Below are 56,927 nucleotides of genomic sequence, written 5' to 3'. Positions count from 1 at the left end.
CAGGAATCGGCTCCATTCCCCAAATTTGCTTCTCCAATTTCTGCATCTCTAAAATCTCTTCCACTGCTATTACTTTCCTAATGTCAATTTCATTTGTCATCGGTGCACCTTCTATTTTTTAGATTGGAATGCTATTTCAATAGCGCTCACAAGAATTTCGATTCCCGTCAGTAACGACGCTTCGTTAAATGTCATTTGCGGATGGTGAAGACCTGGCGATAAACCACACCCGAGACCAAGCATCGTACTTTTTATTTTCGGACGATGTACTGCATAGAAATGGAAATCCTCTCCACCCGGCGTGACGATTGTTCGCACGGTTTTCTCTTTTCCTACCGTTCTCGCAATCGCCTCCGCCATAATTTGTTCCGCTTCTGGATTCACTTCTGCAGCAACCATTTCAGACATGACATGGTGAGCAATTTCTACATCATATTGTTCAGCGACCGCCTGTATCACACGTTGAACATGTTGATACAACTCATCCATAACGTTATTTTGTTGCGAACGAAGATCTAAACTAAATTTCGCAGTCCCCGGAATAATATTCGCCGAATCTCCACCAGCTTGGAACATGGTCATCTTCGCAGTATGGGATACCATCGGATTACAGTGAATGGACTGCAATGCTTGCACTAATGAAGCACCTACTTCAATCGCGTTTTTCCCTTGATGCGGTCGTGCACCATGAGCTTCAGTTCCTGTAATTGTACCCGAAATCATTTTTGCAGCACCATGCTGAAGAGAAGCGGCAGAACAGCCATCATCGAGTTCATCCGCAGCTCGTAAATGCACACCAAATAGATAGTCGATATCATCCATTATGCCTTGGTCAAGGACAGCAAGAGCACCTTTCCCTTTTTCTTCAGCTGGCTGAAAAATGACTTTCAATGTACCTATAGTAGGAATTCCGCGTTCTTTCGCCAACAACAGCGCACCAATCGCCATTGTCATATGGCCGTCATGACCGCATGAATGATTTGCTTGATAGACACCGTCCACTTCCTGCCAAAGCGCATCAATATCAGCCCGTAAGCCGACGACTGGAGAACCTTGCCCAATGGTTACGGAGAAGCCAGTGATCCCTTTAAACAACGAGACTTCAAACCCTTGACTTTCAAGGAAATCTTGCAAGTAGCGCGTCGTCTCAATTTCTTTCCAACTGACTTCTGGGTGACTATGCAAATGCGCAAAAACTTCTTCGATCTTCGGTTTCAGCAACTGCAATTGTTCATTCATTAAACTCCCTCCTTATAAAACTTGTTGAACTTTTTAATCTTTCGAACGATTCACATCAATTCTAACATAAAAAAAGACTTCCCTATCACTTTAAAAGTGAAGAGAAGTCTTTACATTAAAACGTCCAAAGAATCATCATGCCGAATAGCAATGTCATGTAATTCACTGAATATAAGAACATAAGGTTGGCCCATTTGTAATCGTCTTTTGCGTAGAAACCATAGATGCTTGCTGCTATATAGCCAACGTTCATCAATGTTGCGATGACGATAAATGCTGTACCAAACATAGGTAGCAAAAATGGCAGTGGCAGTAAACAAAGTACATAGATCAACATTTGGCGCTTGGTGAATTCAAAGCCGCGCACGACTGGTAACATCGCTACATTTGCCGCTTTGTAATCCTCATATTTCTTCATCGCGATCGCAAATGTATGTGGCATTTGCCAAATGAACAAAATTGCGAATAAAACGATAGGTACTATATGATTCGCTGACATAATTGCCGCCCAACCGATAAGTGGTGTTACGGCACCTGACAAACTTCCGATTACCGTATTTAATGTGTATTTACGTTTAGACCACATCGTATAGGGTATCACATACGTAAACCATCCGATAAATGCGTAGATTGCCGCTTCAAAAGTGGTAAGCAACAGTAATACCATACCAATCGCAGATAATACCAACCCAATCTTCAAAACGGTCCGTAAGGAAAAGTTCCCCGTCACCGTCGGACGTTGTTTGGTCCTTTCCATAAAGGTGTCAATATCCGAGTCATACCAGTTATTCATGACGAGCGCACCCGCCATTAAACACGTACTGCCGATCATAGTCAGCCAGAATACGCTCCAATTCCCGGCAAGTGTCATACCTGAAAAGTGCAATGCTAGCCAAAATCCAGCGAATACCGGCAAGACGTTTGCTATAAGTACAGGTCCTTTAATCAATGATTTAATATCTGAGAAGAAGGTAGACGCCGAGCGACTATGCGTAGTAGTCGATACAACATGAGCTTCTTTCGTCATAAGTTCCGTTCCCCTTTTACATTACATTTATATACTAATTACATTCGTACTACTAACTATATCATCTTCTCAAAAGTAAAATCAAAAAAACTTGGTATTTCCTTAAAAACTGTTACAATTCTTTGTCTTTCTAGCAAGCAGAAGAAAAATTTCGGGACTTTTCTACAATCTATTTTGAACTGTAAATTTACTATACGGTCATACAACAATTTCCTCTATTAATCGACTCAAGGAAAACCTATACCCACTATAGGATAGAGTCATTATCAAACCACTTAAGAATAACTAGATTCCCTTTACTTTTTTATACTATTTTACGAAAAAATTCTGTAAGTATAGCCTCCACTCTAGCTAATTACCTGAATAATTAAATTGATATTAATTTTACTATACTGTAAACTAACTAAATAATATCATGAAAAAACAATGATAATTTTTCCTTAATCTCTTCAACTCCCATCTTCTTTTACCTGTGGATGCATATAAGAGATTCGAGCAAAAAATATCATTTCGTGATAAAAAAATAATAAGTAGAAAGGGTTTGATTTTTTGAGAAAGATTACGTTGTTTTTATCAGTTTTCACATTACTACTTTTAACTGCTTGTGGTAATAGTACGAGTAAAGATTCAATCGACGAAATTAAATTGGCAGATGCAGGATGGGACAGTATTCGCGTTCATAATAGTATCGCGCAAATCATCTTAGAAGAGGGGTATGGCTACAAAACAGATGTAGTGAACGGTACATCTACTGCAACTTTCCAGGCATTGCAGCAAGGTGATATTAACGTTTATACAGAAGTTTGGTCGGACAACTTGGGGGAAGCGTATACAAATGCAATCGACAGCGGAGACATTGAAACTGTTTCGACGAATTTTAACGACAACTCGCAAGGCCTCTATGTTCCGACATACGTTATAAAAGGTGATCCAGAGCGTGGTATCGAAGCGGTAGCTCCAGATTTAAAAACAGTAAGAGACTTGGAGAAGTATCCTGAACTGTTTCAAGATCCCGAAAACAAGAAAATGGGTCGAATCATCGGTGCACCATCAAGCTGGATAGTCAGTAAGCACTTGGGTGAAAAAATGACCGCTTATGGTTTGGATGAAAAGTTTACGTATCTAGCTCCAGGTTCAGACTCAGCTATCGTAGCTGACTTAGCTAGCGCATATAAAAAAGGTGAGCCATGGGTCGGGTATTACTGGTCACCTACTTGGGTAACAGCAACATACGACTTAACACTTTTGGAGGACGATCCATTCGACCAAGTAGCGTGGGATAAAGACAAGTCAGGTGAATTCCCTCCAAACGATGTATTCGTCAGTGTTCATAAAGACTTGAAAACACAAGCTCCCGAAGTAGTGGAGTTCTTCAGTCATTATGAAACAAGTAGTGCATTAACAGAAGAAGCATTGAAATATATGGGTGAAAATGATGCGAATCCTCATGATACCGCAAAATGGTTTATGAAAGAACATGAAGATATTTGGGCTCAATGGGTGCCTGAAGATGTTGCTAAGAAAGTAAAAGCAGCGCTATAAACACTATAGAATGTGGGGTGGACGCTTTCCGCTCCATCCCTTTCTTTTTTCCACAAACTTAACTTACATTAGAGAAAGAGAGGGACAAGCTAGTATGACCTAGCTTACCGCCTATGAATGAATTTCCCGACGTACGAATACCTATAGGAGATTATGTTGAAAAGTTTATCGATTTTCTCGCAATGAATTTTGGTTGGCTGTTTGACTTTATCTTCGTGATTGCCTCTACGACTATACGTACAATCGAAACAACTCTTTTAGCCACACCTTGGTGGGTCATTATGATCATCGTTTTCTTATTAGGATGGTATTTTAATAATATATTTGGAGGATTACTGTTTGCAGCCTTCATATTTTTAATAGGATCTTTTGATCTTTGGGCAGATACGATGACAACAGTTGCGATTATTGTCATTTCCGTTGTACTTTCCCTCGCAATCGGGATACCGGTTGGCATATTAATGGCTTTTAGCCGAGCATTCTCTGTCATTATGCGACCTATTTTGGATGCGATGCAGACGATGCCTACATTCGTCTACTTAATACCTGTAATATTCTTCTTTCCTTTAGGAAACGTACCCGCAATTATTGCGACAATCATTTACGCATTACCACCTGTTATTCGGTTAACTGAACTCGGTATCCGAAATGTCGATGATGAAGTGATTGAATCTGCTGAATCATTCGGATCCTCACGTAACCAAATGCTTGTAAAAGTACAGCTTCCTCAAGCTTTGCCCACGATGATGGCAGGTATTAACCAAACAACAATGATGGCATTATCTATGGCTGTTGTCGGATCAATGGTCGGGGCGCACGGTCTAGGTGAACGTGTATTGTATTCGATTAACCAAATTAATATTTCATTAGGATTTGAAGCTGGAATCAGTATTGTATTTTTAGCAATCATTATTGATCGCATCACTAATGGAGTGGCAGACCGCCTACAAAATACTAGGAGGAGATCAGCATGACCGTTAAAATCAAAGTAGAGAATGTCACCAAGATTTTTGGTCCGCGTCCTAAAAGGGTCATTCCATTAATTGAAAAAGGCACTTCTAAACGCGAAATACTTGACAAGACCGGCCATACAGTAGGTGTTTATAATGCCAATATGGAAATCATGGAAGGCGAAACATTCGTTATCATGGGCTTATCCGGTAGTGGTAAGTCAACGTTGATTCGATGCTTCAACTTACTGAACAAACCAACGTCTGGAGCTATTTATGTAGATGGTGAAAATATCGTCAAATACAATAAAGAACAATTAAAGTTTTTCCGTCAAAAGAAAATTGCGATGGTTTTCCAGCATTTCGGCTTGTTTAGTCACCGTACCGTGATGGAAAATATCGAATATGGTTTGGAAATCCGTGGGCTTTCAAAAACCGAAAGACGAAACATTGCTCAAAAGCATATCGAGACGGTTGGACTTAAAGGGTATGAAAACCAGTATCCTGATGAACTTTCAGGCGGTATGCGGCAACGTGTAGGAATTGCGCGTGCGCTGACTAACGATCCTGACATTCTCTTAATGGATGAGCCATTCAGTGCGCTGGACCCTCTGATTCGCAGAGAAATGCAACTAGAGCTTTTGGATATTCAGACACGTTTACAGAAGACGATCATTTTTATCACACACGATGTCAACGAAGCATTCAGAATTGGAGACCGCGTCGCAGTTATGAAAGATGGGAATGTGGAGCAAGTCGGAACACCAGAAGATTTATTGGAATCACCTGCGAATGATTATATCGTCGAGTTTACTCGTGAAATTGACCGTTCTAAAGTTCTCCAAGCTGAGAATATCATGTCAAAACCGCTAAGTGTTATGAATAGTAAAGACGGCCTACATGTTGCAATTAAAAACATGGAAGAGCACGGGATTTCCAGCGTCTTCGTCACCAATCGTCAACGTCAGCTACTCGGTTTAGTCACGATTGATCAAGCGATTGATGGTGTGAAAAACCGTAAAACAATCGATGAAGTGATGTCAACAGATGTTGTCACGGCCCATCCCGAAGAATATGTACAAGATATCATCCCACGCGTTCTCGATTCAAAATATCCACTTGTCGTAGTGGATGAAACGAATCGCATTAAAGGTATCATCTTACGCGTACACGTCCTTTCAAGTATTATTAGTAATACTTCAGAGGACAGTAACGAAGAGAATGCTGAAGAGCAAAGCATACCTACAGAAACAGTAGTAAGTGAATAAAAACAGGGAAGAAATGGCACTGGCCACCTCTTCCCTGTTTTTTAATTTCTTTATTCATTCTTTCCCGAGACGCCCGCACTTTCAAACGTTGCCATTTCATGTACCATACGGACGGCGGATTGAATAATGCTAAAAGCAACTACCGCGCCTGTTCCTTCACCAAGTCTCATATCTAGTGAAACAATTGGCACTTTCCCTAAATATTCAAAGGCTTTTTGATGTCCTGGTTCCATCGATTGATGGCCAAGTAGCATATAATGTAATGCCCCCGGCGCAATTTTGTCCGCTACACATGCCGCAGCAGTAGAAATAAATCCATCCAACACAACCGGTATATGGTTTGAAGCGGCCGCAAGCATAGCTCCTACCATTGCTGCGACTTCTAAGCCACCCACTTTACGTAAGATGTCATAGCCATCTTGTGGATTCACTTGGTGGAATTCAAGCGCCTTTCGCACGACATCAATTTTATGTAAATGCTGTTCAGATGAAATACCTGTACCGAAGCCAACTACCCCCGCTGGATCTAACGCTGTCACAGCCGCGACAATTGCACTGCTCGTTGTCGTATTACCAATTCCGACTTCCCCTACGACTAAACAGTCAACACCCTCTTCAAATATAGCAAGTGCTTCTTCATAACCTATCGCTAGCGCCTGTTCGACTTCTTCCTGAGTCATCGCTTCTGTTTGTAAGAAGTTTTTAGTTGCTTGGCGAACTTTATGATTTTTCACAGGTGCCGAAAAATCTTCACCCTTCACTCCCACATCAACCAATGAAAACTTCGCTTGTTGCTGTCTGCCGAAGACATTGATAGCTGCGCCACCCTGCGCCATATTATCAACCATTTGACGCGTCACTTGCTGAGGAAATGCTGAAATTCCCTCATCTACAACCCCGTGGTCTGCAGCAAATACGATAATCCCTAGTTGATTCATAACAGGCTGTCGTTGTCCTGTCATTTCAGCGAGTTGTACGACGATTTCTTCTAACTTCCCTAAACTTCCAATAGGTTTCGTTAATGTATCTAAATATTCTTTAGCTTGTATCCCAGCTTCTTCATTCAATGCGGGAATTTTGTAGTTACTCAAAAAAACTCCTTCTTTCCACATATTTTTTCTAGTTCAAGTTCACTTCCCTAGTATATCATGAAGTTAAAACGGGGCGCATTCTACCCCGACAAGTTATAATATGAGATATACGCTAGCTAAGTTGATTTACTATACATAAATTTGGGTATAACATAATCATCAGACAAAAGGAGACGATGCAGATGATTAGCGAAAAATTAGCACAAGCATTGAATACTCAAATGAACAATGAATTTGCGGCAGCTCAGACGTACTTATCTATGGCATCTTATTGTGAATACCGCAACTATAGCGGATTCGCTCACTATTATCTTCAACAAGTAGAAGAAGAGCGTATTCACGCAATGAAAATCTATTCGTATTTAAATGACCGCGGCATCCGTGCTATCATTACAGAAACGCCTGCTCCCGCAACTTCATTCGACAGTTTAGTCCACACATTTGAAGTAGCACTAGAGCAAGAAAAAGAAGTAACCAAATCATTCTACAGCATCATGGACTTGGCTTGGGAAGAAAAAGAACACGCAACAATTTCTTTCTTGAACTGGTTCCTTGATGAACAAGTGGAAGAAGAAGCGACATTTGATAAACATATCGAATACTTGAAGCGAATTCGTGAAGATAAGAACGCATTGTTCATCTACGAGAAAGAACTTGCTACACGTTCATTTGCGGACGAATGAAAATAGGCTAGGCGATAAATCGCCTAGCCTATTTTTTCTTTTTTATACGTTCTAGACAACTTTCACAAATACAGTGTTTATACAGTTCCTCTTCCGGAATTTCTCGAAACACTTCATCTGGAAATACTTTATCCGTACACCAACAGCTTCCTGCTTCTTTTGGAAGGCCATTCCCACATTGATTAGCTCCTCGACAAATCGGACAGACATCTTTCATCATGTTCTCCGTCCTCATAAACGATGCTTGTCTAGTTCTGCGGTATTCTTTTTCTCTAATTCTTCTACTCGTTCTTCAAGTTCCTTATTGCGTTTCATACTTTCCATGGAATATAACCCCGCTAATAACGCGACTACGAATGTTGCGTAATTAAACCACTCCATACACCCCACCCCTTTATTTTTCTTTTTCTTTTTTCAAGAATGTCCTATACACTTTCTTCAATGTTTCAGGTGTTAGATCCATATCCTTTTCATACATATATTTTATCGCATATCCAAGTGCGACCGTCATGGATCCAGCAACACTTGCTGCCACGACCACGCCTGCGCCCGGAATCACTTTAACGATTTGACGGAATGCTGTTTTACCAATATTGCCGACGACCGTCGCGATAATCAACTCTTTGGCATGATCTTTCGTAATAGGTTTTCCGTATAATGTAGAAAGCTTCAGCATTAATCCGACTTGTAACGCTGTTAAAGGAACAAAGTCGGCACCCGGAATAGGAGCCGCACCAATTGCTGCTGCAGATGCCCCTGATGCTAAAATCCATCGTTTGGCGATAGACGACTTATCCGCCATATTCGCTGCAAGTAAGACATCCTTATTTACCTCTTTTAGTTGCTGAAGAATTTCTTTCTGTAGCAACTCCATATGTTCTCCCGTTTTTGAAGAGATTGGAATAACCGGATAGGCAAACCCAGTATGCTCCAAAATATAGTTTACTAACCTCGGAATATCATCTGCCGCATCAATTTTATTAAGCACGATAATAATTTTCTTATTCAGTGCCGCAACTTTGTTCAAGGACTTTAGTTCTGTGTCCGACAATACTGTGCCGGCTGCGTTTAGAAAGAACAAGATTACATCTGCTTCATTGTAGAAATTCAATGTCTCTTGTGAATGTTCCTTATAAATATCATCTAGTCCAGGCGTATCGACAAACAAAATATTTTCTCTGTAATAATATTTCTGAACTTCTTTCGTCTCCCCTGGTTGCGCACCCACTTCCGCCACATTTTTCTGCATCAGTCGATTGAGCGTAGAAGACTTCCCTGCATTGACGTCACCAACCATGGCAATCAAAATTTCTGTGTTCAACTGCTCATTGATATCATCTGATTCTTTGTTAAAAATGTCATCAAATGATTCGTCTGACATAAAGTCTGAAATTTTCATGTAAACACATCCATCCATTTTTTAAATTTTCTGTGTTGTCGGGTGTAAAAAAGCATCAGTCATTTATCTTCTTCTGACTGATGCCGTTTCTACTATAGTGCTCTTCTTTTAATAATAAGGTGAAATCAAAATATACACAAGTACTCCGGTGAAACTTACATATAACCAAATTGGCATCGTCCAGCGGGCTATTTTACGGTGACGCGCATTTTCCATATTCCAAGCGCGTGCAACACTTGTCAATGCAAGTGGTACAATCGCAGCAGCCAATACAATATGAGAAAACAAGATGAAGTAGTAGAAACCAGCCATAAACCCACTGCCGCCAAACGAAGTGGATTCCGCTAAATAATGATACATCACGTAAGACACTAAGAATAACGCAGTCGTACAAAATGCTGCGTAAATAAAACGTTGATGCACTTTTACATTTTTCTTCAAAATGGCGACAAGCGCACTCACTAAGAAGATAAATGTGAAACTATTAAAAATAGCATTCAGTAAAGGCAAAATCGTAATATCGAACGCGGTAAAATCTTCGACACCCGGTAACCCTGACAATACACCGATTGCACCGATTAAAATAATTGAAATAATAATAATCGCTGGACGGTAATTACGTTTCTTAAATGTAGGTGGAATTGCTGTTTGTTTACTAAATTTCATCTATTGACACTCCTAATTCTATATTTATAGCTACCCTACATATTAGCATACCTAACATGCTTTCTACGTTAACTTTGTGTCGAATTTTGAAATTGAGCGGTAGTTTCTTTGTGAAATTCTTCAATGGTTTGAATGAATTTATCGATAGTTGGTGTCAAATAAGAATCTGCACGACGGACGAATACAGTCTTGATGCGACTATACTTCGGTGGCAAATGATAGCAATACACACTTCCTTTTTCGATCAAATGCGCAACTGTGGATTTCGGAACAAATGTCACGCCAAGTCCTGCAGCTACACTGCCGAGTATCGTTTCAAGTGTACCGAATTCCATCATTTTCGTCGGTTTGAATTGCTCATCTTCTAACCATAGTTCGAGTCGCGCCCGATAGCCACAACCCTTTCTAAAACAGAGAATCGGTTCATCTTTAATATCCTCGATGGATTGAAACGGCTTGGCGGATAGTAGTACTAACTCTTCTTCTAACACTTCATGAACCGCTAAATCAGGATGGACGGAACCTTCCGAAATAAATGCACCATCTAATTGGTGATTCAGGACTCTAAATTGTAGGCGTTCTGTAACACCAGTCAACAACGAGAGATCTACTTGCTTATATTTTTTATTGTATCTAGATAGTATGATTGGCAACTTAATGACTGTTTCAACGGATCCGATTTCTAGTTTACCCGATGGTTCTTTATCGTTTTGGACAACTTTTCGCATTTCATTTGTCAATGATAAAATTTTTTCACTGTAGACAAGCAGTCTTTTACCTTCTGGCGTCAGGATCATGCCCCTATTATGGCGATTGAATAATGGCGTCTTTAGCTCGCTTTCCAGCTTTTGAATTCGCGATGTAATATTCGATTGTACGTAGCGAAGTTCTTTCGCTGCTGCAGTGATCGTTCCTTTCTTAGCTACCATTTGAAAGATTTCTAAATCTTTAAATTCCATGGCTATCTCCCCTTTTTACCTGTTATCACTATGATATCAATAATAATGATAGTAGTCATCAATATTATTCGTTTTACATGATGGCCAATCTTTAGTTTACTAGAGTAAGTACTTCTAGGAGGTTTGGTCTAATGAAAAACAAAATTATTTGGGGAGCGTTCCTATGCTTCATCGCAAGTGCGTCATGGGGTGCGATGTTCCCTGTTGCCAATAGCGCGTTTAACGCAATTGATCCTTTTTATTTTACATTGATTCGCTATGTTTCTGTAACGATTGTACTAGTTGTGTTGTTATGGTGGAAAGAAGGTAAACAAGCATTTCGTCTAGAAAAGAGAGGGTTGTCTTTGTGGTTTTTCGGGACGATGGCATTTGTTGTCTATAATCTATTCATCTTCTGGGGGCAAGATTTGATGGGGGAACCCGGAGTGATGGTCGCTTCCATTTCAGAAGCGATGATGCCAATGATTTCAATTGTTATTGTCTGGGTGATGAATAGACATAAACCTCATGGAATTACATTGACGTTTGTATTCACAGCATTTATCGGTGTCATGCTTGTCATTACAAAAGGCGATTTACGTTCGTTTTTGACCGCCACAGACGATATCATTCCATCGCTATTCATCTTTTTAGCGGTAGTAGGCTGGGTGATTTATACGATGGGCGGCAATCATTTCAGTGAGTGGTCCGCACTTCGCTATTCCACGTTAAGTTGTTTACTTGGGACGATTACCGCGTGTGTTGTGGTTTCTATCGTAACATTGACAGGTTATATTTCTGTACCGACAACTGCAGTTTTGCAGACGGTCACTCCGCATATGCTGTTTATGATTATTTTCCCTGGAATTATTGCATTACTCGGGTGGAACGTCGGTGTCCGTATTTTATCTCCACTCAACGGTTTACTATTTATTAATTTCGTACCAGTGACGACGTTAGTTATTTCATTTGTACAAGGGTATCAGTTAACAATATTCGATTATCTTGGAACAGTATTTATCATCGCTTCACTTGTCGGCAATAACTTATTCTTACGCGTACAACAGAAGCGTAAGGACGAAGCGCGACAGTATAAGAAACAATCGATTCAACCAGCATAAGTACAAAAAAACAGTTGTCGCGAATTGCGGCATCTGTTTTTTATACTATTAAAATTTAAACCGATGAACGATTTGGTTGAGTGTAGCTTCTTGATCTGTAAGTCTAACGGCGTCATTGGCTAATTGTCGGATGCCTTCGACCGTTTCAGTGACACATTCTGTAAAGCGTAAAGAACAAGAAATGGAGATACGGAAACGTATTCTCCTACGCTATTCAATTGGGACATCAGGAAAGTGATCGTCTCTGATGCGAAAGTTGTTGCGAAGGACGGGTATTGCAAATAAAAGCAAGGTGTTAGAAGCAACTCTTTGCTTTAAATCCCGGAACAAACATAAATTCTATGTCTTTATTATTTAAGATATCTTCTAGCCCCTGAATACTCTGTGTTGTAAGGTTCTGTTGTCATGGAGATGATCTCAACTGTGCGCTTTGGATTTGGCGCGTGAATCATTTGGCCTTTGCCTATATACATTCCAACATGATGCACATTCCCTTTTCCTTTGTTGTAGGCGAAGAATAGTAAATCGCCTGGTTGTAGGTCTTTTTTCAACACCTTCGTTCCCGTAACCGCCTGAACTGAAGAATCACGAGGTATGTTTATACCGTGTTGACGATACACGGAATACGTGAAACCTGAGCAATCTAGACCGAAGCCTGAAGTACCAGCCCATAGATACGGTAATCCATCGAAGATTTTCGCAGTGTCCAGAAGTTGATTCGCAGTCGGTTTCGCAATACCCTTTTTGGCATCGACACGCTTCACAGCACTTTTCTCAATATATTTCACACCATCTGCTGGTGTTTGCACAGCGAACCGATCTTGCTTTTCTCCAACAATAGGTAGTGTTGTATTGAAGCTAATCCTACGGAACACATTCTTTCCAACGCTATCATTTGTTAAATCTGCTGTTCTCATTGTAACCATCGCCGTATCGCACGTTTTATAATTTGGATAGGTAATCGTTAAATGATTTTTCGGCAACCAACCTGGATAGCCATCTTTATGCTTAGGTGAGCTTTGATCAACGACGGCTACTTGTGCCCACTCGCCTTTCGTCTGCAAGACTTTTACTGTTTGTCCATACAGTGCTTGGGTTTCAAGTTTGCCGACAAGCCATTGTTTTTCTTTTATACTCATCGCTGCTACCCATTTCGTAATATCCGGTGTTTTTGCAGTAGCGAATGCGTCTACAGTACGCTGTGCACCAGGTTGTTTCCATAATGTTGTGACAGGTACGTTAACGACTTGGCGTGCTTCGTTATCGCCGGTATAGCATGCTGGAGTTTCTCTAAAGTTCGGATCTAGAATCCGTGCAAGAAATACAGAGAAATGTCCTCGTGTTAACGAATTATTTGGTTTATACGTATTGTCTAAATAGCCTGTAGTGATAAAGCGAACGGCTAAAGTTTGGATGTCCTTTAACGCCCAATAGGAAGTAGGAACATCACGGAATCGATAAGTCGATGCTCCTGTTAAATCGAATGCGCGAACTAAGACCGCCGCCATCTGTCCACGTTTCAAATGACCGTTCGGTAAAAATTCTTTATCGACATTGCCCATAAAAATTCCTTCGTCCACCATTGTTGCGATCAATGGATACTGTGGGTGTGATGATTGAACGTCCGCTAGTTTAACAGGGGGTCTGTTATCCATTGGTAGTTTCAATGCACGCTGGATCATGGCAGACGCTTCTAGACGGGTAATCGGTTCATTAATACGGAACTTTTCATTTGGCTTTTCTATAATAATTCCCGCGTCAACTAAGTAACGTATTTCAGCGGCTGAATGATGCCGATCACTCACATCTTGGAATACAGCAGCAAACGAGGTCATTGGCCATGCTGACACAACTAATAAAAAGGTTAATAACAAACCGTATAATTTCCTCAAACCTAGTACACTTCCATTCTATTAGATTTATTTTATTAACTATACCTGCAACGATATTTATTGTATAGAACAAAAAAGAATCCTCCTGCAATAGGAGAATTCTACTTTGTTGAATGGCAGCTCACAGTCTACTTTAATTCAAGTGTATTTTACAATAAGATGTTTTTTAATATTGCGACTGCCTGATCAATTTCATCTGTTGAAACCGTCAGCGGTGGCAATAAACGAATGACGTTTGTTCCAGCTGGTACTAGCAACAAGCCTTGCTGTTCCGCTTGCTGAATGAACGGGCCGATTACTTCATTCGAATGAATACCGATCAAGAGACCGTTGCCACGGATTGAATACTTATCAGCTGGTAAAGCCGCTTGTAGTTGCGCTTTGAAGTAAGTTGATTTTTCCTGTACGTCTTGTAAAAACGCAGACTCAAACACATGGTTAATGACCGCTTGTGCCACAGCGATTGCGAGCGGATTCCCACCAAATGTTGTACCATGTGAGCCAGGTCCAAATGTATCGAATAATTCTTTACCAGCAAGCAACGCCCCGATTGGGAAGCCACCGCCAAGACCTTTAGCTAAGGATACGATATCCGGTTTTAATGCTGTCTGCTCATATGCATAGCGAGTACCTGTTCGACCGATACCCGTTTGAACTTCGTCGATAATTAGTAAAATTCCGTGTTGCTGACAAGCATCCATCACTGCTTGTGCGAACGCAGGCTCTATCGAATTAACGCCACCTTCTGCTTGGATGACTTCTAACATAATCGCTGCCACATTTTCATTCGCTGCGTTTTTTAGCGCTTCGATGTCGTTATACGGTAAAGCTTCAAAGCTCTGGAGCATTGGACCGAAACCTTGTTGAATCTTATCCTGTCCTGTTGCAGCCATTGCGCCAAATGTCCGGCCATGGAAAGATTGCTTGAACGTCAAAATATGATGCTTACCTGTATGCTTTCTCGCTAGCTTGATGGCTGCTTCATTCGCTTCCGCTCCGCTATTACAAAATAATGCATAAGACAGATCCGTATCTTTCATTAATGATTCCGCTAACTTTTCTTGCTCGGGACTTTCGAATAAATTCGAAATATGCCATAGTTTTTCACTCTGTTCTTGTAATGCTTTGACGATCGCAGGATGCGCATGGCCTAAACTAACGACTGCGATGCCGCTCGTAAAGTCCAAATAGTCTTTTCCTTTATCGTCTGTCACAATAGTGCCTTGTCCTTTAACTAGATGCACCGCACGTCTTGCATAGTTATTAAACAAAAATGTCACGCGATTGCCCCCTCATTGGTAATGACCGTTCCAGTAAGTTGCTGACCGACAATCTGTACAGAAGGAATTCCCGCTTCTAAACAATCGATAGCTGCTTGCACTTTTGGAATCATTCCACCGTAAATATCTTCTGTCTCAATCCAGTGATGAATATCTGACGTTACAACTTGCGCTTGTGGTTCATCATCTATTTTAATTCCCGGTGTGTCAGTCACGAGAAGCAAACTTTCCGCTTTTACAGCTAACGCAATCTGACTAGCTACTGTATCCGCATTGACGTTCAAAGGCTCACCTGTAGCTGTTGCGCCGATACAAGAGATAATCGGAATCACACCTGCATCTAGCAATGTGTCGAGAATGTCCGTTTGCACTTGCTTGATTTCACCTACATAACCATACGTTTCGAAGTCTAGTACATCGCAAGTGAATAAATTTGCGTCAAAGCCACTTAATCCGATTGCTTTCACACTTTCACGATTGAATCGGTGAACAAGTGCCGGATTGACTTGGCCAATTAAAATCGACTGTACGACACCAATCGCTTCCCCAGACGTTACACGAAAGCCATTCACTACAGAAGACGTAATGCCACGGTCTGCTAATTCCTGATTGATATTCGGTCCGCCGCCATGGACGATTATTAATTGTATGCCTTGTTGCTGTAATTCTTTCACACGATTGAAAAAAGACTCACTTAACTCATCGAGCATACTACCACCGAGTTTGATAACCTGCCGTTTACGTACGGTAGGTTGCATTGATTTGGACGTAGTCATACGTTAGATCGCACCCCCATGCCGTTCCTTGCCCAGTTCCCTGGTTTAGTTCTACTAAAAACTTCACTTCATGTTGCTTTAAATAAATAAGTAATTTTTCTTCTGAAAACGGAATAGGTTCCCCCGCTTCTACTACAAGCGTATCCCCAATATAAATTTTGATTGCTTCTGGATCGATCGTCGCGCCACTATACCCTACTGCCGCAATAATACGCCCCCAGTTTGCGTCACAACCAAATACGGCTGTCTTGACAAGAGGTGAGCCAACAACAGATTTAGCAATTTTACGTGCTTCTTCATCGGAAACTGCACCTGTCACTTTTGTTTCGATTAACTTTGTTGCACCTTCGCCGTCTTTTGCAATCATTTTCGCCAAGTCACGTGCAACCGCATGCAGAGCATTGACGAATGACTGCCAATCGGGATGATCAGGTGTTAGCGTGTTGTTTCCCGCCAGTCCGTTTGCCATTACGAGCACCATATCGTTTGTAGATGTATCACCATCTACTGTAATGGAGTTAAATGTGACGTCTGTAATTCCTTTTAGTGCTTGTTGCAAATGCTCAGATTCGATGTTCGCATCTGTTGTGATAAAACCTAGCATTGTCGCCATATTCGGCTCGATCATACCTGAACCTTTTGCGACACCTGCAATGACCACTTCACGCTCATCAACGATCGTTGCATAAGCTGTATTTTTTGTCACTGTATCTGTCGTTAAAATAGCTTGTGAGAATTGAATGGAACCTTCTAATGTATCCATTGGCTTTAGTTTCTCAATACCTGACAACAATGGCTCCATTTTCATCGGTTCGCCAATCACACCTGTAGAAGCGATTCCTACTAGGTTTTGATCAATCCCTAAATGTTCGGCCGTTTTTTTCTGCATCGTTAACGCATCTACCATTCCTTGCTTGCCTGTACATGCATTGGCATTACCCGAGTTAATAACGATAGCTTGCATTTTCTTCGTTTCATAGACCACTTGTTTCGTGACACTAAGCGGAGCTGCCTGGATCGCATTCGTTGTGAAGACACCCGCAACACTTGCCGGCACTTCGCTGACTAATAAAGCCAGATCGTTTTTCTTATGTTTTAGACCGCAATGGATGCCGACTGCTTTAAACCCTTTTGGTGAGATAATATTTTTACGCGAGATGCGCTTCATGCTTTCGATGGTTTCCATAATAGTGCTCCCCTCAATTCTCGTACATTCTGTTCTCTTAGTAGCTTAGATGAATAACGGAATATTTGCAATACCAGTCGTTTCATCTAGACCGTATTGAATATTCATGTTTTGTATCGCTTGTCCTGCTGCTCCTTTTACGACATTGTCAATAACCGAAACGATCGTTGCTCGATTCGTTCTTGGATCCACTTTGACATGTATATCGCAATAATTGGAGCCGTATACTTGTTTCGTACCCATTCTTTGGATATCGGTTGACACTCTAACGAACGGATGATCTTTATACGTTTCTTTCAGGCAATCGACAAGTTGTTGTTCCGTTACTTGTCCATTCACTTTCGCATAACTCGTTGCCATAATTCCTCTCGTCATAGGCACGAGATGTGTCGTAAACGTAATAGGTTCGGGTTGATCAGCAAACATATTCATCGCCTGCTCAATTTCCGGTATATGTTGATGTTGATGTATTTTATAAATGGAGAAGTTCTCATTCGTTTCACTGAAATGCGTAGCTTGGCTCGGTTTATTCCCAGCCCCCGATATGCCGCTTTTCGCATCAATGACTAGTTGACTACCATCGATTAATTTATTTTTTAGTAATGGGAGCAACGATAGTAAAACCGCTGTTGGATAACATCCGGGATTCGCGATGAATTCCGCTTCTTGGATTTGTTGTTTATTCCACTCCGGTAGTCCGTAGACACTTTTCTCTAGAAATTCCTTAGCTGGTGCGTCTTTCTGATACCATTGCTCATATAAAGAAGGATCTTTTAATCTAAAATCTCCTGCTAGATCAATCAATTTGGGACCCGCACCTACTAGCGGCGGAAGCAACGAAGTTGTTACGCCTGCTGGAGTACTGAAAAACACTGTGTCGAGTTTACTAATGTGATCTTGTGCTATTTCATGCATCGGCTGATCGTGAATATTCACGAGATGCGGATATTTCTCAGAAAATATAGTCCCCACTTCAGAGGAAGTGAATAAATCAATCTGTTCAATTTCCGGGTGGTTATGCAGCAAACGAATCAACTCGAGGCCACCATACCCGGACGCTCCTATGATTCCTACCTTCAACGTCATCACCTCATTATTCATTAGTGATAAGTATACGTATGTATAATTATAAAGTCAACTGTATTTTTATTTATTAACAGTTAATTTAATTAGCGATAACTTACTACATAGAAAAAATACATGTTCATTCGTACAATATGTTACTATTATGGAGAGCATTAAAAGATAAAGTATCTAATGAAAATTCAGGAGGCTATTATGGTAGATTTATTGAAATTATCAGGAAAAAATATCGTCATTATGGGTGTGGCGAATGAACGCAGTATTGGTTGGGGCGTTGCAAAAGCATTATTTTCAGTAGGTGCAAATGTTATTTTCACGTACCGTAAAGATCGTTCGCGCGATAAATTAGAAAAAGCATTGGCTAAGAATGAATTCACTGCGACACAAATCGTACAATGTGATGTCAATAGTGACGAAAGCATCGAACAAGCTTTCAAAGCTATTAGCGAACAAGTCGGTGTGATTCACGGTGTAGTTCACTCTATTGCATTCGCACACCAACAAGATTTGCATAATCCGTTCGTTGAAACAACTCGTGAAGGCTATGCATTCGCTCAAGATTCTAGTTCGTATTCATTGGTCGCTACGGCACGTGAAGCCCGTCATTATATGACTGAGGGCGGTGCGATTATTACTATGAGTTATTTAGGAGCGGAACGTGTTCTTGAAGGTTATAATGTGATGGGTGTGGCAAAAGCAGCTCTTGAAGCGTCTGTACGTTACTTGGCATCTGAACTTGGTCAGCGGAATATTCGTGTCAACGCAATCTCAGCGGGAGCAGTTCGTACACTGTCTGCAAAAGGTGTTCCTTCCTTTAATACCATCCTTAGTCAAATTGAAGAGCGGGCACCACTAAAGCGTAATGTTACACCTGACGAAGTATCTGATATGACTGTGGCGATGCTTAGTAACTTATCAAGCGGTGTGACAGGCGAAGTTATTTATGTCGATGCTGGTTATCATATTATGGGGTAATTCCTCCACTGGACTGTACAGAAGGTCGTACATCACGACTTTTTGTGGCAGTCTTTTTGTTGTGACTTTCCCAGACTTGTAAGTGGTTTCTGAAGTTTAGAATAGGGCAGCTTTCTATTTTCTCCTCAGCACGCGGTAGCCACCCTTAAGTGCTGAAGTGTGTACAGTAACGATTACTCATTGTATATTGGGATTTGTATTACCATTCCTTCTCAAAAGTTACCAATTTCAGACAATTCACTTCTGTATACTTGACAGAACATTATTACATATCGTATAGTGTTACGGCACCATAATTCTAGCAACTTATGTATCCTATAAGTTATCAAAATATATACACTTCTCAGAGTACCCCAGGAGGCTTTTTACATGAATAGATTTACCAAATTCGACACGCTGAAATTAGGGCTGACTATGTTTGCCCTGTTTTTTGGTGCTGGCAATATGATTTTCCCCCCAGTGCTAGGTCAACAGGCTGGAGTCGAGACATGGATCACACTTGCCGGATTTTTAATCACCGGTGTCGGATTACCTTACCTTGGTGTCATTGCAGTTACGATGAGTGGCGTACAATTAAATGATTTGGCTGGCAAAGCCTCTCCTTTATTTGCGATGATTTTCCCATTGATCGTCTACTTAGCAATCGGTCCATTTTTCGGAATTCCACGAACTGCCACAGTAGCGTATGAAATCGCCGTATCCCCCTTTGTTCCGAACGCTCATGAAACACTCGCACTCGCAGTATTTTCAGTCCTCTTTTTTTGTGTGACTGTCTGGTTATCATTGAAACCAAATAAAATTGTTGATCGTTTCGGTAGTATTTTAACACCAGTGTTGCTAATAATTGTGACGTTTTTCATCATCATTGGTATTGTCAATCCCGTAGGTCAAGCAGGGCCTGCATTGGAGCCATTTACAGAAGATACTTTCGTCAAAGGGTTCATTGAGGGCTATGGCACGATGGATGCGATTGCGGCTCTTGTGTTTGCGATTATCGTTATCAATGCTGTAAAGTTGAAAGGTATTACCGACCGTAAAGAGATTACTACCATTACAATGAAAGCAGGCTCGATTGCAGTTATCGGCTTGAGTTTGGTTTATGCGGGTCTTGCATACTTAGGGACAACAAGTCGTATTGTAGCGGCAAATGCAGACAACGGCGGTGATATTTTAGCAAAGCTTGCGTATGCATTGATGGGTAATAGCGGCCTGTATTTACTCGGTTTGGCTGTAACACTCGCTTGTTTGACGACTGCGATTGGATTGACTTCCGCTAGTGCGACATATCTTTCTAAAATTGCACCGATTATTTCTTATAAAAAGTTTGTCTTTATCATTTGTGGCTTTACAACTATTATTTCGAATATCGGCTTAACGAAATTACTAAACGTGATGATTCCTGTGTTAATCGGTGTATATCCGCTCGCCATAGTGTTGATTTCATTTAGGTTATTCGATCGGTTGTTTAGAGGCTATCATGAGGTCTATATATACGGCTTGACCGCTGCAGGTATCGTAGGATTTTTCGATATGTTGAAGGCATTCGACGTGCAGCTAGGTCCGATTACAAAGGTATTGGAGTTTTTACCGCTTTTCGAGCAAGGCGTGGGTTGGATTACACCAGCTGTTGTGTTTGGTTTGATTGGATTTATCGTAGCGTTTGCGCAAGGTAAGCCACGAATACAGTAAGGATTTGCAATAGTATATATGAAAAAGCCTGCAAAAATTTTGCAGGCTTTTTTCATATATACTATCCCGATGAATAATAAGTAATATCTGACGTTATTCCGCTTTCATCAACCCTTTATTACCTTTAGTGATGATAGCTTCATAATCGATGTATTCGTAAATATCATCTTCAATATGGTCGCTAAAGTTTTGCAGCTCCCCAACTGTTAAGTCCTCAATTGCTTTGTTTTCTTTTTCACAATAGATGATGATTTTGCCGACTATTTCATGTGCATCACGGAATGGTGTACCTTTTGCGACAAGATAATCCGCCACTTCTGTTGCGTTTAGGAAACCGCCTTTAATAGCTGCTTTCATTTGATCGGCATTAACCGTAAGTGTATCGATCATTTTAGACATGATTTCTAGGCAGTCGAGGACGGTGTCTAGCGCATCGAAGAATTGTTCTTTGTCTTCTTGCATGTCTTTATTGTACGTAAGTGGTAATCCTTTTAGTGTGGTTAATAATGCAAAGAGCGAACCATAGACGCGTCCCGTTTTTCCTCTGATCAGTTCCGCTGCATCTGGATTTTTCTTTTGCGGCATAATGCTACTGCCTGTGGAATACGCATCAGAGATTGTAATGAAACGGAATTCTTGGCTACTCCATAAAATAAGTTCTTCACTGAGACGGCTCATATGCATCATAATTAATGAGAAATCGGACATCAGTTCCACTAAGTAATCACGATCACTGACACCGTCAAGGAAGTTATCGACCGGCTTATCAAAACCAAGCAATGCCGTTGTGACATGGCGATCGATCGCATGTGTCGTACCAGCCAGCGCGCCACAACCTAATGGATTTTCATTGAGGATTTCCGCTGCATGTTGTACACGCTTTTTATCCCGCTTGAACATTTGGGCGTAGGCTCCTAAATGGTGACCAAATGTAACGACTTGCGCACGTTGCAAATGTGTATAGCCTGGCATAATGACGTTGTTTGCTTTACCTTTCGTTTCGAGTGAATCGATAAGTGTTTGCAAGGCGTCCATTACGACAGACGTCTGATTTCTCGCATACTGCCTCATATCGACCGCCACTTGGTCGTTTCGGCTACGCGCAGTATGTAGCTTCTTCCCAGTTTCCCCTACGCGTTCTGTCAAATTCATTTCAACAAATGAATGGATATCCTCGTAATTGCCTTCAATTTTTAATTCGCCCGATTCGATATCTGCCAAAATGGACTGCAAGCCATTGACGAGTAACTCGCCTTCTTTTGGCGTCAATAAATCGCAGTGCACTTGCATCGTAACATGTGCAATACTGCCTGCGATATCTTCGCGAAATAGACGATAATCCACAGGAAGGGAACTGTTGAACTTCTCCATAATTTCATCTGCTTTACTGCTAAAACGCCCGCCCCAAAGTTTCATTATTCATCAAACCTCTCAAATTGAATTTTTATACATGAATATGCATAACGAATAGCGTCATTCGTAAGTACAATGACTCCGTTCTTATATTTTGACACATATACAATCAATTTACTACTTTGAATTCCGCGATAGTTGCATCATGAACCGTTTCATGGGATAATAGTTGAACTACTAATGAATGAGTGATGACAATGAGAAATTTTGTCCCAACAAAACCATTAAAAAATTTCCAAACCTTGCCTGCAGTAGGCGAGGTTTTTTTGTTGCTTAAAGGAAACACTATTAGGGGAGGGAAGCTTTTATGACAACTAACACTCAAGGACACGCTAAAAATTCTGTCTTGGCGATATGGATTAGTTTACTGAGTAACATCGTATTAACTGTATTAAAACTAGTCGTAGGCTTTCTTTTTAAAAGCCCTGTTTTACTGGCGGACGGTTTCCACAACGCGGGTGATGTCGTTGCTTCTGCCGCTGCATTAACTTCTATGCAAATTTCTAAACGACCCGCTGACGAAGATCACCCATATGGTCATGGAAAAGCGGAAGTCATTGGTTCTAGCATCGTAGCCATTATTTTAGGGTTAGCTTCTATTTATATCGCATTCGAAGCAGTAATGGCTTTATTTGAAGATCCAGCAACTGCCAGTAAAATTGCACTACTTACTGCAATTGTTTCGCTCGTTTGGAAATATATACTGTATGTCTATACGATGCGCGTTGGCAAGGCAGAAAATAGTAAGGGACTGATCGCGACGGCATATGATCATTTAGCTGACGTTTATGCCTCTCTTGCGGCGGTTGTTGGGATCGGGCTTGCCCTCATCGGCGACGTGTTTAACGTTCCTCTACTAGCTTACGGCGATCCGATTGCAGGAATTATTGTCTCTATCCTCGTATTCCGTATCGCAATGGAAATCGGTAAAGAGAGCATCGATATTCTAATGGAGAAAAGTGTTAGCGATGAAAGATTGGCTACATTTGAAAAGACCATCCGCTCGATGCCTGAAGTAAAACGAATCGATCGTTTGCGCGCGCGCGAACACGGTCACTATGTATTAGTTGATATTCGCATCGGCGTTATGGGCAATTTGACGATTCAGGAAGGTCATATGATTTCAAGTAGATTACGCAATTTAATCATGGCACAAAATGAAGATGTGGACGAAGTATTAATTCATTTAAATCCATGGTATCCCGAAAAACAATCCGGTATACTTACTAACGAGGAGTGAATGATATGAACCGATTGACAATTGAAACACTAGAAGTATGTGTAAAGGAAACGGAAGAAACCGTCCGTACTGCAGATAAGCAATTTTCACAGCAACCTATTTCCTATTTACAATCAAATATAGCCGAATTTTTCTATGTAGATTCCCCTGATTTCGACAAAATCAATGTAGACTCATTAGTATTGGAAGTAGATGATATTTTCAAAACATATATGGCGTTGTTCGGTTTACAAGGTAAGAAAAAAGAAGGCGACGCAATCCGCGGATTTATCGAGGAAAAGCTACAGCACAAACTTACCGGATGTAGCATCTCGTTTTCCGATAACGAAGGTTTCTGGGAAGTGAATATGCCGCTGGATCCGATTGAAGGTTTTGAGGAATCCATGCCAATTCAGGATGTTTTACAACTTCTTCATAATATACTTAGCGGTCTTAACGAAATGAGAGCAGGCCAGTAATGACTACAAAATTTATTTATACGTATATCCGGCATCGTGATGAGCAGGAATTATGCCGGATGGAAATGCGTTCTTTTTTCGGGAAAGACGTACAAGACAATGTGATACAAAGTGAAGTGACGGTTAATCCGTCACGAAGTCCCTTCATGCAGGCGCGTTTAGCAGTATGGATTCAAACAGATAGCTTGGATTCGTTGGCGCAACAAGCCGCTGTATTAGAAGTAGAAAAGTCATTCAAGACTGTCTGCTTAAATGATATGGAGCTTGCGAACACTGCGAAAATAGGACATGCAAAACGTCGGGAAATCGAGCGAAAAGTCGGATTACAAATCATAGGTGAACCTGAGTTAGATTATCCGGAATTATTGATTGGAATAATGCAATTGGAAGATCAGTGGTATGTAGGAGAACTAGTTGAAAGTTCATCGGATTGGCATGTACATCAACAAAAGCCGCATATGTATTCCACTGCGCTCGGTACTCGTTTGGCCAGAGCTGCCGTCAATATCGCAGTCCCACACCCCGAAGGTATCCGTGTCATCGATCCTTGTTGTGGGATTGGTACAGTTCTTGTGGAAGCATTGTCGATGGGTATTCCGATTGAAGGCCGAGATATTAACCCTCTTGTCGTCTATGGTTCCAGAAAGAACATCGCTCATTTCGGATTACAAGGTAATGTAGAGATTGGGCCAATTGCGGAAGTGAAAGAACAGTATGATATTGCCATTATTGACATGCCGTATAATCTATTCACGCATATCACAGCGGAAGGTCAACTAGCTATTTTAAAGGAAGCGCGACGCTTTGCGAAGAGTTGTTTAATCCTTACAATCGAGAATATGGATAACATGCTTACTGAAGCTGGTTGGGATATCATCGATCGTTGTCTAGCAAGGAAAGGTACGTTTTCAAGAGAAGTCGTATTGTGTACATAATGAAAGACGAGTAGGAAGCGTAACTTCCACTCGTCTTTTTTTAATGTAGTGAGACTGTATAATCTGCAAGTAATCGAGCACCATAGCCCGTTGCAGATTTTGTGTAATAGCCTTTAGGTTTCTGCTTATCCATGACACCCGCCATATCGACATGCAACCAGTTGTTCTTCGGCGCGAATTTACGCAAGAACAGCCCTGCTGTGATTGAACCAGCTACAGACATCGAACTGATATTATTGCAGTCTGCATATGCGCTATCTAGGGATTCTTCATAGACATCCACTAAAGGTAGTGGCCAAACGAAGTCACCGTTTTGATCACCAATTTTCTTCATTTTGTACGCTAGATCCTCATCACCGAAAACTCCACCGATTTCCGTACCAAGCGCTCCGACGACTGCACCTGTTAATGTTGCAATATCCACCGTATATTTTGCCCCAAGTTCCCCTGCACGAATCAGGCCATCTGCCAAAATCAAACGACCTTCAGCATCGGTATTACCGACTTGTACACTAATCCCATTTTTATATTGAATAACTTCACCTGGCATGACTGCATCTGGTCCTGGCGTGTTTTCAACCATTGGAATCAACGCAACGACATTCACTTTTGCATCCGAATAGGCAAGGAGTGATAGCGCACCGCTTACAGCAGCCGAGCCGCCCATATCCATACGCATATCACTGTCGTCACGTCCGCCTTTTAAGCTAATACCACCTGAGTCGTACGTTACGCCTTTCCCGACAAGCGCGACCAATGGCTTTGATGCATCTGTTTGCAATGTCATTTCAACAAATGAAGGATCATATTTACTACCGCGGCAAACTGTCAACACGCCATTCATCTCACGCTCTTCGATTTCCTTCTTGCTAAGTACGTTGATTTTCACTTTTGTACCTTTGAAATGATCTTTCAGTACTTCTGGATACGTCTCAGGATTCAGAACATCTGACAATTCATTCATCAAGTCACGAGAAAATGCCATTGCATCCGCGCGCACTCTTCCTGCTTTCACTGATGCTTGACACGAACCTTTTACAATCAGTTTCGTTACAGGATTCGCTTTTTTGGATTGGTAGCGATCGAAGTTATACGCTCCTAGATGCCAACCTTCTACGAATGCAGTAACCGCTTCGTCTGTAGCAGACCACTTCTTTGCTAATTGATCTGCTTGAATTGTCGCGGACTGTACTCTCTGCGCCGCTACACTGCGTGATACTTCTCCAGCAATACTGCGGATTTCATCTAGTGATTTCCACTGCTTATCTTTTAAAATAACTACTTGTTTATCCCCTAGTACGAGTGAACAATGTCCGCCTGGTTGGTTCTCGACGAATTGTTTCACTAACTGATTTTTCGTTACTTGACTATCAGTTGCAAGTAGAATTTCTGTGTGGATTTGCATTTTATTAGTAACCCCTCTCACTATGTCAGTTTCCTAAATAGCTTATCATCTTTTACTCAACAGCGCTAAGAGGAGGGTTGCAATGGGTCCAAGAAATATAGAGAGGATGAACCAGTTCAGACCGCTACGGTTTTTTCCTTGTGCCAGTACGGCGTTGATCAAAGCTAGTGTACCCCAACCCACAAAATATCCTTCATTCATCTTGCATCACTCCATTAGTAAGTATGCGATCTATACGTTTAGGGAGTGTGCTATGTTTCGTTTTTTCACACAAAAAAAGGAACACTTTAGATGCCCCTTTGTCATGTTTTTAGCTATTAATTGATGTCGGTGCGTTGTCGTCTGTAGCGTTCTCGTAATTCTGATCGCCGACCTTTGCTCTAATTTCTTCTTCTGTCAGTGGCGGTGGAATTTCATGTTCTGCTAAGGCGCGTGTTACAGGTGGAACTTCAACATTTTCCATAGCGGCATTACGCGCATCCATTTCACGTCCGTATTGCTCGAGTTGTTGTGCTGTCGTTCGTTCGTCTTCTGCTAAATCGGCCATTTCGTCACCTCAATCACTCGTTTCCCCTTATCCTACCCGATATTTGCTATACTAAACGTATTGAGTGAAGCGAAAGGTGGAGGAAGTTGTGACGACTATTTTAGTAGATGCGGATGGCTGTCCAGTAATTAACGAAACTATTGCGGTCGCAAAAGAATATGGTTTACCGTGTGTGTTAATTTGTGATACTGCACATGAAATGTATCGAGAAGGTGCTGAAACAATTACTGTTTCAAAAGGTGCAGATGCAGTCGATTTTGTGCTTGTGAACCAGATTAAAAAAGGCGATATCGTCGTGACACAGGATTACGGACTTGCCGCAATGGCATTAGCCAAACAAGGCTTGCCGCTAGATCAGAACGGCAGATGGTTCACGAACGAAAATATCGACCAATTACTTGCCGCTAGACACAAAGCACAGAAAATCCGGCGTGCTGGAGGTCGATTGCGGGGGCCGAAAAAGCGCACGGCTGAACAGACAGAAGGATTTGTTTTGAGTCTACGCAAATTGTGCAACACGTTCCCAACAAACTAAAAAACGCTAATTCACTAGCTGAATTAGCGTTTTTTAGTTTAACCATATTCATTGCTTCACTTGCACCAAAACTAAATCCGTATCTTCAATCGCATACAGGTTATGTTTCTCAAGCGGTGCCATATGTAGAATATTATCTGGAGTCACTTCGACAGGCTCCCCTTCTACCATGAAACGCACTTTTCCTTTGCGCACGATAATAAACGCCTCGTTCTTTGAATCATGTTCTGCAATTTCCTGACCTGCCTGTAGCTGAATATTCGTCAGCGTCGCATTGTCCACATTCGCCACTTTCGCCATATGCTTTTCCTTCTCCGACAACTGATTCTTCGTATCAATTAATTTCATATCTACTCTCCTTCCAGTAATTCATTCGCCATCAGCTTATCATGAAATCCTAGTTATACGAAACAAAAATCGCTTCAATTAAAAGTTTTCCAATGTAGGTTGTAGGGAATAATAAAGTACTATCCCATCGCGTACTCTTTGTGGAGATGTTTCATCACTTAGACAAGTCTTCATCATCTCTTGCATATAGTTTACAAGAAGCTACTTTTATTAATACTAGTTAACGGAGGTTGCCTATGCCAACAATTCAATCTGTCAGTACGGTCTGTCCACCTGTTGAACTAAAACAGGATGAGGCGATGACCTTTGCCCGTTCCCTTTTTTCCGATTCATTTAAAGATATTGATCGTTTATTGAAAGTGTTCCTAAATGGCGAAATTGATACGCGTCAAGTATGTATGCCACTTGAATGGTATGCGCATCCACATGACTTTGAAACGAAAAACAATCTTTATATCGAACAAGCTGTCACGCTTGGCAAACAAGCAGTGGAGAAATGTTTGACTAACGTATCGACACTCGAGCGTGCTGTAGATCCTGCCGAGATTGATGTGATTGTCTTCGTATCAAGTAGCGGATTAGCAACGCCTAGTATCGATGCACGTCTCATTAATCAATTACCGTTTCGACATGATATCAAACGTATTCCAATTTGGGGACTTGGCTGTGCGGGCGGTGCGTCCGGCATGAGTCGTGCATTTGATTACTGTAAAGCATACCCTAAAGCCAATGTCCTCGTGCTTGCTCTAGAGCTTTGTAGTTTAACGTTCCAGCGCGATGATGTAACGAAAAGTAATCTAGTCGGCGTTTCATTATTTTCAGATGGAGTAGCTTGTGCATTAATTTCTGGTGAACAATCAACGATTAAGAGTACCCGTCCAATGCCTACGATCCGTGCAACATCTTCCCGCTTCATGCCTGATTCTGAAGATGTGATGGGTTGGGATATTAAAAATAATGGTTTGCATGTCGTATTTTCGAAAAGCATTCCACATGTCATCAAAAGCTGGCTTGGGCCATTCGTTCATCAGTTTGTAGAAGAACAACAGTTAACCATGGATCGCGTAGAGCATTTCGTTGCGCATCCTGGAGGCAAGAAAGTACTCGATGCCTATAAAAAAGCATTGCATATGGAAGATGATCAGACTGCTACTTCTAAAAGAGTGTTGCAGCATCACGGCAATATGTCTTCCCCTACCGTACTCTATGTATTAAAAGACTTCATCGAACAGCAACCAAAACTAGGAGAGTTCGGTTTAATGGCAGCACTCGGACCAGGCTTCTGTGGTGAATTACTATTACTGGAGTGGAAGTGATATGAGCAAGCTATTTCTGCTTGTTTTCATTATCGTGGTAATACAACGGTTAGTCGAGCTAGCCGTCGCCAAGCGCAACGAGCAATGGATGCGAAGTCAGGGAGCAATTGAAGTTGGAGCATCTCATTACAAATGGATGGTACTCATGCATACCGCATTTTTCGTTTCATTACTAGTGGAAGTCATCGTATTCAATCGACCACCGTCTCCTGCCTGGGGTCTATTACTAGCAATTTTCCTGTTAATGCAACTATTGCGCGTCTGGTGTCTGTCGTCGCTCGGTAAGTTCTGGAACACAAAGATTCTGATTTTACCTGGCGCTACTGTTCAGAAAAAAGGCCCCTATCGCTGGATCCGCCATCCGAATTATGTAATTGTCACGACTGAACTTCTTGTCTTGCCCTTATTATTCAGCGCTTATTTTACAGCAATCCTCTTTTTAGTATTAAATTTATGGATGCTATCCGTACGAATTCCTGCAGAGGAAAGTGCATTGCGAGAGCTGACCAATTATAATGAAGTGTTTTGATACCAAACAAAAGGACTTTCTCTCGATGAGAAAGTCCTTTTGTTTTTTATTCACAAGCTCGTCCATCTTGATTGCGATCCATATGTTCGGCGTACGCTGGATGTCCTTTTTTAACACCTTCCGGATATTTCTTACGGAGTTCCGTACAATTTTTAAAACTCTCTACTTTACCAGAGACTAGTTGTTTTACGGACTCGTTTGGATATTTATCACTATCAAACCCACGATCTGTCGCGTAGTCTTCAAGTGTCCAGATACCAATACCAGACTTTTTGCCTTCTGCTTCCGCTTTCTTGAACGCATCTACATGTCTAGTGTTTGGCGGATACACGTAAGCTACTCTCGCTAGACCTTCTTTTAACAACTGTTCTTGCACGCTTTTACCGTCTATGTATATATACGCTAATAGTCTGCCGTATTTATCGTACTTATCCCCAATATCGAACTCGATCTCCAGTTGCCCTTTTTGCATGAGTTCTTGATTTCGGACTTTTGCTTTCTGTCCAAAAGGTTGTTTGCCAAGACGCGGATGATTCGTTTCGGGTGTATCAATCAATAAATACCGCACATTAACTTCTTTGCCTTCATACATAATCTTAATCGTATCGCCATCAATCGTCTTAACCAATTCGACAGGAATCAATCCTGGCCGGCTCGGCTGTTTATCTTCATCACCGAATAATTCAGGAAAATAAATAGCTGCAATGGCTATAAAGACGGCGATTAAAAATGAACTAGTCCACTTCTTACGCCTAGTTTGCTTCTTTTCACTCATAGAGCGTAAACCTCATTTCTATAGGCTATAACCAATAAACACCAAGCCTATTCCCAATCCAAAAGTCAGCACAGTATAAAGAATCGCGCGCGTTTTTCGATCTTCAATCCAATACGTCCATATTTCTTTCATCAACGTAGAATAGGTAGTCAAAGCGCCCGCCACACCCGTTGCCCAAAACAATGTCCACTCGTTCGACAACTCCATACCGACAATCCAGCCGATGAAAAAACACCCGACACTATTGGCGAGCAGCGTCCCGTACGGTAACGAACGTTGATTCAGCCGAGTGGAACATTCATAACGCAAAAGTGCCCCTAGAATCCCTCCACAGCCAACTGCTAGGAAGTGTAACATCATCTAGCCACCTTCTTTGCTAATGAAAATCCGAGTACTGCCATCGCCAATCCACCGAATAAACTACTACCGACATAGGCAGCTGCAATCCCCAATAAACCTTCGTCAACCAACACAATCGTTTCCAAACTAACAGCTGAAAACGTCGTAAAGGCTCCAAGAAAGCCGACTGTAATAACAGACACAGCGAGTGATGTAAGACGACCACCGAGTCTCGACCACTCTACTAGAAAACATAGCAACAACGTTCCGACCATATTCACCGTAAACGTAGCCATGGGAAATGTGCCACTGACTAGCAAAAGCTGGCCTACCAGCAATCTTGCCATGGCTCCGATTCCACCTGCAATGCCTATGTACAGTCGTTCTCTCATCTTTTCACATCCCGAAATTCTTCATGCTAGTCAATCACATAACCTAGGGAATGAAGAACATTATTCATAAACGATTGTGTGTAAAAGAACATATCTTCACGATTAGGTTCTTGGAACACATCATGACGCGCTTCTTTCCACAGCTTATATTGCAACTCTGATAAATTTTGCGCAAATGCCCATCGACGTGCGAATTCACGATCTGTTATACGATCGAGTTCTCCTGTATGTAGCAAAAACGGCACATCTTGTATGATTAGATCCGGTTGCATAACTGATTTCATAAGAGTCTGCAATTCACGATACCAGCTACCTGACACCACTGGCACATATAATGGATCTTCCTCAAATTTCTCTAAAAACTCAGGATCACGTGATAATTGATCTACTGTGATTTCGTGGTCCACGGTTGTATTTGGGGACCATTTTGTCAGCATCTTTGCACGCATCGGCGGGTTATGTTCTAAGTGTAGCCAAGGTGATGTACAAATAACACCTGCACATTCAATATGTTCCATTTGTAGTAAACGCATAAGGAACGTTGCACCCATACCATGTCCAAATAAAAACAAAGGTAAATCATATTCCAAGCCCGTACGAATCATTTTCTTAATAAATCTACGATAATCTTTAAATGCTTCTGCGTGAACTTCCACACCTTCTATACCATGTCCCGGTAAATCCCCAGTCACCACATGAAATCCTTCATTTCTTAGTTTTTGAACTAACCATACATAGCGGCGATGATGTTCATATGCACTGTGAACAATTACTACGACTGCTTTTGCCTTTCCTTCTGCTTCCCATTTCCACACGGACATCACTCCTTATCTAACTATCTTATTCTATTAATTACATTATTATGTATCGTAAATTCCAAATGTTTGATACGATAAATTATACATGATTACAGTAGAAAAGAGGAGATTTGATTGATTTATCCATACGAAGGTAAAATGCCAGAGATCGACCCTTCCGTTTATATAGCGGATTACGTCACAATTTCAGGAGATGTGACGATTGGACCCGAGTCATCCATTTGGTTTAATACAGTTATTCGCGGAGATGTTTCTCCAACAATTATTGGAGCAAAAGTAAATATTCAAGATTTCTGTTGCTTGCATCAAAGTCCACGATTCCCACTTATTTTAGAAGACAATGTATCGATCGGACATAAAGTGATGTTACATAGTTGCACAATCAAAAAAGGCGCACTTGTCGGAATGGGCGCCACTGTGTTAGATGGTGCTGAAGTTGGAGAAGGTGCTTTTATCGGTGCGGGCAGTTTAGTGACGCCTGGAAAGAAAATTCCTCCGAACACATTAGCACTTGGCTCTCCAGCACGTGTGGTACGTGAATTGACGGATGAAGATCGTGCCGATATGACACGAATCGTCAATGAATATGCGCGAAAAGGACAATTGTATAAAGCGTTGCAAGACTGATTGTACACAATAAAAAAGCAGCCCGAGAGCTGCTTTTTTTGCATTCAACTTATTTCCATCCTACTTGATTCATTAATTCTACAGCTTTCGGATTATATGTTCCGTAGTCTGCAAAGTCCACTTTTTGTGGAGTGAATGTTCCCCAGCTCGCCATTACTTCTGGTAGCTTTGCTTCAGCATTTACTGGGAACTCATAGTTTTCTTTTGAAATTTGTTCTTGTGCTTCTACAGTTGTTAAGTACTCAATCAACTTCACAGCATTTTCTTTGTTTTTACTATGCTTAACTAAACCTGCGCCACTAATATTAATATGTGTACCCGTTGTTTCTTGGTTCGGGAAGAATACGCCGATTTGGTCAAATACTTTTACATCTTCTGCTTCGTCTGATACTGACATACGACCTACATAATAACTGTTCATAATTGCAACGTCACCCACACCTGCAACGATTGCACGTGCTTGATCACGGTCTCCACCTTCAGGTGCACGTGCTAGGTTGTTCGCAATTCCTTGCGCCCACTCTTTTGCTTTTTCTTCACCGTCAAGTGCGATTAATGATGCCATTAATGATTGGTTATAAAGACTGTCAGATGAACGGACAAGCAACTTGCCCTTCCACTTATCTGTCGCTAAATCTTCGTACGTAGATAACTCTTCAGGCTTTACACGGTCTTTCGAATAAACGATGACGCGCGCACGAGTAGATAAACCAATCCATTGGTCGTCTGTGTCGCGAAGGTCTGCGGGAACACGTTCGTCAATTTCTGCGGATTCAACCGGTTGTAATAGTCCCTCTTCTTTCGCTGTGTTCAAAATCCCACCGTCGACTGTCATAAATAGATCCGCTGGTGTATTTTGTCCTTCACGCTTCAAGCGCTCGATCAATTCAGGTGCTTTTGCTTCGATTACATTTACTTTAATGCCCGTTTTTTCTTCAAAGTCGGCATATAGGATAGCGTCTACGTCATAGTGTCTAGCTGTATAGACATTAACTTCGCCACCTGTTTTTTCTTCTTCTTTTGCGGTCTCTTCTGTTGTTGTCTCTTCTTTTGCAGGTTCTTCTGTTTGTTCCTTTTTGTCAGAACTTGAGCTACATGCTCCTAAAATTGCTGCCATCAGCAATAGAGCAAATGCCCATAATAAAGAATTTTTCTTCAACTTATTTCTCCCCTTGTCTTTTGTTCCCATCCAAACAAATCATTTGATAATGAGAATCGTTTTCATCTACATGAAAATCATAATACATATCTAAGAAAAAAGCTAGCACTTTTTTGTTTTTTTCTGAATAAATTCAAAAAAAATAAGCCCAACATATATTGGACTCATTTAAAACTGTAGACAAAATAAATTAAGCAGTGAAGCGAAGTGGAAAGCGGCGACTTCGGCGAGCATCAGCTTGGCCCCTCCCGAAACGCGTCCGCCTAGAAAACAGAGTAATGGTATCGTCTCCCTAATTTCTCTCTTTCCCTTCTTAAACTGATACTGTTTCTTTTTCTGCTCCAACGTATGTTGCACAATCAATATAAATCGTTCGATCACAAATCGCATCTACATCGGCTTGATCGTGTGAGACAAATAGACACGTAATATTTGCTTTTTGAAGAATGTCACGTACTTCCATTCGAATTAGCGATTTTAAATTCGTGTCTAGGTTACTAAACGGTTCATCCATCAATAAAATGGATGGTGCTGGTGCTAAGGCTCTAGCTAATGCAACTCGTTGTTGCTGTCCCCCACTCAGTTCATGCGGATAGCGTTTGGCGAATTCCTGTAGTTGGACTAGTTCAAGCATTTCCCCTAGACGTTCTTTTCTTTCTGAGCGTTTCAATTTATGTAACCCAAAACAAATATTTTCACACACTGTCAGGTGAGGAAATAGTGCGTAGTTTTGAAACACCATGCCGACGCCACGCTTTTCCGCTTCGATATACGTTCGATCCCCTACAATCAGTCGCCCGTCTAACTCAATACTACCTCCCGTCGGATCTTCTAGTCCCGCGAGTAATCGTAATAACGTACTTTTCCCACTACCACTTGCCCCGACAATACCAACAATTTCCCCCTGTTCAATTGAAAGCGAGAAATGGTCAATGACGGGATTCTGTTTTCTGGAATAGTGAAATGATAAATTTTGAATTTGAACGAACATAATAGTCACTTCTCCTCGAATCGTAATATTAATATCACCGACAGGATACTTAGGCAAATGAGCAGTAACGAAGATGGAGCTGCTTCATAAATCCGCTCATCAATCGCATATTGATACGTTCTTGTAGCGAGCGTATCAAAATTAAATGGACGTAATAATAACGTCAGCGGCAATTCTTTCATAATTTCCAGAAATGCCAAAGCGAATCCGATTAAGATTGACCCACGCAATAAAGGAAACTCTACTTTCCAGAATGTATACGTCAATCCTCTACCAAGTAAGAAAGACGCTTCCCGATAGGACGGTGGAATTTTCGTATAACCAGATTCTACGGCATTGAATCCTTGTGCCATAAAACGAATCACATACCCCGTAATCAACATCGCAATCGACAAACTTAGCACCAGTGTCCCCGATTCTACTCCTAGAAGTTTCGGATATAGAAACGCTAACTTTTCGTCTAACGTAATAAACAATGCCAGCACACCGATTGCTACGACTGCGCCAGGAACTGCATAGCCTGACGTCATCACGCGAGCTAACAAGTTTGAAGACATTGACGGATAGAGATTAATCGTACGGGCAGCCAAAATCGCAAAGAAGCTAATGATTAACGCACCAATGAAAGCTGCGAATAAACTATTCGCCATTAAGCTGAAAAAGTCAGCTCGCCACACTTTTTCGTATGTTTTTAATGTCCAATGAATCAACTGTATAAACGGGATTAAAAACGCAGCGAAGAAAGTAGCCAAGCAAACTAGTGTCGTTGCCCAAGCGGATAATCCACGAAGTTTTTTTCTCGCGAGCGGTCTGCTTTGCGTCACATTCGTATCATATTTTCGACGTTTGCGTAAAAATCGCTCGAGCATGAAGACTCCTAAAATGATGATAAGTAACCAAGCAGCTAAACGCATCGCTGCATCGATATCATACATACCGAACCAGGTTTGGAAGATGGCCGTCGATATCGTACGCACACCAAAAAAGCTCGCAACCCCATAGTCACTTAATACTTCGAAAATGATTAACATCGCACCTGCAATAATTGCAGGTCGTGCAATTGGTAGTACTAATCGGAAAAACAACTGGAATCCATTCAATCCCAATGTTTTCGCACTCTCAATATAGGTAGAACTTTGTTTTTCAAAGTAGTGTAACGTGATCATATACACATATGGATACAAGAATAACGTCAAGACGAAAATCGCTCCACGCATTGACATAATTTCAATCGTTCCTGGTGTAAATTGATAATCGAGGTGATTACGGAAATATGATTGAATGATTCCTGTATAGCTCGTCATCGTGCTGTACGTATAAGCTGCGATATACGGTGGAATTGCTAAAGGTAAAATGAGCAACCACTTAAACTGCTTACGTAATGGAAATTCATATGCCGCCACAATCCACGCTAACGTAAGACCAATCACAGTAGATAAAAACCCTACAGACCCTACCAAAAGTAATGATCCTTTAATATAATCAGCAAGTAAAAACTCTTTAATATGTTGCCAGTTCTCGCTCGTCGGCTGGAAGAAGCTCAGAATGACATATGCGACAGGCATCACGATAATTATTGCGCCAAGCATTGTCACGATAAACCAGCTATTCGTACGACGGCGAAGTTCTCGTAACCAAATAGATTTATTCATTATGTATACAACCAACTTTACTGTGCCCAAAGGCGATTTTTAGTGACACTCGATTACTTAATTAACTAATGATTTTCATTCTCAATTATATAGTAATTTATAAAACTGTCCACCATTTTCACAACAATTCAACAAATTTATTGTTTTTCTGATATTTCTTTTAAGCTTCTTCCAATGAACAAAAGGAGCTATCACAAGAAATCGTAGGTGTCGACTTCCGCGTAGCTCCTTCTATTATACTAATTTCTCGCCTTCTCGTCTAAAGAAGCCGAATATCCCGACAGTCTGAACAATATTCGTAAAGGCTTGTGGATCTGTTTCGTTAATAATACGTTCAAGGTCATATAATTCATAACGTGTTATGACGACATAAAGCATATTTTTATCTTCTTTTGAATACGCGCCTTTTGCTGGTAAAATCGTAATACCACGCACCATTTGACGATGAATCGCTTGTTGCAGTTCGTCTGCTTGCCTCGTTATAATCATCGCTGTAACTTTTTCATGACGCGTATGGATCATATCAATGACTGACGTTGTCACATAAAGAGCAATCATTGTATATAATGCATTTTCTGGCTCGTATAGAAACCCTGCAACTAAGATTAAAATCCCGTTTAAGACTAAAAAGTACATACCGATTGGTTTATCTTGCATACGCGATAAAATCATCGCAACGATATCCATTCCACCAGTAGAAGCACCTAACTTTAGTGAAATACCTACCCCAACCCCTGCCAATACACCGCCAAATACTGCATTCAACATAATATCATCCGACATCGAACGAATTGGCAGTAACTCTAGAAACAATGTAGTAAATGCGACTGAAACGATACTGTAGATGGTGAAACCTTTACCTACTTTAAACCACCCAAGAATAAACACTGGAATATTGAATAGTAACAACAAAATACCAGTACCAATCATAATATCCAATTGATCCGTTAAGATACTCGAAACCAACTGCGCAGCACCTGCAAAGCCACTCGCATAGACATTAGCATTGATTAGAAAGAAATTTAGCGACAAAGCCGTCAGAAACGATCCTAAAATAACGACTGCAATTCGTTTTGCTTCAATAAAAAACATAGTAACCTCCTATGGTAAATAACAATATTATGCACGAACTAGATTATAACGATTCTCTCCTCTAATTGGTACCCATAAACAAAAATAAGTGTATCTTTCTTTATTCTACCCAATCATTTCATCTTCTTGCTGAATAAAATTCAAAGTATTTCATCTATATGTAAGTCGGTTTAACTAAGTCGGTAAGTGGCTATAGTGAGAGTGGGAATCGAGGAGGAAATGCACTATGAACGAAAAGAAAAATCTATGTGATACGAAACGGGACCAAGTCATTGAAGAACTTGTTTCGAATGGGGTATTTAAAATTGATGGCAAGCAATTGTACGAGTTGCCGCTTCAGTTACTGATGCAGGAATATGAAACATTCGGCAATCCAGAAGCACAGATGTAATGAAAATGTTAGACAAATAACAAGAGACGTCATTGATTCATTTGGTGACGTCTTTTGAGCTTTCATACATTAACTAATGTACTACCTAATTACACATAGACGATTTATTCTCGTTAAAAAGGGTAGATTAATACTATAGTTAGAAAAACACGTTACCATCCTTTTAAAACAAAGGAGAGGATATTTTTGTTTGGCTTAAAAGATCTTTTTATGCTGATAATCTCTGCATTTATTATTTTACCTGTTACGAAGTTTAATCGGGAGGCTAGTTACTTCATTATATGTAGTTTATTCGGAGTAAAGAATCCTAGGTTGACCATTGGATCAGGACCAAGACTTTTCAAATGTAAGTTTATAGATATTAGAAAGTATTACCACGTACACAGCTGGTTCACATTTGATTCCATCCGATCAAATAATACATTCGCCTATATATGTATTTATGCAGGTCCGATTCTTATCAATTTCATCCTAGCGTTAACGATCAATGCACTTCTTGCAAATGGTTATTTAGAAGAAGGCGAGAAGTTTTGGAATATATTCATCTTCTATTCTTTATACTTTGTCTTATACGATGCGATTCCAATGAATACAGTAAATGGAAAACCTAATAATGGGATGATTATTTACGAACTTCTCCGTTATGGCAAACGAGTAGACTATAATGCAGAACCTTTGATTGTTGGGACTACAGAAGCTGAAGAAGAACATCATAAAGAAGTAAAGGTATTTGAGGAAACTAAAAAAAAGATTAGGAAGTAGAAAGTTTAAGGAAAGGATGAAGAACTATGATCGTACGTGTCCATGAAGAAGAATTTATCATGATTGAACAACATATTCACGGTCAATTGGCTAAAGAACTAATGAGCCATTGGGATGTTGACATGTTTCCAAAGGATAAGTGGCGGGATTCTATATTAACTGCCATTTCCAATCATGACATCGGCTGGTCCCCTTTTGACCGCCAACCTTTTTGGAACGACACGAAATCAGCACCTTACAGTTTTACGAATTTTCCTTTATTGCCTAAAATAGTTTTGTACCGACAAGGAATCGACAGCGTAGAAAAAATAGATAACTATGCCGCAATGCTTTGCAGTTTACATTATGAGCAATTTATTCAAAATAGCGAGGGGATAGAAGCCAAGCAATTCATTGAACAAGAGCATAAACGGCGTGAACGATTGGCTGCTCAAGTAATTGGTTTCGATCCCGAGTTGTTTGAAAAACACTACGCCTTACTACAGCTTGGCGATAACTTTTCACTGTATTGTTGCGTGAATGATCCAGGTGTAAAAAAAGAAGATGAACATCCATTCTTTCAAAACGGCATTCCTTCTCCAAAAGTCTTCCGAAAATTGCCCACTGAAAGAATAGCTATTCACTTTACAGATAATAAAACGATTACAGTACAAGACTTCCCTTTTACTAAAGCGTTCACAGTGCAAGTGAATCAACGAACTGTATGTAAAAAGACAATAGCTGCGATAGGACTACAATCCGCTTATGACAAGGCTGATGACGAACGCATAACGTTGCATTTCGCAAAAGAATAAGTAGATGCTTATTGAAATTCTATACAAAAAAGCTGTCGCAAGAAGTCATAACTTCTTGGACAGCTCTAGCCACGATTATTGTTTAATGCTTGCTTTACTAGCCAATTCCTTCAACGCTTCTACTTTATCTGTCTGCTCCCACGGCAAGTCAATATCCGTACGGCCAAAATGACCATAAGCAGCTGTTTGTTGGTAGATTGGGCGACGAAGATCAAGCATTTTGATAATGCCTGCAGGACGTAGATCGAATAGTTCGCGTACGAATTCAACCAACTGTGATTCAGATTGACGACCTGTATCAAATGTATTGATAGAAATCGAAACCGGGCTTGCGACACCAATCGCATAAGCCAATTGAACTTCACAATGATCCGCTAATCCCGCCGCTACGATATTTTTCGCAACATAACGTGCCGCGTACGAAGCGGAACGATCCACTTTCGTTGCGTCTTTACCAGAGAATGCACCGCCACCATGACGAGCATATCCGCCATATGTGTCAACGATGATTTTACGTCCAGTCAGACCTGAGTCTCCCTGAGGACCACCTACTACAAAGCTTCCTGTCGGATTAATGAAGTATTTCGTCTGCTCGTCCAATAACTCCTTAGGTACTACCGCATCGATGACTACTTCTTTTATATCCTTCTCGATTTGCTTAAGTGTTGCTTCTGGATGATGTTGAGTTGAAATAACGATTGTATCGATTCGTAAAGGATTGTTATTTTCATCATATTCTACAGTTACTTGCGTTTTACCGTCAGGACGTAAATATGGAATTAAATCTGTTTTACGTGCTTCAGCCAATCGGCGTGCTAATTTATGCGATAAGCTGATTGGTAAAGGCATTAATTCCGGTGTTTCATTACAAGCATAACCAAACATCAATCCTTGGTCACCTGCTCCGATTGCATCTAATTCTTCATCAGACATGGAACCTTCACGAGCTTCTAGTGCTACATTGACACTTGCAGCGATTTCTGGTGATTGTTCATCAATAGAAGTTAAGACAGCAGATGTTACGTAGTCAAAGCCGTATTTCGCACGCGTATAGCCAATTTCTCTCACTGTATCGCGAACAACTTTAGGTATATCTACATATGTTGTTGTTGTAATCTCACCCATTACTAGAACTAGTCCTGTTGTAATGCTTGTTTCACACGCCACACGTGCATTTGGATCTTCCATTAAAATTGCATCTAAAATTGCATCGGATATTTGGTCGCACATCTTGTCAGGATGGCCTTCTGTAACTGACTCTGATGTAAACAGTCGACGGTTTGTCATTTTGTTTCCCCCTATATTAAGCAACATGATACGGTACTCTCATTAGTCCCCGGTAAAGTTCCACGCCTAGACGTCAAGCATATACCATATGGATTCAGGGCTATACAATATAAAAAGCCCTTCACTCATATTCAATCCATGAGTAAAAGGCAAAGTTTCACGCGCAGCACCTTTCACTCTTATCGTCCAAGGAATTTAACCTTGCTTCAGGTTTGGCACCTTCGCGCTAGACTATTGTCTTTTGCAGGTTGCCGGGTTTCACAGGGCCTGTACCCTCCACCAACTCGGGATAAGAGTATCCGTTCATGTCACATCTTATAAAAAAGTTTGGATTTTGTCAATTTATTTCTTCAAAATCACTTGAGTTTTGAATTAGGATAGATTATTATTCTTAATGTGTTATACTATTTACGAATTAAGATGTTCTACTTAAATAAAAAATAAAACGACTACACAAAGGACGGTATGTAAATATGATTTCTGCAAAAATTGATGATAGTTTAAAAAGTCTTCTAAGTGGAAGCAACGTGACAATTCAAGCGTCAGTGGCTCAATTAACTGAAAAAGCTATAAGCAGAGGAGAAGCTCAACTTACAGCAGATGGCGCAATTGCGGCACGTACCGGAAAATATACAGGACGCTCTCCTAAAGACAAATTCATCGTCGAAGATGCAGTGTCTATAGATAAAGTGGATTGGGGAAGCTTAAACCGTCCCATTTCTCCTGAAGCATTCGATTCATTATACACGAAAGTCATCGATCATTTGAAGGAAAAAGATGAATTATTCGTTTTCAAGGGATTTGCAGGTGCAGATAAGGATTCCCAGCTTTCTATTCAAGTGATTAACGAAAAAGCTTGGCAAAACCTGTTTGTTCACCAATTATTCATCCGCCCTACTGAAGAAGAGTTACAAGCTCATGAATCACAATTCACGATTTTGGCTGCTCCTTCATTCAAAGCAGATCCAGCTGTGGATGGCACAAACTCTGAGACATTCATCATTTTGTCTCTTGAAAAGCGCATTGTCTTAATCGGTGGAACAGAATATGCTGGAGAAATGAAGAAATCTATTTTCTCTGTTATGAACTTTTTGCTACCTGAACAAGATATCCTTTCCATGCACTGTTCTGCAAACGTTGGAGAAGAAGGCGATGTAGCACTATTCTTCGGTCTTTCTGGAACTGGTAAAACTACGCTTTCTGCAGATTCTGATCGGAAGTTAATCGGTGACGATGAGCACGGCTGGTCTGACAACGGTGTATTCAATATCGAAGGCGGATGCTACGCAAAATGTATCAACTTAAGTCAAGAAAAAGAGCCTGAAATCTTCGGTGCGATACGTTTTGGTTCCGTTCTAGAAAACGTTGTACTAAACGAAGAAACACGAGTACCTGATTATGATGATAAATCATTGACTGAAAACACACGGGCTGCTTACCCAATCGAAAATATCGATAATATCGTGACACCATCTGTTGCAGGTCACCCGAAGAACATCATTTTCCTAACAGCTGATGCTTCTGGGGTACTACCTCCAATCTCGATTTTGACAAAAGAGCAAGCAATGTACCACTTCCTGAGTGGTTTCACATCTAAACTTGCTGGAACAGAACGTGGTATCACAGCACCTGAACCAACATTCTCTACATGCTTCGGTTCTCCATTCTTGCCACTTCCTGCAGCAACTTATGCAGAAATGCTTGGTAAGAAAATCGATGAACATGGTTCAAAAGTATTCCTAGTCAACACAGGTTGGACTGGCGGTGTGTTCGGTGTAGGTTCACGTATGAATTTAGGTTATACACGTACAATGGTTCGTGCCGCAATCGCAGGTAAATTGGATAACGTTCCTACGAAAAAGAATGAAATTTTCGGATTGGAAATGCCTCTTGAAATCGAAGGCGTACCTAGCAACGTACTACACCCACGCTATGCTTGGGAAGATCCAGCAGAATACGACAAAGAAGCCACTCGTCTAGCAGCTGCTTTCCGTGAAAACTTCAAGAAGTTTAACCATGTATCTGAAGATATCGCAATTAAAGGCGGACCTATCGCTTAATTTTACCTATACAAAAGCCATGCATTATTTGCATGGCTTTTTTCTGTTTATTGCCTCTGTCGTTTCATCCAATCTACCGCATCCTTAACGAGCTTGCGATTCATTTCTGGTGGTATATAGTGCGTGTAGCCTTCTAAATACCACGTTTCATACATTTTATTGGCATCACGTAGCGCATTTTCGAGCAACAACGCTTGTTCAAATGAAACATTCTTATCTAACGTACCATGAATAATCAACGTCGGAATATCAATATCTTCTATCCGGAATAAAGCCGTTCGTTCTCTATAAGCATCGGGTAGATTATTAGGTGTACCACCAATGACTCGCTTCATCATCCGCCGCATATCTTTTCGTTCCTTATACGTAAAAACGACATCTGACACACCAGCCCATGTCACCAGTGATGTAAGATCCTCCCGCAAAATAGCAGTCCATAATGCCATAATACCTCCGCGAGAAAAGGAGAATAAATGAATACGTTCTGAATTGGTTGTGGATTGCTGTTTTAAAACTTCTACACCCGCCACTGCATCATTGCGATCGTCTCCAGCGAATTCATCCTTGCCTTCTCCCCCCCGATTGCCCCGATAATAAGGTGCGAAGACGACTAATCCACGAGAAGCAAATTGAGCGATACGTGCAGGACGCACCATCCCTACATGTTGAATACCACCACGCAAGTATAATAATCCATCATAATGACCAGCTACTTTAGGTGTTGCTAGCATCCCTTTCACACGCAAACCATCTGACCAATACATTATCTCTTCTAGTCGTACGCTCGGATTCGGGGATGGATAGTCCCTTCGTTTAATGATCGTGCCATTAGTCTGTTCGACCATTCGCTTCCACCCACTTCCTGAGTTCACCCATTCCGCGATCTTCCATATGGAAACTTAAATCTGTACACGCATCTAATTCAGCATCAGTCATCCAAACTAAGCCTTCTGTTTCCATTAACGTATAATCTTTTTCAATACTCGTAACCCTTCCTGTAAAAACTGCTTTACAAAATGGCGGCTCAGTAAAGACGACATATTCAGCAAATGATTGCACATTTTCAATCGCCACACCCGTTTCCTCTAATGTTTCACGGATAGCGGCTTCTTCAATCGTTTCACCAAGTTCTGCCTTTCCACCCGGGAACTCAACTCCCCGAATACGATGCTTTGTCAGCAACCATCGACCCTCGTGCTTGATCACGACAAGTACATGGCGCGATTCTATTTGGTGTTGATTCGGTCCAAACGTCAATTCGACATTGGCTCCTTGTAAATCTTCAAATTTCAACAAATGGCTCACGTCCTTTACTCTAGTGTAGCGGAAAAGGACGTAGTGAATCAACGAAAGAAAGGCAGTTTCTCGATAAAACGCTTCGTTTCATCGTCCGTGTATTCATGGATCAACGCGTAGACTTTCATCATTCGAAGATCAATGTCGTGATTGTCTCGGTCGTAATGATAAGGAATATAAGGTAAGTGAGAACGTAGGAAGTTTCGGAATTCTAGACGATCCATCTGGGAAAATAATCTTTCAAAAACGGGATATGCTTCCCTTGGTACTTCTACTTTGTATTCCCATGGTGATGAATAAGGATCGATGAGTACTTGTTTATGGTTGATGGATACATACATCGTATAGGTCTCGCTCATAATCAGCCTACTTTCTTTTTATCGTAGTATGGCTGGAAACGGAAAATTCATTCAATGGAAATTTCAATAACCTATTAACAGTAAACGTTAATAGGCCGAGTGTTGTTATTCCCCTTGTTCCTCGTAAACGACTTTTTCAACTGCTAGTGCTACGTTGATGTGGACGTTAGGATCAAGTGGGTGTGGTACTAGATCGTCACGTTTTGTACTTTCTACGATGGCAAGAGCCGCTGCGATAAGCATTGAATAAGTGATCGATTTTGCATTTGCGTTTAATGCGCCGCGGAAGATGCCCGGGAAGCCGAGGACGTTATTGACTAGGCGTCCGTCTGCTGCGTAGGCTGCGCCTGCTTCTAGCGCTACGTCGGGTGCAATTTCCGCATTTGGATTCGACAACGCCAAAATGATTTGCCCTTTGCGTACCATTTCTGGTTTGATCAAGTTTGCTACACCTGTTGTCGCAATGACTAAATCACAAGTCGCCATAATTTCTTCCATCGATTCTACAACCGTACCACCATAATCAGCTAGCATCTTTGTAGCCTTTGGATTCGGATCGGTTCCTTTCATTTCATCGACACCATAAGCCATAAACATTCTGCTAATCGCAAGACCTGCTGCCCCTAAACCGATTTGACCGACTGAAGAATTAGCTAGATCTACACCGACATGTTTGCATGCTGTTAAAGCGGCTGCTAATGCAACGACCGCTGTTCCATGTTGATCATCATGCATGACAGGGATTGGTAATTCTTTTTTCAAACGTTCTTCAATCTCAAAACAATGTGGTGAACCGATGTCTTCCAATAAAATTGCACCGAAGCCTTGATAGATATGTTTGATGGTTTCAACGACTTCGTCAGGATCACTTGTATTTAGTAAAATAGGAATCCCACTAATACCAACGAATTGATCAAATAGAACAGCTTTCCCTTCCATTACAGGCATACCAGCTATTGGACCGATATCGCCTAGACCTAAAATGGCAGTTCCATCCGTAACAATCGCTACTGTATTGGAAATCCCCGTAAAGTAGTTTGCTTGCTCCGGGTCCTTTTGAATCGTTTTACAAACACTAGCTACACCTGGCGTATAGACTCTACGCAAATCTGCTAATGAACGAATTTCTGTAGTAGCTTTCATGTGAATCTTTCCACCTTCGTGCGCTTGAAGAACATCATCTGTTACTGCATGCACTTTAATCCCGTGTTTTAAGTTTTCAACTGCTTCCACAATTTCAGCTAAGTGTTCCTTATCATTACACTGCAAACCGATTTCTCTAATAGTCGAAACCGTCCCTACCTTGATTGTTTGGATGTCTCCAATATCTCCACCCAATTGTCCAATCGCCATCGTCACTTTCCCCAGATTCCCCGGTCTAGAAGGCGTTTCAATAATTAAATTTCGTAAAAATTGTCCCTGTGCCATATCTGGTCAACCTCCTATATACTATGTATCGTTATGCTATATAAACTCCCTACTGTCTATAGGAAAAAACACACATCTCTCATCATAGGAGATGTGTGTTTACCAATCAAGCCTTGATATCCACGGATGCCCCTTTATAAAGATGCCGGACAGGCTGATTTTCCAAACTATTCAGCATTTCGGTAACCGCAGAAGTTTCCATCGAAAGAGCTTTCGTCATTACACTCATTTGAACGGTCGATTGCAAACTTCTCAATTGACTGGACATGATTGAATTAATATCCATTTCGTTCACTCCTTCCACTACTTCACTTCTTACTATCGGTTATTTTCATGCTGTTTGAAGGTTATTATTCATTTGTTTCGCCCAAAAATGCATTAAGCATCCATTGATGTTTTTCAATGCTTTGGTAAACTGCGTTCAACATATCTTCTGTCATACCATCTGAATCTTTTGCTGCAAGATCCATACCTTTTTTCAAGGACTTCATGATCTTATCAAAATCATCGACTAATGCTTGTACCATATCATTCGCTTTCTCGGTTCCCTTTGCTTCACTCACTACAGATGTTTCCAAATGCTCTGCTAACGTAGCCGTCGGTTCGCCACCTAATGTCAACACACGTTCAGCGATTTCATCCATGTGTAGCGTCGCTTCGTTATATAATTCTTCAAATTTAGCATGCAATGTGAAGAATTGATTGCCCTTTACGTACCAGTGATAATTATGCAACTTCGCGTACATAACTGACCATGTAGATACTTGTTTATTTAACTCCTGGATTAATTCTTTCGACATAAAAAAACACTCCTCTAAATAGTTATAAGCTTCTCTCTTTTAATTTACCACGTAACTCGGTAAACTAAACCTACTCAAATCGGAAGGTGATTATTATGTTAAAGAAAGTCTTATTACTATTCATCCGCTTTTATCAAAAGTTTATATCCCCTATGTTTCCGCCGTCTTGCAGGTTCTATCCGACCTGCTCACATTATGGTGTAGAAGCGATTGAAACACATGGTGCAATAAAAGGTAGTTATCTTGCAGTCATGCGGATTTTAAAATGTCATCCTTTTCATAAAGGTGGATTTGATCCCGTTCCTAAAAAAAAGAAAATTAAATAATAATGTAGGTTGCAAACGTAAACTGTATCTTGTATGATAAGGAAGTTATCTAAATAGTAATCATTCCGATTAACATTGTGGAGGCTTTATGAAATGAAAAAACGTATTGCATTATTGGCTACTGCTTTACTGCTTGTGTTAAGTGGCTGTACGAATAAAGCAACGGATGAAAAAGACATTACTTCATCCGAAAAATTGCTAGTCTATACTACAGTCTATCCGCTACAATACTTCACCGAGCGCATTGGTGGAGAATTTATTGACGTACAATCCATCTACCCACCCGGAACGGATGAACATGTCTTCGAACCAACACAAAAGGATATAATGTCATTAGCGAAAGCGGATCTATTCTTCTACATAGGACTCGGTTTGGAAGGCTTCGTTCAAAAAACCGAAAAGACGTTACAAAAGGAAGATATTCAATTCATTCCCATTGCAGATTCCATTGATCCTGAAAAATTAGCACCTGGTCATTCCCATGAAGGGGAAGGGCACGAAGATCATGAAGAGCACGAAGCGCACGAAGAAGAGGAACACGAAGATCATCACCATGATTCAGCAGTCGATCCGCACGTCTGGATTTCTCCTTATTTAAGCACATTGCTAGCGGAAAAGATTAAAGATGAATTATCAGATGAACTACCTGAACATGCAGAACAATTTCAATCAAACTTCGAAACGTTATACGATGAACTTGTAAACCTTGACCGCGAATTCAAAACAATGGCTGATGCTGCGCCAAATAAAACATTCTTCGTATCCCATGCAGCATTCGGTTATTTAGCTGATACGTATGGATTGCAACAACTCGCTGTATCTGGTCTAGATTCGCAAAATGAACCTTCACAGAAACAGTTGGCTAGCATCGTCCAAGAAGCGCAAAAGAAAGATATTAAGTATATTTTATTCGAGCAAAACGTGAGTTCGAAGTTAGCAGAAGTCATTCAAAAGGAATTGAATGCTGAAACGTTGACGCTCCACAATTTGAGCGTACTGACGAATGAAGACCTTGGGAACGAGGAAGATTATTTTTCTTTGATGGAACGGAATTTAGATGTATTAAAAAAAGCATTAAGTAATTAACAGCGGAATTGCTTCCGCTGTTTTTTTATAGCCAGTTTTTCAATTCAAAACGCATAAGTTTATTCGAAGCATTGCGCGGTAACTCGTCAACGAATCGAATATCTTTCGGTAGCTTATAGCGTGCTAGTCGTGTTTCACAGAAATCCAGCATTTCTTTTTCTGTCACGGACTCACTGACGAGGAATGCGACAGGTACGTGGCCCCATAGTTCATCCTCTTTGCCGCATACTCCTGCTTCTCTAACTGCAGGATGGGCTAGCAAAACATTCTCAATCTCCGCGGGGTAAATATTTTCACCACCTGAGATGATTAAGTCTGCTCGTCTATCTACAATGAACAAATAACCTTCTTCGTCTACGTATCCTACATCCCCTGTAGCTAGCCAACCGTCTTCAGTCAATGGGGAACATTCCTTTTGGCTTCCGACATAGCCAGGCGTCACGTGAGGGCCCTTTATAAGCACTTCCCCTACTTCTCCTGCTTGTGCTGCCCCTTTAATTGAAATTTGATTGAAAAATAAAGGTTTACCTGCTGACCCCAATTTACGTCTAGCTTCTGCTTTACCAAGGGTCGTAGTTTGTGAACACGTTTCCGTCATGCCGTATGTTTGAAGAATAGGTAATCCAAGCGCACTTGCCCGTTCCAGATAATCTAGCGGCACTGACCCGCCACCAACTAACATTGCGCGGAATGAAGAATGGGTTGTCATATTCTCTGTCTCCATCACACGAACAATTTGATCCAACGTCAGTGCAACGACTGACATAGCCGTGACGTTTCCTGCCGCAATTTGCGTAGCGGCCTCTTTTGCATCAAATTTCTCGTACAATCTCATTTCCATTCCATAAATTACCGAGCGGATGATAATCGACAATCCACTAATATGAAATAACGGCATCATACAGAGCCATGAGTCTTTTTCCGTCAATCCTAAATTTAAAACAGAAGCTAATGCACTTGCAGTATGATTACCCGCTGTCTGGCGCACACCTTTTGGTACACCTGTCGTACCAGAAGTATACATTATCGATTGTGTTTGATCTTCTTCCCACTGTTTTACTAGTACGTAGGCTTTCTGTTCACGCTGACGAACCTCTGAGAACTTTACACAAACTATGCCGTCAAGTGTAGTAAATTCCGTGTCATCCACGAGTAAAAATTCAGCCTGCGCATCCTCTACATGCCAACGTAACTCTTGCTCTGTCAATCGATTATTGAGGCAAACCACTTCTAGCCGCAGTAGCCAGCACGCATGGATAAATAACACCGTCTGCTCATTGGACTGACTAAGTAAAGCTACTCTATTTCCCGGCTGTATACCGACATGATGCAGCTGTTGCGAAATTTCAAGCGACTCTTTATACAACTCCCCAAACGTCCAATGTCTAACACCGCAAACCAAAGCAGACGCATCGGGAGTCAACTTCGCCCGCTGATAAAGCCAATTAGGAATGATCATCTATATCCCTCCAAATAATTTTTCATAATGAAATAGCCGCCTAGGTATAGGCAGCTTTCCAGTTGTTTAAGGGAAACGTGGGAATTGATCGAAGTCTGGTGTACGTTTTTCTTTAAACGCATCGCGTCCCTCTTTCGCTTCATCCGTTGTGTAATAAAGAAGCGTAGCATCTCCAGCTAATTGCTGAAGTCCAGCTAGACCATCCGTATCTGCGTTCATCGCCGCTTTCAAGAAGCGCAATGCAGTCGGACTCTTACTTAACATTTCTTCACACCATTGCACCGTCTCATCTTCCAGTTGCTCGTAAGGAACGACTGTGTTGACTAGCCCCATGTCAAGTGCTTCCTGTGCGTCGTACTGGCGGCACAAGTACCAAATTTCACGCGCTTTTTTATGGCCGATAATACGCGCTAAATAACCAGAACCATAGCCCGCATCAAACGAACCAACAGTTGGTCCAGTTTGTCCGAAACGCGCGTTATCTGCAGCGATTGTTAAGTCACACACAACGTGAAGTACGTGACCGCCACCGATTGCATAACCTGCTACCATTGCGACAACCGGCTTAGGAATTACGCGAATCAAACGCTGTAGATCCAATACGTTCAAGCGTGGAATTTCGTCCTCTCCTACGTATCCACCGTGACCACGAACGGATTGATCGCCTCCTGAACAGAATGCTTTCTCTCCTTCACCTGTTAACACGATTACACCAATTCTGTTATCATCTCGTGCACGTGAAAATGCATCAATCAATTCCATTACCGTTTTCGGTCTGAATGCATTTCGCACTTCAGGACGATTGATCGTGATCTTAGCGATACCGTTGTACATTTCATATTTAATATCATCGTATGTACGTAGTGATTCCCATTGACGCGTCATAATTAATTCCTCCTCAATTCTATACTTTCAAATAGCTCTTTATCATTGTAGCAAATTGTCGCGGTTTTTCCACATGAATTGCATGCCCCGCATCTTTTATCGTTTCATGCTGCACATTGGGCAAGTGTTTTTCCATTTCCCGGGCAATTGTTACAAACTTCGTATCTTCACTACCCGTTAGCAAAAACACGGGAAGCTCTATACGTTTTAAGTCATCCCAGTACGATCGCTGACTTCCTGTACCAATTCCCCGTAAACTATTTGCCAAACCGATTGTCTGTTGACTCAAACGTTCAGTACGCACCGCAAGTCGCTGTTCATCCGACAGCTTTTTCTGCGAATGAAATAACGGAATGTCCTGCCAAAAGTTTACAAACTCTTTAATACCTTCACGTTCGATTCGTTCTGCTAATTTTGCATCTGCCTCACTACGTGCCTGACGTTCCTCATCCGTACGTAATCCAGGTGAACTACTTTCGAGAAGTAAACTAGCCACTTGATCAGGATAGGTTGCAGTATAACCGAGTGCCACGCGTCCACCCATCGAATAGCCGAGTACTATCGGACGTACAATCTGTAATTCTTCGAGTAGCTGATGCAAGTCCTCAATTTGTTCATCCATACGATAACGTGCCGGATCTATCGGGGCTTCTGTTCGTCCATGCCCTATTAAATCGACAACCACTACTTGGTACGTTGCAGACAGTATTTTAATCACTTCCTGCCATGTAGACGTCGAACCTGTAAAGCCATGGAGTAACAGAATCGTAGGTGATTGTCCGTCTCCATGCCGCTCAACATACGTTTTTATTCCACGAATTTCGCGTAGTTCAGCCTTCACTTTGCTCCACCCTCTTCACAATTTCACGCCAGACAGATCGATGCGCTTCTACATTCTCTGCACGATTTGTAAACACTTCAATAATCCGCAAATCTGCAGTTTTAGATGCCTGCAATGAACTTTCAAATGCATCCACTGAAGACGCTGCATCATATTGTGCTTCGTACATTTCGGCTATATGATTAAACGTCAAATTTGTCGGTGTGCCAAATAGCATTTCATAATGATTTTCAATTGACGATTGCGGTAAGTAAGAGAAAATCCCGCCACCATTATTATTTATAACAACAATCGTCAGATCAGTCTGTTGCAGTCTAGAAATGATCAAGCCATTGACGTCATGTAAAAATGCTATATCTCCAATCAATAAATAGGTAGTGCGTTTGCGACCCTGTTGGATGCCGAGTGCTGTTGATACCACGCCATCGATTCCATTCGTGCCTCGGTTACAAAATAGCGCAATATCTCGATCCGTCGCTTGGAAATACGTATCTAAATCACGAATCGGCATGCTACTGCTACAAACGACATCCGATTCATTCGGTAAATTCGCAATGAACTGACGAACGAAATGTCCTTCGTCTCCCACAAATTGTTGATCTTCATTTAGCACGTTGCTTGAAATCTGATTGGCTTGAATCCAACGCGTCGTATAATCTGTTCGTTCCAACTGATTATACGCCATTTGGCATACTGTCTCCGCAGACACTTGCAAGTGATGCGTTGTAAGCAATAGTGGATCACGATAGTTTGGTGATTCGTCCACTACAATATATGTTTCCGGACGCGTTTTCTTCAAGAATAACAATAAAGGTTTAGATATCGGTTGCGGTCCAAAGCGAATCACACAGTCCGCCTTCACCTCTTCACTAAATGCTTCACTCTTTAACAACGCATCATACTGATCGATACATAGGTCTAGACAGTCAGCAGGTACTTCAGAACGAAGATTAGATAGCGGATCACATAATACTGGCCACTGAAGCGCCATAGCAAATGTCCAGAACAACTCTTTATCCAAAGTAGCAGGCTGTTCACCGACAATAATAATCCCGCGCTGTGATAGAGAAATGGCTTGCTGCAAGACATCTTTCATTTGTTGAGAAAGTGTCAAATCCCCCACTACATGTTGCTGGAATCTCCCACTAGGCACTTGCTGATGAAAATCTATTAGCAGTGGTTCACGAAACGGTACATTGAGATGAACGGGCCCTTGTGGCATAGTCTTCGCAACAGAAAGAAGACGAATTGTTCGATGTTCCATGTACGAGAGAATATCTGCACGATCCTCCGGTATAGGGAAATCTACACTTTCTTTCACATGTTCACCAAACATACGAATCTGATCGATCGCTTGCGGCGCACCTATTTCACGTAACTCATGCGGACGATCTGCCGTAATAACAATCAGCGGTAAGCGCGCATAATAAGCTTCAGTCACGGCCGGATGATAATTGGAAGCGGCTGTTCCAGATGTACAAAGCAACACAACTGGCTGTCCTGTCGCTTTAACTAAACCAAGCGCATAAAACGCAGCCGAACGTTCATCCGTATGAATATACGTCTGCATCGCTTCGGACTCTGAAAATGCATAGGCAAGTGGTGTCGATCGTGAGCCTGGACTGATGACCGCTTGGTTGGCCCCTTGTTTAATTAATGCCTCTGTTAATCGATAGACATAATGCGTTAATCCCGATTGATGATCAATCATGTAAACGTCCCCCAAGCGCCCGTAAAACAGGGCGGAACTTCACCCAAGTTTCCGCATATTCTTCCGTTGGTGTAGAGTCAGCTACAATACCCCCTCCAGCGTATAAATAAGCATCTTTGCCAATCAATAAACCTGAACGAATGGCAACAGCAAACTCCCCATTACCCGCTGCATCTGTCCAACCAATCGGTCCTGCATAAAAACCGCGATCCATCTGTTCTTCTTCACGAATCATTTCAAGCGCCTTAGTACGTGGAACCCCACCTAAAGCAGGCGTCGGATGGAGAGCTTCTACTAGACGGAAAATATCCATATTCTCCGCTAGTTTCCCTTCAACCGGAGTAAATAAATGTTGAATGTCGCGTACTTTCAGCAACTTCGGCGTTTTATTTACTTGTAGTGACGTACAAAACTCCGAGAATACTTTCGTAATCATATCGACTACATATTGATGTTCTTCGCGATTTTTTTTATCACGCAATAGAATTTCACCGAGTTGCTGATCTTCTTGCGCCGTTTTTCCACGTTCAATCGAACCTGCTACACATGCTGAATAGGCTTGTCCATTAGAAATCTCTACAAGACGTTCCGGAGTTGCACCAAAGAACATCTCTTGACCAATCTGTAATCCAAAATGGTAGCTTGCAGACTGTTCATTTGTAATCGCATGTAACGCTGCAGCTTTTTGGAACTCCTTTTCAAAAGTAAGTTTGATTTTCCGCGCAATCACGACTTTTTCAGCTACTTGCTCTTTAATTTGAGATGTAACCCGTTTCACTGTTTTCATATAGCGATCCGTCTCGAGTTCTGTCTGTTTCACAACATCCGGCTTCGCTGTCAAGGTGAACTCCTCCACTTGCGCTATGTGAATCAAGCGGTCACGTTCATGACGCAATGCTTCAAAATCGGAAGCTGCTTGCGGTTCTTCTGTTAGATAATTAATGGAGACATACGTCTTCCCTTTTTCAATCTTCATTTGGAATAATGGTACCGAAAAATAAGCCGCTGGAAAAGAATTCCATTCATCATCTTGTCTTGTTTGCGGGTCAAAGGAGAATCCACCAAATAACACGGGATTCATATCCTTCTCTTCTTTGATCAATCCATCACATAAAGCTTTCCACTGCAATGAAATCGATTCAAAACGATTGTCATCCGCTGTTAAGACAGTTGCTTGTCCTAAACCAACCAGCTTTACTGTTTTATCTGCATTCTGCCAAAAAAATCGGTCTTCTCCATAATGTGAATGACCCGCTTCAAAAAAGGCTAATGGACTAAGCGTTTCCACTTCTATTGTTTCCGTAAAAAAACGAGCATTGTTTCCTGTAGCAGAAACCATATTTGCTCGATCGGTCAACTTCCAATTCATCCTATTCTCTCCTTCTGTCGTTCCAGATGTTTTTGTCATGTTCGTCCGTTTATGTTCTTCGGTCGATAAGTACCTCTATTCTATCACAACGGACGCTTGACGTAATATGATAATGTCTTCCACCGATTGAGGTCATTCGACAATTACAATTAGATACTCTCCCAACATACCTAACCAATTGATTTTGTTGTATAATGGCTTATGATGACTATATATTTAAGGAGAGATTACCCGTGCAACATACAATAGAAACAGATACCGGCTGGCGTGTTTGGTGGCAACTCACTAGACCTCATACATTGACCGCGGCATTCGCTCCCGTCTTTTTAGGTACAATGATCGCACTTCAATACGGCCCCCTGCATTTGCCGTTATTTTTGGCTATGCTAACAGCGAGCCTATTCCTACAAATGGCAACCAATATGTTCAATGAATACTACGACTTCAAGCGTGGACTGGATGACGAATACTCCATTGGAATTGGTGGCACGATTGTCCGCAATGGTGTCCAACCAAAAACGGTATTGAATTTAGCTTTGCTGTTATACGGCTTATCCGTTCTACTTGGTATCTATATCTGTATGGAAACCTCTTGGCTTCTTGCACTTGTAGGATCCGTCGCGATGTTAATCGGCTATTTATATACAGGAGGCCCCTATCCGATCGCTTACACACCCTTTGGTGAACTAGTTTCAGGATTCGTAATGGGCATGCTATTAATCTTAATTGCATTCTACATTCAAACAGGCACAGTCACAGGTAACGCGATTCTCTTATCTGTACCGAGTATGTTACTTGTTGGAGCAATTATGTTGGCAAATAATATACGTGATATCGTAGGCGATAAAAAAGGCGGACGCAAAACTTTAGCGATAATAACCGGTCGTTCAACCGCTGTTAAAATTCTAGCTTCATTCTTTATCACTTCCTACTTATGGATTATTATTCTCGTACTAACCGGCCATGTATCCACTTGGGCTTTACTCGTATTACTTAGCATCCCCAAACCGCTACAAGCCGTTAAAACGTTCAGACTGTACGAACAACCCATCCAAGTCATGCCCGCAATGAAAAACACAGGCGTAACGAACACATTATTCGGTCTACTTCTAGGTATCGGAATTTTAATTGCTCATTTCATTTGAATAATCACTAACAGAAACGTCTACACTGCAAAAGGTAGGCGTTTTTTGCTGAAAAGGTTTACCTATCCTTCATCTAAGGAATAACTGAAGTAATAAAGCTTTCATGAATCTGTTAGACAATCAAGAAAGCCAAGGGAAGGGATCGTGAAGATATTGTTAACTACACAACAACTAGATCAATTGAAAAATGATTTGAACGCCATGGAAGAACGTTTATCGGAAACAACGGGCGAAACAGAAATCTTAAAGTCAGCACAAGAAGATGTTGGAGAGCTATCGATGTACGATAATCACCCAGCTGATATGGGAACAGAGTTATATGAACGTGAAAAAGACCTCGCATTGAATACCCATGCAGTGGATGAGTTAGAAAAGGTAAAGCATGCCCTACAAGCTATTAAAGAAGGTACGTATGGTATCTGTGAAAAATGCGGAAAGGAAATACCGTATGAGCGTCTAGAAGCAATTCCTTACACCACTGTTTGTGTTGAAGATGCAGAGAAAGCCGTACCAGACGATCGACCTGTTGAGGATGATATATTAATCATGGCGGAGCCAAACTCCTTCGCTGAACGCCGATCCGGTGCTTCACGCGATTATGAAGACAGCTTTCAAGAAATCGCAAAATCAGGTACATCCGAAACACCTTCAGACTTTATAGGTAATGAAAATCGAGATTATGATGATCTATACGATGAAGACAATGAGGAACGTGCAGAAGAATACGAAAAAACACTAGATGATGAAGGGTTAGGATCTCCTTAAGACGATCTTCCTTATCAAAAGGAAAATCGTTATGTAGAGGATGAAATGTACTATACAAGAAGCAGCTTCTATTACAGATGTTGCTTCTTGTATATTCTCTAGTAAACAAAAAAAGATTCATTACACGTTTGTGTAATGAATCTTTTTGGTATGACCCCTACGGGATTCGAACCCGTGATACCGCCGTGAAAGGGCGGTGTCTTAACCGCTTGACCAAGGGGCCAAAAGTATATGGCGGAGAAGGAGGGATTCGAACCCTCGCACCGCTTTCGCGATCTACACCCTTAGCAGGGGCGCCTCTTGAGCCACTTGAGTACTTCCCCATAAGTTAATTGGCTCCGCAGGTAGGACTCGAACCTACGACCGATCGGTTAACAGCCGATTGCTCTACCACTGAGCTACTGCGGAATGGTGGGCCTAAGTGGACTCGAACCACCGACCTCACGCTTATCAGGCGTGCGCTCTAACCAGCTGAGCTATAGGCCCCAAATTGGAGCGGGTGAAGGGAATCGAACCCTCATCATCAGCTTGGAAGGCTGAGGTTTTACCACTAAACTACACCCGCATAAATGGTGGCTCAGGACGGAATCGAACCGCCGACACAAGGATTTTCAGTCCTTTGCTCTACCGACTGAGCTACTGAGCCACAATGTAATGATTTCATAAAAATGGCGGTCCCGACGGGAATCGAACCCGCGATCTCCTGCGTGACAGGCAGGCATGTTAACCGCTACACCACGGGACCTTGGTTGCGGGGGCAGGATTTGAACCTACGACCTTTGGGTTA

General features: G+C 41.4%; 61 protein-coding genes, 7 tRNA genes and 1 riboswitch (1 of these 69 running past the window's edge). Of the genes, 22 read left to right on the top strand and 46 right to left on the bottom strand.

Going from position 1 to position 56,927, the window contains the following annotated elements:
- From CSV79_RS07535 to cyoE, 3 genes are all read right to left on the bottom strand, one after another.
- Positions 1–100: the start of a GNAT family N-acetyltransferase gene (locus CSV79_RS07535; protein ID WP_099688428.1), read on the bottom strand. It extends 740 nt beyond the left edge of the window; the window shows 100 of its 840 coding nt (coding positions 1–100); its start codon is at positions 98–100; its stop codon lies beyond the left edge, outside the window.
- Between the two features lie 11 nt (positions 101–111).
- On the bottom strand, positions 112–1,239 hold the full coding sequence (locus CSV79_RS07530) for a M20 peptidase aminoacylase family protein (RefSeq protein WP_099688427.1): 1,128 nt from the start codon (positions 1,237–1,239) through the stop codon (positions 112–114).
- A 115-nt stretch (positions 1,240–1,354) separates the two neighbouring features.
- Positions 1,355–2,266, bottom strand: a complete 912-nt coding sequence (gene cyoE, locus CSV79_RS07525) for a heme o synthase (RefSeq protein ID WP_099688426.1) — start codon at positions 2,264–2,266, stop codon at positions 1,355–1,357.
- A gap of 549 nt (positions 2,267–2,815) precedes the next feature.
- On the opposite strand from cyoE, the gene CSV79_RS07520 reads away from it, so the two are divergent.
- The 3 genes from CSV79_RS07520 to CSV79_RS07510 all read left to right on the top strand — a co-directional run bounded on the left by CSV79_RS07520 (position 2,816) and on the right by CSV79_RS07510 (position 6,026).
- On the top strand, positions 2,816–3,808 hold the full coding sequence (locus tag CSV79_RS07520) for an ABC transporter substrate-binding protein (protein ID WP_099688425.1): 993 nt from the start codon (positions 2,816–2,818) through the stop codon (positions 3,806–3,808).
- Between the two features lie 113 nt (positions 3,809–3,921).
- Positions 3,922–4,782, top strand: coding sequence for an ABC transporter permease (locus tag CSV79_RS07515; protein ID WP_099688424.1), 861 nt, complete (start codon positions 3,922–3,924; stop codon positions 4,780–4,782).
- Entirely contained in the window at positions 4,779–6,026 is a 1,248-nt protein-coding gene (locus CSV79_RS07510) for a quaternary amine ABC transporter ATP-binding protein (protein WP_099688423.1), read from the top strand. The genes CSV79_RS07515 and CSV79_RS07510 overlap by 4 nt, the downstream gene beginning before the upstream one ends.
- 50 nt (positions 6,027–6,076) lie before the next feature.
- Here the strand turns inward: CSV79_RS07510 and cobT are convergent, their stop codons facing one another.
- Positions 6,077–7,138 carry a nicotinate-nucleotide--dimethylbenzimidazole phosphoribosyltransferase gene (cobT, locus tag CSV79_RS07505; protein WP_099688422.1) on the bottom strand — a complete coding sequence of 354 codons (1,062 nt, stop codon included), beginning with the start codon at positions 7,136–7,138 and terminating at the stop codon, positions 6,077–6,079.
- Between the two features lie 161 nt (positions 7,139–7,299).
- On the opposite strand from cobT, the gene CSV79_RS07500 reads away from it, so the two are divergent.
- Entirely contained in the window at positions 7,300–7,800 is a 501-nt protein-coding gene (locus CSV79_RS07500) for a ferritin (RefSeq protein WP_099688421.1), read from the top strand.
- A 28-nt stretch (positions 7,801–7,828) separates the two neighbouring features.
- Here CSV79_RS07500 and CSV79_RS07495 read toward each other — a convergent pair whose 3' ends face one another.
- The 5 genes from CSV79_RS07495 to CSV79_RS07480 form a co-directional block, all read right to left on the bottom strand.
- Complete coding sequence (locus CSV79_RS07495) at positions 7,829–8,020, bottom strand: cysteine-rich CWC family protein (protein WP_099688420.1); 192 nt, start codon at positions 8,018–8,020, stop codon at positions 7,829–7,831.
- An 11-nt stretch (positions 8,021–8,031) separates the two neighbouring features.
- Positions 8,032–8,181 (bottom strand): hypothetical protein, encoded by a 150-nt coding sequence (locus tag CSV79_RS16770; RefSeq protein WP_155979564.1) that lies wholly within the window; start codon positions 8,179–8,181, stop codon positions 8,032–8,034.
- 13 nt (positions 8,182–8,194) lie between these two features.
- Positions 8,195–9,199 (bottom strand): Era-like GTP-binding protein, encoded by a 1,005-nt coding sequence (locus CSV79_RS07490; RefSeq protein ID WP_233201394.1) that lies wholly within the window; start codon positions 9,197–9,199, stop codon positions 8,195–8,197.
- 108 nt (positions 9,200–9,307) lie between these two features.
- Complete coding sequence (locus CSV79_RS07485; RefSeq protein ID WP_099688418.1) at positions 9,308–9,865, bottom strand: DUF420 domain-containing protein; 558 nt, start codon at positions 9,863–9,865, stop codon at positions 9,308–9,310.
- 68 nt (positions 9,866–9,933) lie between these two features.
- Positions 9,934–10,824 carry a LysR family transcriptional regulator gene (locus tag CSV79_RS07480; RefSeq protein ID WP_099688417.1) on the bottom strand — a complete coding sequence of 297 codons (891 nt, stop codon included), beginning with the start codon at positions 10,822–10,824 and terminating at the stop codon, positions 9,934–9,936.
- 131 nt (positions 10,825–10,955) lie between these two features.
- Between CSV79_RS07480 and CSV79_RS07475 the strand changes: the two genes are divergently transcribed.
- Positions 10,956–11,924 carry a DMT family transporter gene (locus CSV79_RS07475; RefSeq protein WP_099688416.1) on the top strand — a complete coding sequence of 323 codons (969 nt, stop codon included), beginning with the start codon at positions 10,956–10,958 and terminating at the stop codon, positions 11,922–11,924.
- A gap of 350 nt (positions 11,925–12,274) precedes the next feature.
- On the opposite strand, the gene CSV79_RS07470 is transcribed toward CSV79_RS07475, so the two are convergent.
- From CSV79_RS07470 to argC, 5 genes are all read right to left on the bottom strand, one after another.
- Positions 12,275–13,816, bottom strand: a complete 1,542-nt coding sequence (locus CSV79_RS07470; RefSeq protein ID WP_143560546.1) for an NlpC/P60 family protein — start codon at positions 13,814–13,816, stop codon at positions 12,275–12,277.
- Between the two features lie 149 nt (positions 13,817–13,965).
- On the bottom strand, positions 13,966–15,096 hold the full coding sequence (locus CSV79_RS07465; RefSeq protein ID WP_099688414.1) for an acetylornithine transaminase: 1,131 nt from the start codon (positions 15,094–15,096) through the stop codon (positions 13,966–13,968).
- Positions 15,093–15,872 carry an acetylglutamate kinase gene (gene argB / locus CSV79_RS07460; protein ID WP_099688413.1) on the bottom strand — a complete coding sequence of 260 codons (780 nt, stop codon included), beginning with the start codon at positions 15,870–15,872 and terminating at the stop codon, positions 15,093–15,095. Before argB ends, CSV79_RS07465 begins: the two co-directional genes overlap by 4 nt.
- Entirely contained in the window at positions 15,835–17,058 is a 1,224-nt protein-coding gene (argJ, locus tag CSV79_RS07455; RefSeq protein ID WP_199171889.1) for a bifunctional glutamate N-acetyltransferase/amino-acid acetyltransferase ArgJ, read from the bottom strand. Before argJ ends, argB begins: the two co-directional genes overlap by 38 nt.
- Positions 17,059–17,103: 45 nt before the next feature.
- Positions 17,104–18,138 (bottom strand): N-acetyl-gamma-glutamyl-phosphate reductase, encoded by a 1,035-nt coding sequence (argC, locus tag CSV79_RS07450; protein ID WP_199171888.1) that lies wholly within the window; start codon positions 18,136–18,138, stop codon positions 17,104–17,106.
- Positions 18,139–18,336: 198 nt separating this feature from the next.
- Here argC and CSV79_RS07445 point away from each other — a divergent pair, with 198 nt between their 5' ends.
- Both CSV79_RS07445 and brnQ read left to right on the top strand, forming a co-directional pair.
- Positions 18,337–19,116, top strand: coding sequence for an enoyl-ACP reductase FabI (locus CSV79_RS07445; RefSeq protein ID WP_099688410.1), 780 nt, complete (start codon positions 18,337–18,339; stop codon positions 19,114–19,116).
- Positions 19,117–19,485: 369 nt separating this feature from the next.
- Positions 19,486–20,805, top strand: coding sequence for a branched-chain amino acid transport system II carrier protein (brnQ, locus tag CSV79_RS07440; RefSeq protein ID WP_099688409.1), 1,320 nt, complete (start codon positions 19,486–19,488; stop codon positions 20,803–20,805).
- Between the two features lie 93 nt (positions 20,806–20,898).
- On the opposite strand, the gene argH is transcribed toward brnQ, so the two are convergent.
- Positions 20,899–22,221, bottom strand: a complete 1,323-nt coding sequence (argH, locus tag CSV79_RS07435) for an argininosuccinate lyase (protein ID WP_099688408.1) — start codon at positions 22,219–22,221, stop codon at positions 20,899–20,901.
- A 304-nt stretch (positions 22,222–22,525) separates the two neighbouring features.
- Here argH and CSV79_RS07430 point away from each other — a divergent pair, with 304 nt between their 5' ends.
- From CSV79_RS07430 to CSV79_RS07420, 3 genes are read left to right on the top strand one after another with little or no spacing between them, the layout of a single operon-like run.
- Complete coding sequence (locus CSV79_RS07430) at positions 22,526–23,458, top strand: cation diffusion facilitator family transporter (protein WP_099688407.1); 933 nt, start codon at positions 22,526–22,528, stop codon at positions 23,456–23,458.
- Between the two features lie 5 nt (positions 23,459–23,463).
- Entirely contained in the window at positions 23,464–23,916 is a 453-nt protein-coding gene (locus tag CSV79_RS07425; RefSeq protein ID WP_099688406.1) for a protoporphyrinogen oxidase, read from the top strand.
- Positions 23,916–24,851 (top strand): TRM11 family SAM-dependent methyltransferase, encoded by a 936-nt coding sequence (locus tag CSV79_RS07420; protein WP_099688405.1) that lies wholly within the window; start codon positions 23,916–23,918, stop codon positions 24,849–24,851. The genes CSV79_RS07425 and CSV79_RS07420 overlap by 1 nt, the downstream gene beginning before the upstream one ends.
- 40 nt (positions 24,852–24,891) lie before the next feature.
- Here CSV79_RS07420 and CSV79_RS07415 read toward each other — a convergent pair whose 3' ends face one another.
- The 3 genes from CSV79_RS07415 to CSV79_RS07410 all read right to left on the bottom strand — a co-directional run bounded on the left by CSV79_RS07415 (position 24,892) and on the right by CSV79_RS07410 (position 26,803).
- Entirely contained in the window at positions 24,892–26,256 is a 1,365-nt protein-coding gene (locus CSV79_RS07415) for a leucyl aminopeptidase family protein (protein WP_099688404.1), read from the bottom strand.
- 45 nt (positions 26,257–26,301) lie between these two features.
- Positions 26,302–26,457 (bottom strand): hypothetical protein, encoded by a 156-nt coding sequence (locus CSV79_RS16995; RefSeq protein ID WP_199171887.1) that lies wholly within the window; start codon positions 26,455–26,457, stop codon positions 26,302–26,304.
- Between the two features lie 109 nt (positions 26,458–26,566).
- Positions 26,567–26,803, bottom strand: a complete 237-nt coding sequence (locus CSV79_RS07410; protein ID WP_099688403.1) for a hypothetical protein — start codon at positions 26,801–26,803, stop codon at positions 26,567–26,569.
- Positions 26,804–26,891: 88 nt separating this feature from the next.
- Here CSV79_RS07410 and CSV79_RS07405 point away from each other — a divergent pair, with 88 nt between their 5' ends.
- On the top strand, positions 26,892–27,338 hold the full coding sequence (locus CSV79_RS07405) for a YaiI/YqxD family protein (protein WP_099688402.1): 447 nt from the start codon (positions 26,892–26,894) through the stop codon (positions 27,336–27,338).
- A gap of 48 nt (positions 27,339–27,386) precedes the next feature.
- Here CSV79_RS07405 and CSV79_RS07400 read toward each other — a convergent pair whose 3' ends face one another.
- Positions 27,387–27,686 carry a cupin domain-containing protein gene (locus CSV79_RS07400; protein WP_099688401.1) on the bottom strand — a complete coding sequence of 100 codons (300 nt, stop codon included), beginning with the start codon at positions 27,684–27,686 and terminating at the stop codon, positions 27,387–27,389.
- 236 nt (positions 27,687–27,922) lie between these two features.
- Here CSV79_RS07400 and CSV79_RS07395 point away from each other — a divergent pair, with 236 nt between their 5' ends.
- Both CSV79_RS07395 and CSV79_RS07390 read left to right on the top strand, forming a co-directional pair.
- Positions 27,923–29,002 (top strand): type III polyketide synthase, encoded by a 1,080-nt coding sequence (locus CSV79_RS07395; protein ID WP_099688400.1) that lies wholly within the window; start codon positions 27,923–27,925, stop codon positions 29,000–29,002.
- Position 29,003: 1 nt separating this feature from the next.
- The gene (locus CSV79_RS07390; protein WP_099688399.1) at positions 29,004–29,531 is read left to right on the top strand and encodes an isoprenylcysteine carboxyl methyltransferase family protein; all 528 of its coding nucleotides are present in this window, start codon (positions 29,004–29,006) and stop codon (positions 29,529–29,531) included.
- 46 nt (positions 29,532–29,577) lie between these two features.
- On the opposite strand, the gene CSV79_RS07385 is transcribed toward CSV79_RS07390, so the two are convergent.
- The 4 genes from CSV79_RS07385 to CSV79_RS07370 are packed head-to-tail and all read right to left on the bottom strand — an operon-like array spanning position 29,578 to position 31,858.
- Positions 29,578–30,306 (bottom strand): thermonuclease family protein, encoded by a 729-nt coding sequence (locus CSV79_RS07385; RefSeq protein ID WP_099688398.1) that lies wholly within the window; start codon positions 30,304–30,306, stop codon positions 29,578–29,580.
- An 18-nt stretch (positions 30,307–30,324) separates the two neighbouring features.
- On the bottom strand, positions 30,325–30,666 hold the full coding sequence (locus CSV79_RS07380; RefSeq protein ID WP_099688397.1) for a fluoride efflux transporter FluC: 342 nt from the start codon (positions 30,664–30,666) through the stop codon (positions 30,325–30,327).
- On the bottom strand, positions 30,663–31,037 hold the full coding sequence (locus tag CSV79_RS07375; RefSeq protein ID WP_099688396.1) for a fluoride efflux transporter FluC: 375 nt from the start codon (positions 31,035–31,037) through the stop codon (positions 30,663–30,665). Before CSV79_RS07375 ends, CSV79_RS07380 begins: the two co-directional genes overlap by 4 nt.
- A gap of 26 nt (positions 31,038–31,063) precedes the next feature.
- Positions 31,064–31,858, bottom strand: a complete 795-nt coding sequence (locus tag CSV79_RS07370) for an alpha/beta fold hydrolase (RefSeq protein ID WP_099688395.1) — start codon at positions 31,856–31,858, stop codon at positions 31,064–31,066.
- A gap of 111 nt (positions 31,859–31,969) precedes the next feature.
- On the opposite strand from CSV79_RS07370, the gene CSV79_RS07365 reads away from it, so the two are divergent.
- Positions 31,970–32,482, top strand: coding sequence for a gamma carbonic anhydrase (locus CSV79_RS07365; protein ID WP_099688394.1), 513 nt, complete (start codon positions 31,970–31,972; stop codon positions 32,480–32,482).
- Between the two features lie 49 nt (positions 32,483–32,531).
- Here the strand turns inward: CSV79_RS07365 and CSV79_RS07360 are convergent, their stop codons facing one another.
- From CSV79_RS07360 to CSV79_RS07345, 4 genes are all read right to left on the bottom strand, one after another.
- Complete coding sequence (locus CSV79_RS07360; RefSeq protein WP_099688448.1) at positions 32,532–33,599, bottom strand: Fe(3+) ABC transporter substrate-binding protein; 1,068 nt, start codon at positions 33,597–33,599, stop codon at positions 32,532–32,534.
- A 355-nt stretch (positions 33,600–33,954) separates the two neighbouring features.
- The gene (locus tag CSV79_RS07355) at positions 33,955–34,632 is read right to left on the bottom strand and encodes an ABC transporter ATP-binding protein (protein WP_233201393.1); all 678 of its coding nucleotides are present in this window, start codon (positions 34,630–34,632) and stop codon (positions 33,955–33,957) included.
- 5 nt (positions 34,633–34,637) lie between these two features.
- Positions 34,638–36,284 (bottom strand): ABC transporter permease, encoded by a 1,647-nt coding sequence (locus CSV79_RS07350; protein ID WP_099688393.1) that lies wholly within the window; start codon positions 36,282–36,284, stop codon positions 34,638–34,640.
- 234 nt (positions 36,285–36,518) lie between these two features.
- On the bottom strand, positions 36,519–37,376 hold the full coding sequence (locus CSV79_RS07345) for a YitT family protein (RefSeq protein WP_099688392.1): 858 nt from the start codon (positions 37,374–37,376) through the stop codon (positions 36,519–36,521).
- Positions 37,377–37,602: 226 nt separating this feature from the next.
- Between CSV79_RS07345 and CSV79_RS07340 the strand changes: the two genes are divergently transcribed.
- From CSV79_RS07340 to CSV79_RS07330, 3 genes are all read left to right on the top strand, one after another.
- Positions 37,603–37,767 carry a Fur-regulated basic protein FbpA gene (locus tag CSV79_RS07340; RefSeq protein ID WP_099688391.1) on the top strand — a complete coding sequence of 55 codons (165 nt, stop codon included), beginning with the start codon at positions 37,603–37,605 and terminating at the stop codon, positions 37,765–37,767.
- Positions 37,768–37,953: 186 nt separating this feature from the next.
- Complete coding sequence (locus CSV79_RS07335) at positions 37,954–38,529, top strand: hypothetical protein (protein ID WP_099688390.1); 576 nt, start codon at positions 37,954–37,956, stop codon at positions 38,527–38,529.
- Between the two features lie 26 nt (positions 38,530–38,555).
- The gene (locus CSV79_RS07330) at positions 38,556–39,323 is read left to right on the top strand and encodes a DUF3891 family protein (protein WP_099688389.1); all 768 of its coding nucleotides are present in this window, start codon (positions 38,556–38,558) and stop codon (positions 39,321–39,323) included.
- Positions 39,324–39,398: 75 nt separating this feature from the next.
- On the opposite strand, the gene metK is transcribed toward CSV79_RS07330, so the two are convergent.
- On the bottom strand, positions 39,399–40,610 hold the full coding sequence (metK, locus tag CSV79_RS07325; RefSeq protein WP_099688388.1) for a methionine adenosyltransferase: 1,212 nt from the start codon (positions 40,608–40,610) through the stop codon (positions 39,399–39,401).
- A gap of 176 nt (positions 40,611–40,786) precedes the next feature.
- Positions 40,787–40,906: riboswitch (SAM riboswitch) on the bottom strand.
- Between the two features lie 177 nt (positions 40,907–41,083).
- On the opposite strand from metK, the gene pckA reads away from it, so the two are divergent.
- Positions 41,084–42,670, top strand: coding sequence for a phosphoenolpyruvate carboxykinase (ATP) (pckA, locus tag CSV79_RS07320; RefSeq protein ID WP_099688387.1), 1,587 nt, complete (start codon positions 41,084–41,086; stop codon positions 42,668–42,670).
- 47 nt (positions 42,671–42,717) lie between these two features.
- Here the strand turns inward: pckA and CSV79_RS07315 are convergent, their stop codons facing one another.
- The 6 genes from CSV79_RS07315 to CSV79_RS07290 all read right to left on the bottom strand — a co-directional run bounded on the left by CSV79_RS07315 (position 42,718) and on the right by CSV79_RS07290 (position 46,553).
- Complete coding sequence (locus tag CSV79_RS07315; RefSeq protein WP_099688386.1) at positions 42,718–43,515, bottom strand: alpha/beta hydrolase family protein; 798 nt, start codon at positions 43,513–43,515, stop codon at positions 42,718–42,720.
- Positions 43,499–43,966: an NUDIX hydrolase gene (locus CSV79_RS07310; protein ID WP_099688385.1), complete on the bottom strand. Its 468-nt coding sequence runs from the start codon at positions 43,964–43,966 to the stop codon at positions 43,499–43,501. Before CSV79_RS07310 ends, CSV79_RS07315 begins: the two co-directional genes overlap by 17 nt.
- Before the next feature lie 47 nt (positions 43,967–44,013).
- Entirely contained in the window at positions 44,014–44,325 is a 312-nt protein-coding gene (locus tag CSV79_RS07305; RefSeq protein WP_233201392.1) for a transposase, read from the bottom strand.
- A 105-nt stretch (positions 44,326–44,430) separates the two neighbouring features.
- The gene (locus tag CSV79_RS07300) at positions 44,431–45,753 is read right to left on the bottom strand and encodes an NAD-dependent malic enzyme (RefSeq protein WP_099688384.1); all 1,323 of its coding nucleotides are present in this window, start codon (positions 45,751–45,753) and stop codon (positions 44,431–44,433) included.
- 106 nt (positions 45,754–45,859) lie between these two features.
- Positions 45,860–46,039 carry a putative motility protein gene (locus CSV79_RS07295; protein WP_099688383.1) on the bottom strand — a complete coding sequence of 60 codons (180 nt, stop codon included), beginning with the start codon at positions 46,037–46,039 and terminating at the stop codon, positions 45,860–45,862.
- Between the two features lie 64 nt (positions 46,040–46,103).
- Positions 46,104–46,553 (bottom strand): Dps family protein, encoded by a 450-nt coding sequence (locus tag CSV79_RS07290; protein WP_099688382.1) that lies wholly within the window; start codon positions 46,551–46,553, stop codon positions 46,104–46,106.
- A gap of 95 nt (positions 46,554–46,648) precedes the next feature.
- Here CSV79_RS07290 and yidD point away from each other — a divergent pair, with 95 nt between their 5' ends.
- On the top strand, positions 46,649–46,879 hold the full coding sequence (gene yidD, locus CSV79_RS07285) for a membrane protein insertion efficiency factor YidD (protein WP_099688381.1): 231 nt from the start codon (positions 46,649–46,651) through the stop codon (positions 46,877–46,879).
- A 93-nt stretch (positions 46,880–46,972) separates the two neighbouring features.
- A complete protein-coding gene (locus CSV79_RS07280; RefSeq protein ID WP_099688380.1) occupies positions 46,973–47,965 on the top strand; it encodes a metal ABC transporter solute-binding protein, Zn/Mn family in 993 nt (330 codons plus the stop codon).
- A gap of 25 nt (positions 47,966–47,990) precedes the next feature.
- On the opposite strand, the gene CSV79_RS07275 is transcribed toward CSV79_RS07280, so the two are convergent.
- From CSV79_RS07275 to CSV79_RS07255, 5 genes are all read right to left on the bottom strand, one after another.
- Entirely contained in the window at positions 47,991–49,424 is a 1,434-nt protein-coding gene (locus CSV79_RS07275; RefSeq protein WP_099688379.1) for an o-succinylbenzoate--CoA ligase, read from the bottom strand.
- A 66-nt stretch (positions 49,425–49,490) separates the two neighbouring features.
- Positions 49,491–50,309: a 1,4-dihydroxy-2-naphthoyl-CoA synthase gene (gene menB / locus CSV79_RS07270; RefSeq protein WP_099688378.1), complete on the bottom strand. Its 819-nt coding sequence runs from the start codon at positions 50,307–50,309 to the stop codon at positions 49,491–49,493.
- 19 nt (positions 50,310–50,328) lie between these two features.
- Positions 50,329–51,150 carry a 2-succinyl-6-hydroxy-2,4-cyclohexadiene-1-carboxylate synthase gene (menH, locus tag CSV79_RS07265; RefSeq protein ID WP_099688377.1) on the bottom strand — a complete coding sequence of 274 codons (822 nt, stop codon included), beginning with the start codon at positions 51,148–51,150 and terminating at the stop codon, positions 50,329–50,331.
- Positions 51,140–52,861, bottom strand: coding sequence for a 2-succinyl-5-enolpyruvyl-6-hydroxy-3-cyclohexene-1-carboxylic-acid synthase (gene menD / locus CSV79_RS07260; protein ID WP_099688376.1), 1,722 nt, complete (start codon positions 52,859–52,861; stop codon positions 51,140–51,142). The genes menH and menD overlap by 11 nt, the downstream gene beginning before the upstream one ends.
- Positions 52,854–54,230 (bottom strand): isochorismate synthase, encoded by a 1,377-nt coding sequence (locus CSV79_RS07255; protein WP_099688375.1) that lies wholly within the window; start codon positions 54,228–54,230, stop codon positions 52,854–52,856. Before CSV79_RS07255 ends, menD begins: the two co-directional genes overlap by 8 nt.
- Before the next feature lie 233 nt (positions 54,231–54,463).
- On the opposite strand from CSV79_RS07255, the gene CSV79_RS07250 reads away from it, so the two are divergent.
- Together CSV79_RS07250 and CSV79_RS07245 are read left to right on the top strand one after the other, a co-directional pair.
- Positions 54,464–55,375, top strand: coding sequence for a 1,4-dihydroxy-2-naphthoate polyprenyltransferase (locus CSV79_RS07250; protein ID WP_099688374.1), 912 nt, complete (start codon positions 54,464–54,466; stop codon positions 55,373–55,375).
- A gap of 144 nt (positions 55,376–55,519) precedes the next feature.
- The gene (locus CSV79_RS07245) at positions 55,520–56,140 is read left to right on the top strand and encodes a TraR/DksA C4-type zinc finger protein (RefSeq protein WP_369824935.1); all 621 of its coding nucleotides are present in this window, start codon (positions 55,520–55,522) and stop codon (positions 56,138–56,140) included.
- Between the two features lie 151 nt (positions 56,141–56,291).
- Here CSV79_RS07245 and CSV79_RS07240 read toward each other — a convergent pair.
- The 7 genes from CSV79_RS07240 to CSV79_RS07210 all read right to left on the bottom strand — a co-directional run bounded on the left by CSV79_RS07240 (position 56,292) and on the right by CSV79_RS07210 (position 56,885).
- Positions 56,292–56,363 (bottom strand) — tRNA-Glu (locus CSV79_RS07240).
- 9 nt (positions 56,364–56,372) lie between these two features.
- A tRNA-Ser gene (locus tag CSV79_RS07235) sits at positions 56,373–56,463 on the bottom strand.
- Between the two features lie 10 nt (positions 56,464–56,473).
- A tRNA-Asn gene (locus tag CSV79_RS07230) sits at positions 56,474–56,548 on the bottom strand.
- Between the two features lies 1 nt (position 56,549).
- Positions 56,550–56,626 (bottom strand) — tRNA-Ile (locus CSV79_RS07225).
- 5 nt (positions 56,627–56,631) lie between these two features.
- Positions 56,632–56,705, bottom strand: a tRNA-Gly gene (locus CSV79_RS07220).
- A gap of 5 nt (positions 56,706–56,710) precedes the next feature.
- Positions 56,711–56,786, bottom strand: a tRNA-Phe gene (locus tag CSV79_RS07215).
- A gap of 23 nt (positions 56,787–56,809) precedes the next feature.
- Positions 56,810–56,885, bottom strand: a tRNA-Asp gene (locus CSV79_RS07210).
- Positions 56,886–56,927: the final 42 nt, after the last annotated feature.

The sequence above is a fragment of the Sporosarcina sp. P13 genome, assembly GCF_002743055.1.
Taxonomy (GTDB): Bacteria; Bacillota; Bacilli; order Bacillales_A; family Planococcaceae; genus Sporosarcina.
This window is presented reverse-complemented; position numbering and strand designations above follow the sequence as displayed.

Coding starts and splice junctions, on each gene's coding strand:
- CSV79_RS07360 (WP_099688448.1), bottom strand. CDS start 33,599: ATGGCAGCAATTTTAGGAGCATGTAGCTCAAGTTCTGACAAAAAGGAA.
- argB (WP_099688413.1), bottom strand. CDS start 15,872: ATGACTACGTCCAAATCAATGCAACCTACCGTACGTAAACGGCAGGTT.
- CSV79_RS07495 (WP_099688420.1), bottom strand. CDS start 8,020: ATGATGAAAGATGTCTGTCCGATTTGTCGAGGAGCTAATCAATGTGGG.
- CSV79_RS07350 (WP_099688393.1), bottom strand. CDS start 36,284: ATGAATAAATCTATTTGGTTACGAGAACTTCGCCGTCGTACGAATAGC.
- CSV79_RS07290 (WP_099688382.1), bottom strand. CDS start 46,553: ATGTCGAAAGAATTAATCCAGGAGTTAAATAAACAAGTATCTACATGG.
- CSV79_RS07345 (WP_099688392.1), bottom strand. CDS start 37,376: ATGTTTTTTATTGAAGCAAAACGAATTGCAGTCGTTATTTTAGGATCG.
- CSV79_RS07255 (WP_099688375.1), bottom strand. CDS start 54,230: ATGAATTGGAAGTTGACCGATCGAGCAAATATGGTTTCTGCTACAGGA.
- CSV79_RS07275 (WP_099688379.1), bottom strand. CDS start 49,424: ATGATCATTCCTAATTGGCTTTATCAGCGGGCGAAGTTGACTCCCGAT.
- CSV79_RS07340 (WP_099688391.1), top strand. CDS start 37,603: ATGAACGAAAAGAAAAATCTATGTGATACGAAACGGGACCAAGTCATT.
- CSV79_RS07380 (WP_099688397.1), bottom strand. CDS start 30,666: ATGATGTTACACTTCCTAGCAGTTGGCTGTGGAGGGATTCTAGGGGCA.
- CSV79_RS07375 (WP_099688396.1), bottom strand. CDS start 31,037: ATGAGAGAACGACTGTACATAGGCATTGCAGGTGGAATCGGAGCCATG.
- CSV79_RS07295 (WP_099688383.1), bottom strand. CDS start 46,039: ATGGATATTAATTCAATCATGTCCAGTCAATTGAGAAGTTTGCAATCG.
- CSV79_RS07485 (WP_099688418.1), bottom strand. CDS start 9,865: ATGAAATTTAGTAAACAAACAGCAATTCCACCTACATTTAAGAAACGT.
- CSV79_RS16770 (WP_155979564.1), bottom strand. CDS start 8,181: ATGGAGTGGTTTAATTACGCAACATTCGTAGTCGCGTTATTAGCGGGG.
- CSV79_RS07395 (WP_099688400.1), top strand. CDS start 27,923: ATGCCAACAATTCAATCTGTCAGTACGGTCTGTCCACCTGTTGAACTA.
- CSV79_RS07280 (WP_099688380.1), top strand. CDS start 46,973: ATGAAAAAACGTATTGCATTATTGGCTACTGCTTTACTGCTTGTGTTA.
- CSV79_RS07305 (WP_233201392.1), bottom strand. CDS start 44,325: ATGAGCGAGACCTATACGATGTATGTATCCATCAACCATAAACAAGTA.
- CSV79_RS07355 (WP_233201393.1), bottom strand. CDS start 34,632: ATGTTCGTTCAAATTCAAAATTTATCATTTCACTATTCCAGAAAACAG.
- argJ (WP_199171889.1), bottom strand. CDS start 17,058: ATGGAAACCATCGAAAGCATGAAGCGCATCTCGCGTAAAAATATTATC.
- argH (WP_099688408.1), bottom strand. CDS start 22,221: ATGAAACTTTGGGGCGGGCGTTTTAGCAGTAAAGCAGATGAAATTATG.
- CSV79_RS07415 (WP_099688404.1), bottom strand. CDS start 26,256: ATGCAAATCCACACAGAAATTCTACTTGCAACTGATAGTCAAGTAACG.
- menB (WP_099688378.1), bottom strand. CDS start 50,309: ATGACGCGTCAATGGGAATCACTACGTACATACGATGATATTAAATAT.
- CSV79_RS07385 (WP_099688398.1), bottom strand. CDS start 30,306: ATGAGTGAAAAGAAGCAAACTAGGCGTAAGAAGTGGACTAGTTCATTT.
- cyoE (WP_099688426.1), bottom strand. CDS start 2,266: ATGACGAAAGAAGCTCATGTTGTATCGACTACTACGCATAGTCGCTCG.
- metK (WP_099688388.1), bottom strand. CDS start 40,610: ATGACAAACCGTCGACTGTTTACATCAGAGTCAGTTACAGAAGGCCAT.
- CSV79_RS07330 (WP_099688389.1), top strand. CDS start 38,556: ATGATCGTACGTGTCCATGAAGAAGAATTTATCATGATTGAACAACAT.
- brnQ (WP_099688409.1), top strand. CDS start 19,486: ATGAATAGATTTACCAAATTCGACACGCTGAAATTAGGGCTGACTATG.
- CSV79_RS07515 (WP_099688424.1), top strand. CDS start 3,922: ATGAATGAATTTCCCGACGTACGAATACCTATAGGAGATTATGTTGAA.
- yidD (WP_099688381.1), top strand. CDS start 46,649: ATGTTAAAGAAAGTCTTATTACTATTCATCCGCTTTTATCAAAAGTTT.
- CSV79_RS07300 (WP_099688384.1), bottom strand. CDS start 45,753: ATGGCACAGGGACAATTTTTACGAAATTTAATTATTGAAACGCCTTCT.
- CSV79_RS07425 (WP_099688406.1), top strand. CDS start 23,464: ATGAACCGATTGACAATTGAAACACTAGAAGTATGTGTAAAGGAAACG.
- CSV79_RS07445 (WP_099688410.1), top strand. CDS start 18,337: ATGGTAGATTTATTGAAATTATCAGGAAAAAATATCGTCATTATGGGT.
- CSV79_RS07510 (WP_099688423.1), top strand. CDS start 4,779: ATGACCGTTAAAATCAAAGTAGAGAATGTCACCAAGATTTTTGGTCCG.
- CSV79_RS07370 (WP_099688395.1), bottom strand. CDS start 31,858: ATGTCCGTGTGGAAATGGGAAGCAGAAGGAAAGGCAAAAGCAGTCGTA.
- CSV79_RS07400 (WP_099688401.1), bottom strand. CDS start 27,686: ATGAAATTAATTGATACGAAGAATCAGTTGTCGGAGAAGGAAAAGCAT.
- pckA (WP_099688387.1), top strand. CDS start 41,084: ATGATTTCTGCAAAAATTGATGATAGTTTAAAAAGTCTTCTAAGTGGA.
- CSV79_RS07410 (WP_099688403.1), bottom strand. CDS start 26,803: ATGGCCGATTTAGCAGAAGACGAACGAACGACAGCACAACAACTCGAG.
- CSV79_RS07475 (WP_099688416.1), top strand. CDS start 10,956: ATGAAAAACAAAATTATTTGGGGAGCGTTCCTATGCTTCATCGCAAGT.
- CSV79_RS07490 (WP_233201394.1), bottom strand. CDS start 9,199: ATGAAAATTTCAGACTTTATGTCAGACGAATCATTTGATGACATTTTT.
- CSV79_RS07315 (WP_099688386.1), bottom strand. CDS start 43,515: ATGGTCGAACAGACTAATGGCACGATCATTAAACGAAGGGACTATCCA.
- menD (WP_099688376.1), bottom strand. CDS start 52,861: ATGATTGATCATCAATCGGGATTAACGCATTATGTCTATCGATTAACA.
- CSV79_RS07480 (WP_099688417.1), bottom strand. CDS start 10,824: ATGGAATTTAAAGATTTAGAAATCTTTCAAATGGTAGCTAAGAAAGGA.
- CSV79_RS07390 (WP_099688399.1), top strand. CDS start 29,004: ATGAGCAAGCTATTTCTGCTTGTTTTCATTATCGTGGTAATACAACGG.
- CSV79_RS16995 (WP_199171887.1), bottom strand. CDS start 26,457: ATGAATGAAGGATATTTTGTGGGTTGGGGTACACTAGCTTTGATCAAC.
- CSV79_RS07530 (WP_099688427.1), bottom strand. CDS start 1,239: ATGAATGAACAATTGCAGTTGCTGAAACCGAAGATCGAAGAAGTTTTT.
- CSV79_RS07430 (WP_099688407.1), top strand. CDS start 22,526: ATGACAACTAACACTCAAGGACACGCTAAAAATTCTGTCTTGGCGATA.
- CSV79_RS07420 (WP_099688405.1), top strand. CDS start 23,916: ATGACTACAAAATTTATTTATACGTATATCCGGCATCGTGATGAGCAG.
- CSV79_RS07500 (WP_099688421.1), top strand. CDS start 7,300: ATGATTAGCGAAAAATTAGCACAAGCATTGAATACTCAAATGAACAAT.
- cobT (WP_099688422.1), bottom strand. CDS start 7,138: ATGTGGAAAGAAGGAGTTTTTTTGAGTAACTACAAAATTCCCGCATTG.